The sequence below is a fragment of the Xanthomonas sp. F1 genome (assembly GCF_014199855.1).
In genome coordinates this window covers 1-57,671 of record NZ_JACHOK010000009.1, presented here as the reverse complement: position 1 = coordinate 57,671, position 57,671 = coordinate 1, and the positions used below count along the sequence as shown (strand labels likewise).

Annotated in this window: 42 protein-coding genes (1 of these 42 running past the window's edge); 21 read left to right on the top strand and 21 right to left on the bottom strand. The window is 66.5% G+C overall.

Going from position 1 to position 57,671, the window contains the following annotated elements; genetic code table 11:
* Positions 1 to 19, top strand: partial view of a chloride channel protein gene (locus tag GGR71_RS17180; RefSeq protein WP_160959750.1) — the end only. 1,748 nt of this gene lie to the left of the window's left edge; the window shows 19 of its 1,767 coding nt (coding positions 1,749-1,767); its start codon lies off the left edge, out of view; its stop codon occupies positions 17 to 19.
* Between the two features lie 443 nt (positions 20 to 462).
* Here the strand turns inward: GGR71_RS17180 and GGR71_RS17175 are convergent, their stop codons facing one another.
* The 5 genes from GGR71_RS17175 to GGR71_RS17155 form a co-directional block, all read right to left on the bottom strand.
* A complete protein-coding gene (locus GGR71_RS17175) occupies positions 463 to 1,383 on the bottom strand; it encodes a hypothetical protein (protein WP_237474341.1) in 921 nt (306 codons plus the stop codon).
* 152 nt (positions 1,384 to 1,535) lie between these two features.
* Complete coding sequence (locus tag GGR71_RS17170; RefSeq protein WP_160959745.1) at positions 1,536 to 2,315, bottom strand: SPFH domain-containing protein; 780 nt, start codon at positions 2,313 to 2,315, stop codon at positions 1,536 to 1,538.
* Positions 2,316 to 2,437: 122 nt separating this feature from the next.
* Positions 2,438 to 2,935 (bottom strand): hypothetical protein, encoded by a 498-nt coding sequence (locus tag GGR71_RS21185; RefSeq protein ID WP_237474340.1) that lies wholly within the window; start codon positions 2,933 to 2,935, stop codon positions 2,438 to 2,440.
* Between the two features lie 77 nt (positions 2,936 to 3,012).
* Positions 3,013 to 3,630, bottom strand: a complete 618-nt coding sequence (locus tag GGR71_RS17160; RefSeq protein ID WP_237474339.1) for a hypothetical protein — start codon at positions 3,628 to 3,630, stop codon at positions 3,013 to 3,015.
* A gap of 134 nt (positions 3,631 to 3,764) precedes the next feature.
* Positions 3,765 to 4,262, bottom strand: a complete 498-nt coding sequence (locus GGR71_RS17155; RefSeq protein ID WP_343160813.1) for a hypothetical protein — start codon at positions 4,260 to 4,262, stop codon at positions 3,765 to 3,767.
* Positions 4,263 to 4,394: 132 nt separating this feature from the next.
* Here GGR71_RS17155 and GGR71_RS17150 point away from each other — a divergent pair, with 132 nt between their 5' ends.
* A complete protein-coding gene (locus tag GGR71_RS17150) occupies positions 4,395 to 5,261 on the top strand; it encodes a hypothetical protein (RefSeq protein WP_237474338.1) in 867 nt (288 codons plus the stop codon).
* Between the two features lie 68 nt (positions 5,262 to 5,329).
* Here the strand turns inward: GGR71_RS17150 and GGR71_RS17145 are convergent, their stop codons facing one another.
* From GGR71_RS17145 to GGR71_RS17135, 3 genes are all read right to left on the bottom strand, one after another.
* Positions 5,330 to 6,325, bottom strand: a complete 996-nt coding sequence (locus tag GGR71_RS17145; RefSeq protein ID WP_237474337.1) for an XVIPCD domain-containing protein — start codon at positions 6,323 to 6,325, stop codon at positions 5,330 to 5,332.
* Between the two features lie 14 nt (positions 6,326 to 6,339).
* Entirely contained in the window at positions 6,340 to 6,993 is a 654-nt protein-coding gene (locus GGR71_RS17140; RefSeq protein ID WP_237474336.1) for a hypothetical protein, read from the bottom strand.
* Between the two features lie 160 nt (positions 6,994 to 7,153).
* On the bottom strand, positions 7,154 to 7,753 hold the full coding sequence (locus tag GGR71_RS17135) for an XAC0095 family protein (protein WP_160959499.1): 600 nt from the start codon (positions 7,751 to 7,753) through the stop codon (positions 7,154 to 7,156).
* Between the two features lie 655 nt (positions 7,754 to 8,408).
* On the opposite strand from GGR71_RS17135, the gene GGR71_RS17130 reads away from it, so the two are divergent.
* Positions 8,409 to 10,253 carry a DNA cytosine methyltransferase gene (locus GGR71_RS17130; protein WP_160959496.1) on the top strand — a complete coding sequence of 615 codons (1,845 nt, stop codon included), beginning with the start codon at positions 8,409 to 8,411 and terminating at the stop codon, positions 10,251 to 10,253.
* On the top strand, positions 10,250 to 11,500 hold the full coding sequence (locus tag GGR71_RS17125; protein ID WP_160959493.1) for a hypothetical protein: 1,251 nt from the start codon (positions 10,250 to 10,252) through the stop codon (positions 11,498 to 11,500). The genes GGR71_RS17130 and GGR71_RS17125 overlap by 4 nt, the downstream gene beginning before the upstream one ends.
* A 683-nt stretch (positions 11,501 to 12,183) precedes the next feature.
* Here GGR71_RS17125 and GGR71_RS17120 read toward each other — a convergent pair.
* The 3 genes from GGR71_RS17120 to aceE all read right to left on the bottom strand — a co-directional run bounded on the left by GGR71_RS17120 (position 12,184) and on the right by aceE (position 15,882).
* Positions 12,184 to 12,516 (bottom strand): hypothetical protein, encoded by a 333-nt coding sequence (locus GGR71_RS17120; protein ID WP_160959490.1) that lies wholly within the window; start codon positions 12,514 to 12,516, stop codon positions 12,184 to 12,186.
* Between the two features lies 1 nt (position 12,517).
* On the bottom strand, positions 12,518 to 13,060 hold the full coding sequence (locus tag GGR71_RS17115) for a hypothetical protein (protein ID WP_160959487.1): 543 nt from the start codon (positions 13,058 to 13,060) through the stop codon (positions 12,518 to 12,520).
* A gap of 131 nt (positions 13,061 to 13,191) precedes the next feature.
* Entirely contained in the window at positions 13,192 to 15,882 is a 2,691-nt protein-coding gene (aceE, locus tag GGR71_RS17110) for a pyruvate dehydrogenase (acetyl-transferring), homodimeric type (RefSeq protein WP_160959483.1), read from the bottom strand.
* Between the two features lie 216 nt (positions 15,883 to 16,098).
* Between aceE and GGR71_RS17105 the strand changes: the two genes are divergently transcribed.
* The 5 genes from GGR71_RS17105 to GGR71_RS17085 all read left to right on the top strand — a co-directional run bounded on the left by GGR71_RS17105 (position 16,099) and on the right by GGR71_RS17085 (position 21,018).
* A complete protein-coding gene (locus GGR71_RS17105; protein WP_343160812.1) occupies positions 16,099 to 18,075 on the top strand; it encodes a SpoIIE family protein phosphatase in 1,977 nt (658 codons plus the stop codon).
* Entirely contained in the window at positions 18,072 to 18,512 is a 441-nt protein-coding gene (locus GGR71_RS17100; RefSeq protein ID WP_160959480.1) for an ATP-binding protein, read from the top strand. The genes GGR71_RS17105 and GGR71_RS17100 overlap by 4 nt, the downstream gene beginning before the upstream one ends.
* The gene (locus tag GGR71_RS17095) at positions 18,509 to 18,895 is read left to right on the top strand and encodes an STAS domain-containing protein (protein ID WP_010340145.1); all 387 of its coding nucleotides are present in this window, start codon (positions 18,509 to 18,511) and stop codon (positions 18,893 to 18,895) included. Before GGR71_RS17100 ends, GGR71_RS17095 begins: the two co-directional genes overlap by 4 nt.
* A gap of 698 nt (positions 18,896 to 19,593) precedes the next feature.
* On the top strand, positions 19,594 to 20,139 hold the full coding sequence (locus GGR71_RS17090; protein WP_160959477.1) for a PadR family transcriptional regulator: 546 nt from the start codon (positions 19,594 to 19,596) through the stop codon (positions 20,137 to 20,139).
* An 84-nt stretch (positions 20,140 to 20,223) separates the two neighbouring features.
* The gene (locus GGR71_RS17085) at positions 20,224 to 21,018 is read left to right on the top strand and encodes a siderophore-interacting protein (protein WP_160959474.1); all 795 of its coding nucleotides are present in this window, start codon (positions 20,224 to 20,226) and stop codon (positions 21,016 to 21,018) included.
* 534 nt (positions 21,019 to 21,552) lie between these two features.
* Here the strand turns inward: GGR71_RS17085 and GGR71_RS17080 are convergent.
* Both GGR71_RS17080 and GGR71_RS17075 read right to left on the bottom strand, forming a co-directional pair.
* The gene (locus GGR71_RS17080; RefSeq protein WP_160959471.1) at positions 21,553 to 22,191 is read right to left on the bottom strand and encodes a YceI family protein; all 639 of its coding nucleotides are present in this window, start codon (positions 22,189 to 22,191) and stop codon (positions 21,553 to 21,555) included.
* Positions 22,192 to 22,274: 83 nt separating this feature from the next.
* Positions 22,275 to 22,865, bottom strand: a complete 591-nt coding sequence (locus tag GGR71_RS17075) for a malonic semialdehyde reductase (RefSeq protein WP_048489355.1) — start codon at positions 22,863 to 22,865, stop codon at positions 22,275 to 22,277.
* Positions 22,866 to 22,992: 127 nt separating this feature from the next.
* On the opposite strand from GGR71_RS17075, the gene GGR71_RS17070 reads away from it, so the two are divergent.
* On the top strand, positions 22,993 to 23,964 hold the full coding sequence (locus GGR71_RS17070; RefSeq protein ID WP_160959468.1) for an ELM1/GtrOC1 family putative glycosyltransferase: 972 nt from the start codon (positions 22,993 to 22,995) through the stop codon (positions 23,962 to 23,964).
* 58 nt (positions 23,965 to 24,022) lie between these two features.
* On the opposite strand, the gene GGR71_RS17065 is transcribed toward GGR71_RS17070, so the two are convergent.
* Entirely contained in the window at positions 24,023 to 25,897 is a 1,875-nt protein-coding gene (locus GGR71_RS17065; protein WP_184452158.1) for a S53 family peptidase, read from the bottom strand.
* Between the two features lie 878 nt (positions 25,898 to 26,775).
* Between GGR71_RS17065 and GGR71_RS17060 the strand changes: the two genes are divergently transcribed.
* The 4 genes from GGR71_RS17060 (at position 26,776) to GGR71_RS17045 (ending at position 32,571) form a co-directional block, all read left to right on the top strand.
* Entirely contained in the window at positions 26,776 to 29,091 is a 2,316-nt protein-coding gene (locus GGR71_RS17060; RefSeq protein WP_160959466.1) for a TonB-dependent receptor, read from the top strand.
* A gap of 77 nt (positions 29,092 to 29,168) precedes the next feature.
* Positions 29,169 to 30,242 (top strand): glycerophosphodiester phosphodiesterase, encoded by a 1,074-nt coding sequence (locus tag GGR71_RS17055; RefSeq protein ID WP_160959721.1) that lies wholly within the window; start codon positions 29,169 to 29,171, stop codon positions 30,240 to 30,242.
* Between the two features lie 1,135 nt (positions 30,243 to 31,377).
* Complete coding sequence (locus GGR71_RS17050; protein WP_160959463.1) at positions 31,378 to 31,935, top strand: queuosine precursor transporter; 558 nt, start codon at positions 31,378 to 31,380, stop codon at positions 31,933 to 31,935.
* Positions 31,936 to 32,043: 108 nt separating this feature from the next.
* Positions 32,044 to 32,571: a hypothetical protein gene (locus GGR71_RS17045; protein ID WP_160959460.1), complete on the top strand. Its 528-nt coding sequence runs from the start codon at positions 32,044 to 32,046 to the stop codon at positions 32,569 to 32,571.
* A gap of 165 nt (positions 32,572 to 32,736) precedes the next feature.
* Here GGR71_RS17045 and glnE read toward each other — a convergent pair whose 3' ends face one another.
* Positions 32,737 to 35,577 (bottom strand): bifunctional [glutamate--ammonia ligase]-adenylyl-L-tyrosine phosphorylase/[glutamate--ammonia-ligase] adenylyltransferase, encoded by a 2,841-nt coding sequence (gene glnE / locus GGR71_RS17040; RefSeq protein ID WP_160959458.1) that lies wholly within the window; start codon positions 35,575 to 35,577, stop codon positions 32,737 to 32,739.
* A gap of 638 nt (positions 35,578 to 36,215) precedes the next feature.
* Here glnE and proP point away from each other — a divergent pair.
* Positions 36,216 to 37,697: a glycine betaine/L-proline transporter ProP gene (gene proP, locus GGR71_RS17035; protein ID WP_160959455.1), complete on the top strand. Its 1,482-nt coding sequence runs from the start codon at positions 36,216 to 36,218 to the stop codon at positions 37,695 to 37,697.
* Positions 37,698 to 38,109: 412 nt separating this feature from the next.
* On the opposite strand, the gene GGR71_RS17030 is transcribed toward proP, so the two are convergent.
* Positions 38,110 to 40,302: a hypothetical protein gene (locus GGR71_RS17030; RefSeq protein WP_202405033.1), complete on the bottom strand. Its 2,193-nt coding sequence runs from the start codon at positions 40,300 to 40,302 to the stop codon at positions 38,110 to 38,112.
* Between the two features lie 407 nt (positions 40,303 to 40,709).
* Between GGR71_RS17030 and GGR71_RS17025 the strand changes: the two genes are divergently transcribed.
* Together GGR71_RS17025 and GGR71_RS17020 are read left to right on the top strand one after the other, a co-directional pair.
* Entirely contained in the window at positions 40,710 to 42,230 is a 1,521-nt protein-coding gene (locus GGR71_RS17025) for an acetyl-CoA hydrolase/transferase family protein (RefSeq protein WP_160959449.1), read from the top strand.
* The gene (locus GGR71_RS17020; RefSeq protein ID WP_160959446.1) at positions 42,230 to 43,444 is read left to right on the top strand and encodes a hypothetical protein; all 1,215 of its coding nucleotides are present in this window, start codon (positions 42,230 to 42,232) and stop codon (positions 43,442 to 43,444) included. The genes GGR71_RS17025 and GGR71_RS17020 overlap by 1 nt, the downstream gene beginning before the upstream one ends.
* A 408-nt stretch (positions 43,445 to 43,852) precedes the next feature.
* Here the strand turns inward: GGR71_RS17020 and GGR71_RS17015 are convergent, their stop codons facing one another.
* From GGR71_RS17015 to GGR71_RS16995, 5 genes are all read right to left on the bottom strand, one after another.
* A complete protein-coding gene (locus tag GGR71_RS17015; protein ID WP_160959444.1) occupies positions 43,853 to 44,167 on the bottom strand; it encodes a GIY-YIG nuclease family protein in 315 nt (104 codons plus the stop codon).
* Between the two features lie 432 nt (positions 44,168 to 44,599).
* Positions 44,600 to 45,673 (bottom strand): 3-deoxy-7-phosphoheptulonate synthase, encoded by a 1,074-nt coding sequence (locus tag GGR71_RS17010; protein ID WP_160959441.1) that lies wholly within the window; start codon positions 45,671 to 45,673, stop codon positions 44,600 to 44,602.
* Between the two features lie 585 nt (positions 45,674 to 46,258).
* Entirely contained in the window at positions 46,259 to 49,147 is a 2,889-nt protein-coding gene (locus GGR71_RS17005; RefSeq protein ID WP_237474335.1) for a TonB-dependent receptor plug domain-containing protein, read from the bottom strand.
* Between the two features lie 883 nt (positions 49,148 to 50,030).
* Positions 50,031 to 51,677: a chaperonin GroEL gene (gene groL, locus GGR71_RS17000; RefSeq protein ID WP_010340980.1), complete on the bottom strand. Its 1,647-nt coding sequence runs from the start codon at positions 51,675 to 51,677 to the stop codon at positions 50,031 to 50,033.
* 135 nt (positions 51,678 to 51,812) lie between these two features.
* Positions 51,813 to 52,100 (bottom strand): co-chaperone GroES, encoded by a 288-nt coding sequence (locus GGR71_RS16995; protein WP_010340979.1) that lies wholly within the window; start codon positions 52,098 to 52,100, stop codon positions 51,813 to 51,815.
* A 280-nt stretch (positions 52,101 to 52,380) separates the two neighbouring features.
* On the opposite strand from GGR71_RS16995, the gene GGR71_RS16990 reads away from it, so the two are divergent.
* The 4 genes from GGR71_RS16990 (at position 52,381) to GGR71_RS16975 (ending at position 57,502) form a co-directional block, all read left to right on the top strand.
* Positions 52,381 to 54,159 (top strand): endonuclease, encoded by a 1,779-nt coding sequence (locus GGR71_RS16990; protein WP_160959439.1) that lies wholly within the window; start codon positions 52,381 to 52,383, stop codon positions 54,157 to 54,159.
* A 127-nt stretch (positions 54,160 to 54,286) separates the two neighbouring features.
* Positions 54,287 to 54,619 (top strand): divalent-cation tolerance protein CutA, encoded by a 333-nt coding sequence (gene cutA, locus GGR71_RS16985; protein ID WP_160959436.1) that lies wholly within the window; start codon positions 54,287 to 54,289, stop codon positions 54,617 to 54,619.
* A gap of 4 nt (positions 54,620 to 54,623) precedes the next feature.
* The gene (locus GGR71_RS16980) at positions 54,624 to 56,915 is read left to right on the top strand and encodes a protein-disulfide reductase DsbD family protein (protein ID WP_160959433.1); all 2,292 of its coding nucleotides are present in this window, start codon (positions 54,624 to 54,626) and stop codon (positions 56,913 to 56,915) included.
* Positions 56,912 to 57,502: a TlpA family protein disulfide reductase gene (locus GGR71_RS16975; protein WP_160959430.1), complete on the top strand. Its 591-nt coding sequence runs from the start codon at positions 56,912 to 56,914 to the stop codon at positions 57,500 to 57,502. The genes GGR71_RS16980 and GGR71_RS16975 overlap by 4 nt, the downstream gene beginning before the upstream one ends.
* The last annotated feature ends 169 nt before the right edge of the window (positions 57,503 to 57,671 follow it).

Below are 57,671 nucleotides of genomic sequence, written 5' to 3'. Positions count from 1 at the left end.
TGCGCAGACGGACGCGTAGCGCTGAAGGGCACCTCGCGTCGCGCGCTTTTGTCGGGATCGGCCTGACACGTCGTTGCCTCTTCGCAGCGACCTTCCGGTTTCGATGGGATTCTCAGCAGCGGCGGTCCGGCTCTCGTCACACATGGCATGTCTCGTAGGAGCGGCTTCAGCCGCGACCGCCCTCCCCGGAAAGCCTGTCGCGGCTGAAGCCGCTCCTACACCTGCGCTTCCGGTGGTCATGGGCTGCCTGAAGAGCCCCTCCAATTACGTGGTTTTTGCACCCCAAAGAGACACATCGCTCTCTTGTAGGAGCGGCTTCAGCCGCGACAGGATTTCCGGTTACACGCGTCGCGGCTGAAGCCGCTCCTACGAGTGGCCTCCGTCTTTCCTGGAGAACCCCTGAAGTCATGGCCCGGCGCGTCGTTCGCAGTGGCTTGGTGAACGCGCCACACAAAGGCCGCCTCAATACTTCAGCGCATCCGCGGTCGGCGCCAATGGTGCGAAACGCGCACTGCTGAAATCGTGCAGCAACTGGAAGGCCTGCGCACCCTGCTGCGCCACCTCGCGAAGGTCACTCTTCCGCAGGCGATAGAGCCCACCATCGCGCGCGAACACCAGGTCGCCGCCATCCCACTCGGCCCAGTCGCTGCCCGGCAGATCGACCAGCAAGTTATCCTCGCGGTCCAGTACCCGGTGATCCAGCCCATACCACGCATGATTGTCCTGGCCGACCACATGCAGCAACGATTGCAGGCGGCGGCCATTGGCGCCGAGCTTTTCGCGCACGCGCGGGCGGCTGAAGCGGAACAGCGCGTCGCTGCGCAGCGCGCCACGCTCGCCCTCGCCGTCATCGCGGAGGCGCCAGCCGTCGCGCTCGCGCAACACGCCGTCGATCGGCGCGTCCTCGCCGCCGCCCGAACCCCTGCCGAATGGGCGCACCTGCAGATCGAGCGGTAACTGAAAGCCGGTCGGCATCGGGAAGGGATCGCGCCCGTCGCGCGGCTGATGGTTCAACAACAAGCTCCGCTCGTCCTCGAACATCCCGCCACCGCCCCAGCTGTCGCCTTTCGGCCACAGCGCCAGCGCGGTGAAGAACGGCGGCCGCGACAACGCCGTCCAGGTGCCGTAGTCGCCCCGTTGCGTGGAGGCGAAGTACACAAGCAATCGCCCCGACGGCGACAGATCGCAACGCCGCTCGTAGATGCGGCCCTTGAACCACTGGCCGTGCACAAAGCTGTCATCGCGCAGATCCCAGTGGATCAACTGCACCTGCTTGCTCGGCCCGCGGCGGAAGATCATGCCGATGCGCGCGTCGCGCGCCAGCAGGGCGAACAGGCGGGTCGCCGGCGGGCGCTGCGACAGTGGGGATTGTGCGGGCTCCATCTGCGGATCTACTCGCAGGACACAGCCGTCACAGTGGCAGACCCTGGTCACGACGACAACCGCCGCCGGCGCGCAGCGGTGGCAACGCGCTCAGTGCAACCGTATTTCGCACGCGGCGAGCCATCCCGGGCTCGCCTTTTAGCAGCGCCGCGCTACTTGGCGATCACCGACGTCCCCGACGGCACCATGTAGCAGGCCTGCGCCTTGGCACAGGCTTCGGCATTGATCTCGGCGATCTGGCTGGCCAGGTACTGCTCCGGGGTCAGGCCCATGCGATTACGGTAGGCGTTGTCGGCGTCGGCCTTGGCCACTTGCTCCTGCTCGCGCTGGCGCTCGGCGGTGGTGGCTTCCACCAGCGTCTTGACCCGCTGCTGCTGCGCCGCGGTCAGGTTCATCTGCTGCAGCACGTCGGGATTGGGACGGGCGCGGCCGAGAGTGATGTTCTGGATCTGGATCGGCAGGCCCTGTTCCTTGACCAGGGCGCGCACGTTCTCGGTCACCGCCTCGTCGATCTTCCGCGCACTGTCCGGGTCGCTCATCATCTTGGTCATGTCGTAGCGCTTGACCTGGTCGCGCACGATCGCCGCGTACTGGCTGGCGACGTTGTTCTTGAACCAGTCCTGGCCGAAGCCGGACAGCAGCCGCGCCGGCGCGGTGATCCGGTATTGGATCTGCGTGGAGAAGTCCAACAGGATGTTGTCGCTGGACGAAAAATCGTCGAAGGCCACCTGCACCGTCTGCGGCGTGGTATCCACGTACACCGCCGACGTCGTCATCCACGTGTAGGTGCGGCCGGGATCGCGCACATCGTCCAGGCGGATGCCACCCTTGCCGAACAGCAACGGCTTGTCCACCAGCACCGCCTGCTGCCCCGGATCGGGCGAGACCACGGTGCAGCCGCAGAGCAAGGCCGCCACGGCGACCGCCAACATGGTATGTTTCATCGATGTCCCCCTGAAGGACGGCGCCGCGCGCCGTCGTGTGCGGGGTGATGCTAGCGCATCGTCGGGGGGCAAGGCATCTGCCGGCATAGGCAGACCCAACTCCCGTCGACCTACATCAAACGCGAATAGTCGCCAATCTGGTTACAGACCTCTTTGGGCGGATCGCCCAACTTCACGATGCGGCGCTTGCGCGCATCGGCCTCCCCCTTCGGAGACACGATGCGGTACAGCAGGTACAAGCGATCTTCGGTTTCCCACAGGCCGAAGCTCGACAGGTCCGAGAATTGGTAGGTTCCCCCATCCGACCGGCGCGCAGTGAAGCTGCATTCGGCGTAGCTGCCCCACCCGCAATTGGCGTCCAGCGCGCGCAAGCCACCCTTCCCATCCAGATCGAAATGATAGGCACGCCCCGCGTCGCCTTCTGCCACTGTCGGCGTGATCTGTACTGCGGCCACCGACGCTCCTTCCCCCCAGTCGCCGGCTTGGCTACAGAGAATATCGCCTGAACGCAGCTTCTCGGTACGGTCGGTCGGGACATTCGCGCATCCGGCCAGGAAGATCGCGGTCAGCCCCAGCCACCAACGCTCTCCCACCATTTTGCCCACCATCGTGGCTCCGCTATCCGTGAAATGGCCGACTTAATGCGTCAAGCCCCAGCCGCCATGACCCATCGCCAGGGCCGTTCCTATTTCGCCTTGCTCGTGAAGGCGACCAACAGTTCCGATCGCGCGTCTTCCAAGGCACCAACGTTACCCTCGAAACGGACGGACACCCGGTATCGGCCAGGCGGCGTATCCCGGACAAAGGCCAGCTCCAACTCGCGGTAGGTGGCATTCGGGGCAATCAACCCCGCGGCCTCCATCGTGAGTACGTCGGCGTCTGCAGCGGAGAGAGCTGGAACATGCCCGTCGCGATCCAACGCCACGATTTGATAGTCGGTACGCCCCACCTCTTCGCTACGCTGCAGGACCACCGGCTGCTCGCTTCCCCCTGTCAGCCGATAGAGGTGCAACTGAGCGGTCACGCCGGCATCGCGTAGCCGATCAAACTTGTCAGCCGCAGCCTCGCCATCTGCAGCAGCCACCCGCAATCCGATGAAGATAGGCGGCTCCGGATCATCCGCCTGGCTTGGAACACCAAAATCAAAAGTGATGGCATCGGAGAGCAGTTGCGGACCAAGTTGCCGGACCAGCGGCACGGTCGTCCTCACCGTAGATGCCTCGTTGCCATGTGGCGCTGGGCCGGGCTCCAGTGGCTGAGCCGATTCAGGCTGGCATCCCGTGAGTTGCAGCATCGCTGCCATGCACAACATGCCGAGTGTTCGCGTCGCTGTCGCCATGACCCTCATGTCTCGATTCTCATTGCGCAGGAACGCGGAACTCCGGCACCCGTGCGCCAGTACATAAGGCTATTGCCCGATCTGGGTGCACGGGATTATCAGGGCTCGCCCGGCTCATCGTCCTGGTCCGCGCATTGCTGATCAAAGGGCACCTCTTTCCCTTCGATGTCCGGATAAAGCGCAACGGTGCGACGATAGTCGGAACCATACTTCTCATATCGAACCAGTTGCCCATTTTCCAGCTGGAACTGATCTTCTGGCCCCGAGAACGCTGGGCAAGTGGCGTAGCCCCTTTCTCCGTCATCGCTGCAGTAGCGGACATACAACCTGCCTCCACGCACTTGCCCCTGCAGCTGTCCATCACTGCCGCGGACATTGGTTCCCTCGCTCCAGTCTCCCGTGACACGATCACCATGCTGCTTCAAATGCAGGCTCAGATAGTGGCCCAAGTCGCATCTCTTGGCATAGGCCCACTCCCCGGAGAACAATGGGAGCTTACTCGCGGAAGCGGAGCCGGCACATGAGGTGATCAACCCCATCGCCACAACTCGCGCGACAAGCCCCAAGCCCAGCATGCGTCGATGTTGCTCAACCATCGGTCACTCCTTGAACATGGCCTGCAGCTCGTATGCACAAAAGATAGCAATCGGGCTCGCGGCGTTCCACAGGCCTCCCTCCAGAGATTTACCCGCGTGCCTACCTGCGCAGCAGCGCTGCCGACTTGACGCATGGCCGTATTGCGCGTTAAAGAACAGCTCGGAAGACAGGATCGGCGAAAGGATATGGCGAAAACACGTCCTCTGAAGATGACTTGGCTGGCCTGCACCGCGATCGCCACGTTGTCCACGGCAGTCTGTTCGGCACAACCGCCTGCTGATGCACCCAAACCTGCGGCACGCAATGAACCATCTGCCGTAGCGAGACCGCAAGTCGCGAACGACAATCCGCTACAGCCTGGCGAATACATCACCGACAAGGGATGGGGCCGCCTGCTTATCAGGCAACAGAACGGGGCGTTGAACTTCTCCCTAGAAAGCACCACGGGGGAAGACATGTGCGAGCTGAATGGTGCGATAGAGGGACATACCGGCGTCGCCAAAGGCAACAAGGGCCAGCCCACCTGCCAGGTGAAGTTCTCCAGTACGCCGCAAGGCGTTGACGTGGCTGCCGCCACACCCGCCGAGTGCAAGACGTTCTGCGGCTATAACGGAGACTTCGAGGCACCCTATCTGCGTGTCAAGGATGGCTGCGGCCGGGACGAGCTGGATCGTACAAGGACGACCTTCAAGCATCTCTATGATGCGAAAGACTACAAAGCGGCGCTCGCCACCTTGTCGCCGGTCGTCCCGAATTGCCTGCCGACGCTGGAATGGGAAGGCGAAGGCGCCATTCGCAACGATCTGGCCATCACTCAATACAAGAATGGCCTGTATGCACAGTGCCTGACCACACTCGACAAGTATGCCGAGGACGCCGCAAAGAATGACGACGCGGCCGTGGAAGGATGGACACCAATGCTGGCAGACCGCTACCTGGCGATCGTGCGTGCCGCGAGAACCAATATCGGCTTGTGCCGCAAAAGCGCAATGCAGTAATAAGTGCGGCTCGCAGCCGCACCTTTACAGGACAGCGGCACTGATTGGGTGCTGATAGCGCAGGCAGGCTATCCCATCTGATGTGGTCGGGCCGTTATCTGGTCCCGCTGCTCCACACCTTGTGCCTGATTCTGGCGTTGCGCCTCATTTAACGACTGCAGTTGCGCCAGCGTCTCTTCCACGGGCTTGCGCAACGCATCCTCCGTCCGCATGTGCGCACGCAGGTGCGCGGGGTCGTTCAATGCGCCCTGGACAACGAACAGGTTCTCGCCTGAACGTACGTTGCGTGAGTCCTGGCTGAGCACCACATGGTCGATGCGCGAGAGCCCGTTTTCCTTTGCAAGGTATGCGGCGCTTGCCGCCAACTTGGCACTATTGCCATCGTAGTCCCGGCCCAAGCCTTGCTCCAGCTTCACCACCGCGGACTCTGCCTGCTGCAGCAATGGGTCGCGTGGTCGCTCAGGTCCTGCACCAGCGAGCCTCCCTGACACGCTCGGCTCGCCTTGCGTCCCATTTTCGGTGATGGCCTTCTGCAGGATGGTCTGCTTGGGCATCGGATTGTGATGCTCTTTGTTCAGCTCGCTGCCTGGCTTAGGCGCGGGGATGCTTTGAACGTCGTCCTTGTTGCTCAGCGGCTTGAGGTCGCCTTCGAACTTTTCATCGATGGCGCCATGGCGGTCTCGACGGTGCAGCCCTGCATAGTTGAGCGCGCCCCAGGTAAAGTCGATACAACTATTCGTCGTACCGCTGTACTTCATATCGAAGCCGTGCTTTTGCGGTGCGTCGCCAAAGGCACGCAGCCGGTCGTACTGCTCCCGGCTGATTTCCATGGTGCGGCTGTAGTAGGGATCCTTGTAATCCCGCAGATCCGTGTCGTACACCTTCCCCTTGCCGCTGGAGCTTCCATGTTCGATAGGCGCAAAGCCGTAGCTATCGACGTGCTTTCCATCGGAAAGCGTGTAGTACATGTGTCCGGCCGCGGACGTTCCGCCGGATCGCATCAAAGGTGTGCCCGGCGCAGCCAGAAACACGGTGACCGTATAGCGCGGTGTGGGCTCGCTCATGGTGCTACGCCTCCCTATTGCGCCTTGGCGGTGAAGGCAACCAGCAGTTCCGGGTGTGTCTCTTCCAAGGCATGAACGTTGCCCCCGAAGCGGACGGAGACGCGGTAACGACCAGGCGGCGTATCCCGAACAAAGGCCAGTTCCATTTCACGGTAAGCGGCATTTGAAGCGATCAATCCGGCGGCGCGCATCGTCGGTTCATCTGCATTCGCCTTGAGGAGACCCGGAACATGTCCGTCGCGGTCCAATGCCACGGTCTGGTACTCGGTGCCGCCCACAAGTTCGCTCCGCTGCAATGCCACGGGCTCCTCGCCTGCCCCCGTGAGCCGATAGAGGTGGACCTGCGCGGTGACGCCGGCATCGCGCAGGCGGTCCACTTGGGAAAGCGCAGCCTCGGCATCCGGGGCCGTTACCCTCAGTCCAATGAAGATCGGCGGTTCCGGATCATCGGACTGGGCCGAAACGTCGAACTCCAACGTAATCGCATCGGACAACACTTGCGGGCTCAACGGCCTGACCAGCGGCACAGTCGTTCTCATTGCAGATTCCTCCTTGGCATGCGGCGCTCGGTCTGGCGCTGGGGGCTGGGCCGAATCAGCCTGGCATCCCGTCAATTGCAGCGTCGCGGCAATGAAGAGGATGCCGATAAGGTGCTTCGCTGTCACCATGACGCTCGCCTCGATTCTCTTGTACTAGAGAATAGTCCGGCCGGCCAGTCGGCGCGAGCATGCCGTAGCCCGCGCAGACGGTCGCTGCCGCCCAGGCCGATCCAATCACGCTGGGCCGGCCTTTTCCACAAAGCGCCCAGCCGCGCCGACGTAGCCAGGATCAATGTAGCCACCCACCTCCCGCAGGCGGCGCATCAGATAGCAGCGCATAGACCGCCCGATCTTCGCGGACGCGGTTGGACGGTGGCTCGCGCAGCGGCTGGTGTGCGATCTGCAGCAGCAGTTCACGCACGTCGTTCGCTGCGGCGCAGAGCGTGCTACCCACTTCCGGCAGAGTCGGGCCGACACGCTCGGCCACATCGCCGGCCGCAATCACCCGGGCATCGGCCGAGACGGTCTCGGCTAGCTGAGTGAGCCTGTCGATCTGCTGCTGCGTCACCCGGAACGTGCCGTTGCCGGCGTCCGACCCCGGCTGGGCGGTGGCATCGGACCAGGCGTCGCGCATGGTGTCGGTCCGCTGGGCGGGATAGGACAGCGCGTCCAGCACCAGGTCCACCTGATCGGCCAATAGCTCCAGACAGAGCGCCAGTTCGCCCATGCGCACCTTGGGCTCGGCGGCGCGCTCTTCAGCCTGCGTGCGCGGCTGCGCCAGCCGGACCAGGAAGCGCACGTGATCGCGCAGCTTCGCCAGGCGGAACTGGCTGTCCTCCGGCAGGAAGTAGCCGGGCATGTCTTCGTCGTCCAAACGGTCGTGCGCCATCGTTGCCTCCTCGTTCCATGAAGGGGTCTATCCGCCACGTATGGCGGACGGGAAGTCGGGAGGTTCGAAACCGCAGAGAGCCGGCGGGCGTATTTCCCCGAAGGGTGTTGTATTAGCCGCCCTCCCGACGCAGGCATCGCGTCGGCTTGCGCCCGAGCTTCGGGCACAAAAAACCCACCGGTTTGTCGGAGGTGGGTACCGCTCTCTGAGGAGTTTCGACGCTCCTTAAGTAGAGACTGCTATCGAGTCCACGCCATGTCAATCCCCTGCAACGGGCCAAGAACGCGACTGTCAGCTCGATCGGCTGCTTCATGAGAAGTAGCTACAGCTCACTGTCGCAAGGCGCGAGACTGAGATTTCGAAGACTGGCCCCAGGACAGCATCCACTTCACACCAGCCACAGGATACAATCGCGGCACACAATGTGTATCCACCAAGAGGTCTACATGCAAGATTCCAGCGGATTCAGATTGCGGGTGGATAACCAACTACGCCAACAGTTTATTTCCGCTTGCCGCGCCCACGACCGCGCGGCGGCTCAAGTACTCCGAGAGTTCATGCGCAGCTATGTGGCTAGGCATTCCAGCGGCCAGCAAGAACCACTACCCGGCAACGAGTACTCATCTCTTCAGAACCAGAACCAGAACCAGAACGTATGACACAGAAAAAAATCAAGACGCTCAGTTTGTTTAGCGGCGCAGGCGGACTAGACATCGGCTTCCACGCGGCAGGCTACGACATCCTTGGATGCGTCGAGATAGAACCGGCTTATGCTGCGAGCCTTGAGCGGAACAAAGGCCCCAGCCGTCTCTTTGGACCCAAGCTTAACGTGCACTGCCAAGATATCCGCAACTTCGACCCTACGCCTTATGTTGGCGTAGGCATTGAATGTGTGATTGGCGGCCCCCCATGCCAGACCTTCTCTGCAGCTGGACGCCGTTCCGGTGGCGTACTCGGCACAATCGATCCGCGAGGACGCCTCTTCGAAAGCTATTGCCGGATCCTTGAGGCTATTTCGCCGGATGTCTTCGTTTTCGAGAACGTATACGGCTTACCCGGCGCGAACAACGGTGCGCCCTGGCGCGAAATCTGCACCGCATTCGCCCAGCTTGGTTACGAACTACGCGCTGAGGTGGTGGATAGTGCGGACTACGGCGTGCCCCAGCATCGTGAGCGGCTCATCATCGTCGGTTATCGAAACCACCACCTAAGCTACAAATTCCCAATGCCGACCCATGGTCCCGACTCGCTTAATGGGCCGGACTTGGTTTCAATCTACGATGCCATCAAGGACCTTCAAGATCCTAATGAGCCGTCGCACGAGTTCGATGGCCTATATGGGCATCTACTACAGCTCGTGCCCGAAGGGCTTAATTACTCATTTTTCACACGCGAAATGGGCTATCCCAAGCCTTTCTTCGCATGGCGTTCTAAGTTCCACGATTTTCTCTACAAAGTGGATCGTCATAGTCCGTCGCGCACGATTAAAGCTCAGCCCGGGAAATTCACTGGTCCTTTCCATTGGAAGAATCGTCATTTCACCGTACCCGAACTGAAACGCCTGCAAAGCTTTCCTGACGAATACGAACTTGTGGGCAAGTTTGGCAAAGTTGTCGAACAAATCGGCAACTCGGTGCCCCCAAGGCTTGCCCAGGTCATTGCTCACTCTATCAAGGAACAGCTTTTGCGGCCCTCTAAAACGCTCATGTATCCTGTACGGGAGCCGGGCTTCGCATCGACGTTCCGTCAGCGCCAACGTGAACGCACCAACCACTTTAAAGCAGTGGCAAAACGCGAGATAGCAGAGCGTTTTCCAAACGTCACTACACTCGACCCGCCGAAGGCAAATTCCAAGGCACAGTTCTGTGTAGGTTACGATGGATTTTTCGACAAAGAGACCGTTGCAGAGCCTCCAAAATCCAAATCTACAAAACGCTTCTATAACGTCTCTGAAGAACGGACAGGGCATCGGATCGATCTGGCTATTGAGCCCGTGACGCGCAGAGCCAAGCGCCAACTAAAAATCACTATCTCTGGCCTCACGAAGTATCTTTTGGACGTAGAGGCACTACATTGCACCGCAAACATTTGCGATCACGACGACATTTTCCGCGTATGGGATCTCATTGAGGACTCACTGACAAGGGATAGCCAGTTCTTCACGTTTATCGACATTTACGGCCACTACGCCAACCGGGGCGACACTGTAAAGGTCTCAACCAAATTATCTGGTGAGCGAAAGTCTCCCTTGGACAAAGCTGTCGAATTTTTCGGCTCATCAAGTAACTGCGGACAGTTTCTTTCAGATTTTGAATTTTCCTTAGCAGCAGGATGCAACTCAGGCGAAGTCCGTGAGTTAGTATTTAAACTCCGCGAGATGCGGTGGGACGTTCGCCTTCCGGAAACGCACGCAACCATTCGCGATGACCGCATGCTCTGCACCTATCCATTTCCGTTGCTTTCTGGAAAAGCCCAACTTGAACGGCGAAAAAGCGCATGACCACTTCCGAGACCGAGCCTTCTCCTCTCGCCGGACACACCGGCGAAGCTAAATCGGCAGACAGCGCGAAGCCGGACTTAGTCGAAGGGGTTATATCCGAGACATTACAGAACGCTGAGCCTGTGGAGAAGAGCAGGCTCAAGCGTTTTAAACAAGCATTACAAGATGCCTATGACGTTGCGGAGGAACATCTCAAGGCAAACGATTGGACAGCACAGGCGAACGTTTTAGGCGCCTCTTATGCTGATGTCCTCGCCCTATCCAAGATCAAGCACGCTGCACGAGGCATCGCTCTGACCTTGGCTGCCTACAAAGTTACTGAGTCCAGCCAAGATGTCAGACTACATAAATCGGAGTTCCCAGGGGGCTTTTCTGCTCGCTCTATTGATAATGCTGGCACGATCCCTTTTCTTCAGGAAAACAGCCTTTACTACAATGTTGAAACCCACTGGCTAAGCCAGACTTTCTCATTTGCTGGCCCGTACATGTCCGATCTTCAACTCAAGACACAACCGAAGTCTGCAGGACCATTAATGATAAGAGTGGTCAACGACATCGAGAAGGCCTTGAATTCAGTCGAATTTGCGAAGGCAGCCCTGCAGGTCATCATGGGCTCACTCATTGAAGCTCGAAACAACGGAAAAGTTCAACTTGAGAAGCCGCAGAATCTCTCCATCGATCAGACTATAGCCCTCCTTAAACAACACTTCATGTATGGCTATGACAAGAACAACCCACGTCTTCCGCAGGTTGCAATCTTCGCGATCTATCAGGCAATCTTGCCTACGATGGGCCGCTATAGAGGCCTCGAACTTGGCGCTCTAGAGCGAATGAAGGCTGCTAACCGGAAGAGCGGGTCGGTCGGCGACATCGATGTAAATAAAGGCGGCCAGCCTTTCGAAGCGGTGGAGATTAAGTTCCAAGTTGGCATAAACAGAAACCACGTGGCAGAGGCCATTCAGAAGATTAAAACCGCATCTGTCCAGCGTTACTTGATCCTTTCAACGGTAGGTGTAGCGGATGGTGAAACCGATGAGATCGAAAAGTTGACACATAACTTTAGGCGTTCCAATGGCTGCGAGATCATCGTCAATGGAGTGCTGGACACAATTAAGTATTACCTTCGACTGATTGACTCGCCGGCCACCTTCATCAATCTATACACTGCACTCGTAGAGGCTGACCCGGATCTTGGCTACGAACATCGACTTGCTTGGAATGAGGTCTGCGCTAAACGCTCGCAATGAACGTTATAGAAGCTACTAACCAAGTACTGGATGAATCGGATGGCAAGGAAAGCACAATTCGAACCTGAGGTGCGGAGGGATTTTTATTAGCGGCCTCCTGACCAAGGCATTGCATCCACTCGCGCCCGAGGATTGGGCACCAAAAAGCGAACCACCTATCGGAAGTGGGTGCAGCTACGTAAGAAGTTTAGATGCGCCTTCCCCGATACCGGTGAGACGATTATCAGCCGGCCTAGCCCGCCGGCCCCGATGCCATCATCTTGCTCCCATACCAGCAAATCGCGCAGCAAGACAGCATTCATAATACCGTGCTTCCGGGATAGATGCGGTATTATTCGCTACCTGTACCCATTGAACGCAGCATTGTATTAATGCGACTACCAGTGTATCCATACGCATTGATGGACGGCCAGGCATGCTTACATTTGATGCAACGAATCTGGTGAACTACGCGGCTTGTTCAGCGGTCTCCATAGGGACCACCGGTATGCCGTGACTGAGTACAGATCAATTAACGACATTATTTTTGTCTCATCTTGATTTGCTAAGAACTCGCCTGTCTGCACCTTTTCTTCAATATCCCAACACCAAGTAAACGCCACAATTTTTCAAAGCCTGTAACACAGCCCAGAATCAAGTCATAGCTGGCAGTCTATCAAAGAGACATGCACGAGTTGTCATTTTTACCCGCTAAAAAACCCCCTCAAGGAATCTGGGCTTATTTTAGCCGCGGAAACCGATGCATGTTCAAGTAATACACGCATCTGCTGGTAATCATCCTCCCAATGAGAAGTAGAGAAACTTGCATATTCACCACCAGGCATTTCAATCGAGAAAGTAATTGACATCACCTCAGCATCATCATTCCAGTGAGAGCCGATTTGTATTTTATAGCCATTCCTTTCACACACATAAATATCTTGACCTAAACGATTTATTTCGTGCCATCCCAGCACCCCGGAACTGGTAGCTTTAAGCACATCGCTGATAAAGGAAGAAAGACTGGATGGAATCATGTTAACTACTCCTCACCGACAAAGAGTTTATAGAGGTATCGATAGTGGCAATTTCGGCCTCCACCTGATTCCTTATACGAGTTAGGAATAGAGATACATCAAGCTTATCTTGCCTCGTCACCAGCGAAGGTATTTTCAATAAAGCCTCTTCAACTTCGGCAGCATTCATATTATTAACAATTATTCCTGCTGGAAATAAGGCGCGAAGCAACCCAGTTATATCCGACGTAGTATTGACACTAATCGGCGTTTCTGCGGCCAATAAATCAACCAGCTCTTTAATCATCTGCACAAGCCGAGCTAGTTCGCCAACCTTTTTTCGATCCATGCCAACTTTAATATTCGCCCGCAACTCCCCTTGTAGAGAAGAAGCTCGCATCACCTCAATGAAAGTTGCGAACGTACCAACTAAACCAGCTAAACTGGAACAAGTCTCAAATTTCAATTTATCTGTAGCGAAGAATTGCTCGTATCGCCAATGCCAAAAAAATAGCGCTAAAAATATCCCGGCGCAGATTGGTAGCAAATGCCAGTATCTACTCACTATACTCTCCTTGATAGCTTTCAACATCAGAGCTTCAATGATTAGAAATACTCGCAAAGCCCAACGCTGTCAATAATATAGACAACAAAAAAGGCGGCAGAAGCCGCCTTTCATGATCTAGACAAAAATACTCAAACACCAACCGGATTAGCCTTCTCAGAATCAATCTTGTACTGCTTGATCGCCCGAGCCACATCCTTGCCGGTCATCTTCCCGTCCTTCGCCAACGCCGCAATCGCGGCATGCGCGATGTAGTACCGATCCACCTCGAAGAACCGGCGCAGGTTCGCACGCGTATCCGAACGGCCGAAGCCATCGGTGCCCAGCACGGTGTAGTGCATCGGCACGAAGGCGCGGATCTGGTCGGCGAAGGCGCGTACGTAATCCGTTGCGGCGATGGCCGGGCCCTGGCGGCCTTCCAGCAGCTGGGTGACGAACGGCTTGCGCTGTTCGCCTTCCGGGTGCAGGCGGTTCCAGCGCTCGGCGTCGAAGCCGTCGCGGCGCAGTTCGTTGAAGCTGGGGCAGGACCAGATGTCGGCGGTGACGCCGAAGTCCTTGTCCAGCAGCTCGGCGGCGGCGATGGCTTCGCGCAGGATGGTGCCCGAGCCCAGCAGCTGCACGCGCAGCTCGCCCTTCTTGGGCTTGCCGGCGTCCTTGAGCAGGTACATTCCCTTGATGATGCCGTCTTCCGCGCCCGCCGGCATTTCCGGATGGGCGTAGTTCTCGTTCATCAGGGTGATGTAGTAGTACTCGTCCACCTGCTCCTGCATCATCCGCTGGATGCCGTACTGCATGACCACGGTAACTTCGTAGCCGAAGGTGGGGTCGTAGCTGCGCACGTTCGGGATGGAGCCGGCGATGACCTGGCTGAAGCCGTCTTCGTGCTGCAGGCCTTCACCATTCAACGTGGTGCGGCCGGCAGTGCCGCCGAGCAGGAAGCCGCGGGTGCGCATGTCCGCCGCCTGCCAGGCGATGTCGCCCACGCGCTGGAAGCCGAACATGGAGTAGTAGATGTAGAACGGCAGCATCGGCACGTTGCTGACCGAGTAGCTGGTGCCGGCGGCCATCCACGAGGAGATCGCGCCCGGCTCGCTGATGCCCTGCTGCAGCACCTGGCCGGACTGGTCTTCGCGGTAGAACATCAACTGGTCGGCGTCCACCGGCTTGTACTTCTGGCCGAACGGGGCGTAGATGCCGATCTGCCGGAACATGCCTTCCATGCCGAAGGTGCGCGCTTCGTCGGCCACGATCGGCACGATGCGTGGGCCCAGTTCCTTGTCGCGCAGGGCGATGTTGAGGCTCTGCACGAAGGCCATGGTGGTGGAGTAGGTGCGCTCGCCGCTGTCCTTGAGCAGGCGCTCGAACTTGTCCAGGCCCGGGGCCGGGATGGACAGGTCGGCCTTGCGGCGGCGCTGCGGCAGGTAGCCGCCCATCGCGGCACGGCGCTCCTGCAGGTACTGCACTTCCGGCGAGTCCGGGCCGGGGTGGTAGAACGGCACCTGCTCGGCGTCGGCCAGCTGCTTGTCGCTGAGCGGGATGTTGAAGCGGTCGCGGAACGCGCGCACGGCGTCGTCGTCCAGCTTCTTGGTCTGGTGGGTGGGGTTCAGCGCTTCGCCGGCCGAGCCCATGCCGTAACCCTTGACGGTCTTGGCCAGGATCACGGTGGGCATGCCCTTGGTGTTCACCGCCTGGTGGTAGGCGGCGTAGACCTTGTGCGGGTCGTGGCCGCCGCGGTTCAGGCGCCAGATGTCGTCGTCGGACAGGCCGGCGACCATGGCCGCGGTCTCCGGGTACTTGCCGAAGAAGTTGGCGCGGGTATAGGCGCCGCCGAAGGCCTTGCAGTTCTGGTACTCGCCGTCGACGGTTTCCATCATCAGCTTCTTGAGGACGCCGTTGCTGTCCTTGGCCAGCAGGGCGTCCCAATAGCCGCCCCACAGCAGCTTGATGACGTTCCAGCCGCCACCGCGGAACACGCCTTCCAGCTCCTGGATGATCTTGCCGTTGCCGCGCACCGGGCCATCCAGGCGCTGCAGGTTGCAGTTCACCACGAAGATGAGGTTATCCAGGCCTTCACGGCCGGCCAGGGCGATGGCGCCCAAGGTCTCGGGCTCGTCGCTCTCGCCGTCGCCGATGAAGCACCACACCTTGCGGTCAGACTTCTCGATCAGGCCGCGGTGCTCCAGGTACTTCATGAACTGCGCCTGGTAGATGGCGCTGAGCGGGCCCAGGCCCATCGACACGGTGGGGGTCTGCCAGAAGTCCGGCATCAGCCACGGGTGCGGATAGGAGGAGATGCCCTGCCCGTCCACTTCCATGCGGAAGTTGTTGAGCTGGTCTTCGCTGATGCGGCCTTCCAGGAAGGCGCGGGCGTAGATGCCGGGGGAGCTGTGGCCCTGGATGTACAGCAGGTCGCCGGGGTGCTTGTCCGAGGGCGCGCGCCAGAAGTGGTTGAAGCCCACGTCGTACAGGGTGGCGCTGGAGGCGAAGGAGGCGATGTGGCCGCCCAGGTCGCCCGGCTTGCGGTTGGCGCGGACCACGGTGGCCATGGCGTTCCAACGGATGATCGAGCGGATCTTCCACTCGATGGCCGCATCGCCCGGGCTCTTGGCCTCGTTGGCGGGGGAGATGGTGTTGACGTACTCGGTGGTCGGCGAGAACGGCAGGTACGCGCCGGAACGACGGGTCAGTTCGACCATGTCCTCCAGCAGCTGATGCGCGCGCTCGGGGCCTGCGACATCGATGACGGCCTTGAGCGATTCGATCCACTCCTGGGTTTCAGTGGGGTTCGGATCGTTCTGCAGCACCTCGTTCAACCAGTTCATAACGCTCCCGTAGGTCGCACGCACGCGCGCGATGGCATGTGTTTTCTCGAAGCCTGCAAGTGTAGCGCAACCGCCTCTCAGGACCTCGTACGGCAGCGTATGGAACGGACTGTCACATTGGCCCGGGACACGCTGCGGGACAGCCGTGGCGACCGCTGCACCGAGGCGCCGCGGCTGCGCTTATGATCGGGCTCCAGGCCCCCGAGGAGCGCCGCCATCGCCCTTGCCCCGTCAGCGCAGGACGCCTCCGCGGTCGCCTGGCGGCACAGCCTGCGCACGCGGCTGCTGTTGTGGGGCAGCCTGCTGCAAGTGGCGCTGCTGCTGGGCCTGGCCCTGCTGTTCTACGTGGGCGCGCGCGAGGTGATGGTGCGCAACGCGCGCGAGGAGGTGGCCGGGCTGACCCAGCAGACCGCGCGCAGCCTGGACGCCACGCTGGGCTCGGTGCAGGTGAGCGGGCGCACCCTGGCCGCCGCGGCGGGCGGGCTGGGCCGGCAGCCGTTCAACCTGCGCAGCCTGCTGCAGGCCACGCTGCAGGGCGACCCGGACATCGCTGGCGCCTTGCTGGTGATCGAGCCCGGCGCCCTGAAGGGCGACGACCGCGGTTTCGCCTGGCACCTGCGGCGCACCGCCACCGGGGTGCTGGAGCAGCCGGTGGAGGCGCTGGGCTTCGACGCGCGCAGCATGCCCTGGTACCGGCGCACGCTGGCCGCGCCGGCGCCGTGGTGGTCCGAGCCGTACAGCGATGCCAGCACCGGCGGCGCCTTCCTCACCACCTACAACCTGCCGCTGCGCCTGCCCGGCGATGGGCCGCAGGCGCCGGCGATCGGCATGGTCAGCGTGGACGTGCCGCTGCAGCGCCTGCAGGCCATCGTCGCCGAGCTGCCGGCCAACAGCGGGCTGCAGCCGATGCTGCTGTCGCCGGACGGGCTGTTCGTGCTGCACCCAGACCCGGCGCTGCGCTTCCGCCGCACCCTGGAAGCGCACGTGGCGCGGGCGCGGCCGGACCTGTCGCCGCTGGCGCAGGCGGCCGACACGCGCACGCCGGTGCGCTTCGAGCACACCGCGCCGGACGGCACCCGCTACCTCACCCAGAGCGCGGCGGTGGGCGACACCGGCTGGACCTTCGCGCTGAGCGTGTCGGAGGACTACATCCTGGCCGGGCTGGACCGCATCGTGCTGTGGGGCGCGCTGGCCGGCGCCGCCGCGCTGGCGCTGTGGCTGTGGCTGCTGCACCGCTACACGGTGCGGCTGGTGCGGCCGATCGAGGACCTGACCGACTCGGCGCTGCACTTCAGCCAGGGCGCGTTCGAATACCCGCTGCGCCACATCGAGCGCGCCGACGAAGTGGGGGTGATGGCGCGTGCCTTCGACAGCGCGCGCGGTTCCATCAAGCGCCAACTGGAGGAGATCGCCACGCTGGCGCAGGCGCGGCAGCGCATGCAGAGCGAACTGTCGATCGCGCGCGACATCCAGCAGGCGATGCTGCCGGTCGGGCGCACCTTCGACAGCGCCCACAAGCACCTGGAAACCCATGCGCTGCTGGAACCGGCGGAGATGGTCGGCGGCGACTTCTACCAGTTCTTCGAGACCGAGCCGGGGCTGCTGTGGTTCGTGGTCGGCGACGTGTCCGACAAGGGCGTGCCGGCGGCGCTGTTCATGGCGCGGGCGATGACCGTGCTGGAGATCGCCGCGCGCCGGCACACGCGCCCGGACGCGATCCTGATCGCGGCCTCGCAGCGGCTGGTGGAAGGCAACGAGCCGTGCATGTTCGCCACCGTGCTGTGCGGGCTGATCGACGTGCACAGCGGCGACTACTGGCTGGCCAGCGCCGGCCACGAGGCGCCGCTGCTGCTCGGTGCGGATGGCCACGCAGCACTCTTGCCGCTGGAGTCGGGGCCGCCGCTGGGCTTGGAGCCGCAATCGCGCTACCCGGTCGTACATGGGCGCCTGGCCGCCGGCGCCACCCTGCTCGGCTACACCGACGGCATCACCGAGGCGATGGATGCGCAGGAGCGGCCGTACGGCGAGGCCAGGTTGCTGGCGGCGCTACAGCCCGGCGCCGACGCGCAGGCGCAGTGCGCGGCGGTGCTGGCCGACGTGCAGGCGTTCACTGCGTCGGCACCGCAGTCCGACGACATTACCCTGCTGGCGATCCGGCTACGCCAGGATCCGGCACGGGAGACGACGCGATGATGCTGCGATGGCAAATGGAACCGGCCCTGGACGCATTGGCACAGCTGAGCGACAGCCTGGAGGCGGCGCTGCTGCGCCACGGCGTGAGCGGCGAGCAGGTCAGCCGCACCCGGCTGATCGTCGAGGAGCTGGCCTGCAATACCCTGGAACACGGCCACCTGCGTCGCGCGCCGCTGCCGGTGGACGTGATCCTGCACCTGCAGCCCGACGCGCTGGTGCTGGAGTTCCACGACAGCGGCCCGGCCTTCGACCCGCGCAGCGCGCCGGTGCCGGACCTGGACGCGGACATCGCCGAGCGCCCGATCGGCGGCCTCGGCCTGCACCTGGTGCAGCAACTCGCCGATCGCCTGGACTACCGCCACGACGGCGGCCGCAACGTCGTGCGCATCGTCCTGCTGCAGCCCGCCGATCCATCCCTTCAGGAGTCGCCCGCATGACCACGTTGAGCCTGCAGATCGACCCGGCGCAGGACAAGCGCCAACGCCTCACCCTGAGCGGACGCCTGGACACCCACACCTATCAGGCCCTGGACGAAGCGCTGGCGCCGCTGCTGGCCACGCCGATCACCACCCTGGTGCTGGACCTGTCGCATCTGGACTACATCAGCAGCGCCGGCATCCGCTCGATTTTCAAGGCGCGCAAGGTGCTGGCCGCGCGCGACGGCCGGGTGCTGGTGGTCAACCCGCAACCGCAGATCCGCAAGGTGTTCGACGTAGTCAAGGCGGTGCCGTTGAACGAGATCTTCACCTCGGTGCAGGAACTGGACGAGTACCTGGACGAGATGCAGCGGCGGGTGCTGGAGCAGGAGCGTGGTGGGTGAGGGGGCGACGTCCACCGATCAGATCGGCACATCCGCTTTTTTGCAGGCCCGCCTCTGTCTCCTTTACGAGGTCGGCTGGGACAGGCACCGTCGGTAACGCCTGCCGCGGCTGACGCCGCTCCCACAGGAACCGCTGCAGGCTGATGCTCTGGACGTCGCGCTGTTCCCCACGAAGGGAACACGCGCTCGCTTCGGCGCAGCATCTGCATGGTGGGCTAGACGCGATGCCTCAGCGGCGGTGTGAGCAAGAGGGTGATGCGCCCGTTGTGTGGGGGAGTCAACGGTCATGCAGCCGCGACAAACGGAGCGGGGTGCGTTCCGATGGCGCAATGCGTCGGGACTGAAGTCCTCCCACAATGCACCCGGCGAACTCGCTGCAAGATCCTCTTTCGACACAAGCGGCCTCACCCGCGACGGGATTTGCCGTACTGCCCGTCGTGGCTAAGGCCACTCCCACAGGGATGGGCTGGGCATCCCTTGTGGGAGGGACTTCAGTCCTGACGACGGAAAATGTCACTCGGCTTTCGGCTTCGCTTGTCGCGGCTGCATGACCGTTGATTCCAACACGCGCAGGACGCAAACGCGCTCTGCCGTCTTGACTGAACCAATCCCACCGCGCTCCAGCGCCTGCCCAGCCAAGCGCTTGCCGGCCGCCCAACTTCGATATATCGTTTCCACACCAGATTAGACATATCGAAATGCCACGACCCCACGCCCCCGGCTCGCACCCCGCACACCGCCTGTTCGAAGACGACCGGGCCGGCCGCGGCCGTGGCACACGCGGTCCCCGCCCGCTGGGCCACGGCGACCTGCGGCTGTTGTTGCTGGCGATGATCGAGACCCAGCCGCGCCACGGCTACGAGTTGATCCGCGCGGTCGCCGAGCTGTTCCATGGCCTGTACACGCCCAGCGCCGGCACGGTCTACCCGACCCTGGCGCAACTGGAAGCGCAGGGCCTGGTGCAGGCCGATGCCGACGCAACCCGCAAGCGCTATGCGATCACCGCAGCCGGCCAGGCCTTCGTGCAGGCCGAGCGCGCGCAGGTGGAGGCGGCGCTGCAGCGCACCCACCACAGTGCGCGGGCGCTGGTCCGCGCCAACGTGCCCGCACCCGTGCGCGAGGCGATGCACCGCATCAAGCACGGCCTGCTGGCGCGGCACGGGCGCTGGGACGCGGACGAGATCGAACGCGTTGCCGCGCTGTTGCATGCCGCCGCCGACGGCATCGATGGCACTACCCCCTGATCCCCCTTCCAGCCAGCACGCGGACACCTGCGCTTTCGGCGTCCGCGTCGCCTGCCCCCCTATCCCCTACTTCCGAGGATTCCCATGGCGACCCACGAACACCGCCTGCTGCGCCACCCGCTGCGCCTGCGTCATCTGCAGGTGCTGCGCACGCAACCGCTGACCCCGCACATGCGCCGCATCGTCGTCGGCGGCCCCGAATTGGACGGCTTCGTCAGCGCCGGGCCGGACGATCACGTCAAGCTGTTCTTCCCCAACCCCGAGGGCGCGTTCGTGCTGCCGACGATGACTGAGCACGGCCCGGTGTATCCGGCCGACGCGCTGCCCTCGCCCGCCCGCGACTACACGCCGCGCCACTACGACGCCGGCGCGCAGGAACTGACCCTGGACTTCGTGCTGCACGGCGACGGCCCGGCGTGCCGCTGGGCGGCGCAGGCCGACCCGGGCGATGCGCTGGTGGTCGGCGGACCGCGCGGCTCGTTCGTGGCCGCCGACAATTTCGACGCCTACGTGCTGATCGGCGACGAGACCGCGCTGCCGGCGATCGGCCGCTGGCTGGAAACCCTGTCGGCCGACGCGCAGGTCGACGCGCTGATCGAGATCCCCGACTACGCCGACCGTCAGCCGCTGGACTGCGACGCCGAACTGCGCATCACCTGGCTGGAGCGCAACGGCGTGGACCCGCGCAGCAGCCAGTTGCTGGAAGGCGCCCTACGCGACTTCGACGTCCCCGATGGCGACGCCTTCTATTGGATCGCCTGCGAATCGGCACGCGCACGCATGATGCGCAAGTTCGTCGAAGGCCACCTGGGCGTGCCCAAAGAGTGGATCCGCGCGACGGGGTATTGGAAGGCGGGCGGCGACGCGGCCGAAGACTGAGGGGCGTCTCTCATAACGGCAAGAAGCACACGCGTAGGAGCGGCTTCAGCCGCGATGAGGCTCTCCCGCCAACGCTGTCGCGGCTGAGCCGCTCCTACGCAGAATGGCCGGCGCCAAAACACGGCAACGGGGCGCAACAGCCCCTCTCCCACCTGAAGAGGGTTGGGGTGAGGGTAATGACGCGCGCTTGGCGCTTCAGGCGCATGCGGCTTCGCACTGGACCGTCACGGTGGGGCGATCGCGGCTGTACCCGCTCCCACAGGTGCGGCACTCGCCTTGTCGGAGGACTGCACTGTGGGAGGGACTTCAGTCCCGACGACGGAGGGTATCAGTCGGCTTTCGGCTTCGCTTGGCGCGGCTGCATGACAGTTGACTCCTAAAGTAGGCCTTTTGTCGCGATGAGGGGTTGCCATACGCGATTGAGTTCGCGACACGAACAGACCCCCGAAAACGCAAACGCCCGCCGAACGGCGGGCGTTTGCATTGCAGCGGACGGCAGCGCGCGAAGCGCCACCGCCGCACGCGCAGGCCGGCTTACTTGGCCGCGGCGTCCTGCAGCGCTTCGGTGGTGATGCGGATCTTCACCTCGTCGCTGACGTTCGGCACGTAGGCGCCCAGGCCGAAGTCGCTGCGCTTGACCGTGGTGGTGGCATCGAAGCCCAGCGCCGGCACCTTCTTCATCGGGTGCGGACCGGCGCCGTTGAGGGTTACCGCCAGCACCACCGGCTTGGTCGTGCCCTTGATGGTCAGGTCGCCGGCGACGGTCAGCTTGTTGGCGCCGGCCGAGGTCACCTTGGTGCTCTTGAAGGTGGCGGTCGGGAACTTGGCGGCGTCGAAGAAGTCGGCGCTCTTCAGGTGCTCGTCGAACTTGGCGGTGAAGCTGTTGAGGCCGGACAGCGGCAGGGTCACGTTGACGCTGGACTTGCTCACGTCCTGGGCGTTGTAGACCAGGGTGCCGTCGACGTCGCCGAAGTGCGCGGACGGGTTGGAGAAGCCGAAGTGGCTCCACTGCACCAGCACGTCGGTGTGGGCCGGATCGAGCTTGTAGGTGCCGGAGACGCCCTTGGCGGCAGCGGCGGCGGCCGGCGCGGCGAAGGCGCTGGTGGCGGGCTGGGCGACGACGACGGCCAGGGCCAGGGCGAGCGGGAGCAGCAGTTTGCGGGTCTTGGTCATGGTGGAACTCCTTGAAAGGGTGATGGGACGAAACTGCGGCAGGCGCGGGCCTGCGGTGGGACACGGAAGCGGAACGCGCGCGCTCACTCGATGCGCGCGGCCTCGTCGAAACTCAGCCGCGGCAGGCGCGGAAACAGCCCGCTGGGATCGCCGTAGCCGAGGTTGACCAGGAAGTTGGATTTGATCGCAGTGCCTGCGAAGAACGCGGCATCGACCTTGGCGTTGTCGAAGCCGGACATGGGGCCGGCATCCAGGCCAAGCGCGCGCGCGGCCAGGATCAGGTAGGCGCCCTGCAGCGAGCCGTTGCGGAAGGCGCCTTCGCTGCGGCCTTCGCGCGGGCCGTCGAACCAGCTCTTGGCGTCGGTGTGCGGGAACAAATACGGCAGCTTTTCGTGGAAGTCCTCGTCGTGGGCGACGATCACCGTCACCGGCGCGGCCAGGGTCTTGGCCTGGTTGCCCTCGGACAGGGCCGGCTTGAGCTTTTCCTTGGCCTGCGGGGAGGTGACGAAGACGAAGCGCGCCGGGCTGCCGTTGGCCGCGGTCGGGCCCCACTTCACCAGGTCGTACAGGGCGCGCAGGGTGTCTTCGCCGACCGGCTTGTCCAGGAACGCGTTCTGGGTGCGGGCGGTACGGAACAACTGGTCGAGGGCGGCGTCGTGCAAGGCGTCGGACATGCGGGGAAATTCCTTGATCGAGGGAAGCGCCAGGATGCCGGTGGGGCCGTCCCGATGCGAGGCGGCCAGTGTAGAGTGGCGCGATTGTCGCAACACCCGGCCGCGATGCAACGGATTACTACCAAACGTGAAACGATCGGACGCGACCTGGGCGATTAGCGATGGCCGCGCCGGCAACGCCCGCCAGGCCGAGGCGCTGGCCGCCGCGTTGGCTATTCCGGCCGCGACACCGATCCATGCGCAGTTGCTGCAGCCGCACATGCCCTGGCGCTGGCTGGCGCCGCGCTGGCTCCCCGGCGCGCAGCATGCCTACGGCGCGGCCTTCACTGAAGCGCTGCGGCAACCGCCGCGGCTGGCCGTGGGTTGCGGCCGCCAGGCGGCGCTGGCGACGCGGTTGCTGCGCGCGCGCGGCAGCCAGGTGGTGCAACTCCTGGATCCGCGGCTGGACCCACGGCACTGGGATGTGGTGGTGGTGCCGGCGCACGATCGCTTGCGCGGCGCCAACGTGCTGACCCTGCTCGGCAGCCTGCATCCCATCGACGACGCGTGGCTGGCCGCCGGGCGCGCGGCGTTTCCTGCGTTGGGCGCATTGCCCTCGCCGCGCGTCGGGCTGCTGGTCGGCGGTCCGTCCGGGATGGCGCCTTGGAGCGAGGCGCAGGCGCAGGACGCTTTCGCCGACATCGCCGCGCAAGTGCGCACGCACGGTGGCAGCGTCCTCGCCAGCGCATCGCGACGCACGCCACCTGCGGTGGCTGCGGCCCTGCGTCGCACGTTCGCCGATGTGCCGGGCGTTGTGTGGTGCGGCGCGGACGATGGCGCCAATCCCTACGCCGGCCTGCTCGGCTGGGCCGAGCGCCTCGTGTGCACGCCGGATTCGGTGAATTTGCTGTCGGAAGCCTGCGCCACGCGCGTGCCGGTGCAGGTGCTGATGCCGGAGACGGCGCGTGGCCGCGCGCTGGATTTCCATCGCGCCTTGCAGGCGCGCGGCCGCTTGCTTCCGGTAAAGAATGCCCGCGACGTGCACGCCACCGGCATCGAACCGCTGCGCGAAACCGCGCGCGTGGCCGCGCTGATCCGCGACCGTTTGGCCCTGGCCTGATCGGCCGCCGCGCCAGCGTCGCTGCCACGACGCCGACGCGGAGACCGGGCCCAACGCGTTACGGATTGCTCGGCGAACGCGGCACGCCGGCCGGCGCCGCATCCAGCGCACCGATCAGCAAGCGCACCACCGGCGTGCCCAGGCCCACCGTGTAGTTGTACTTGCCCTTGATCGGCTGGTTGTTGTCGACCACGCCGTTGTAGCCCGGGATGCCGCGATGCAGCGCCTCCGGGCCATTGGCGGCCAGGCGGTACAGGTAGTCGTTGAGATTGCCCTGGCGGCCCTGCTTCTCCACCAGCAGCGCGACCGCGCTGGCGAACTCCGGCGCGGCGACGCTGGTACCGATCACCGCCTCGATGCCGCCCTTGAAGTAGGTGGCCACCGAGCTGTCGCCCTCGCGGCACGGCTGCGTCGCAATCCCCGGGCAGCCGCCGACCAGCATGCCGATGTCCGGCAGCGCGCGCATGGAGGTGCGCGTCCCGCCGAGCGCACGCAACTGGTAGGCCGGACGCTGGAACAGCGTGCTGACGCCGCCGCCGGCCCCCCAATAGCCGCCGGCCAGGTTCGCGCCGAAGCCGTAGTAGTCGGCGGTCTCCAGCGGGTCGCCATAGGCGCTTTCGCTCTTGTAGCCCGACTCCAGGCTGCCCTTCTTGTACGCGGTGAGCAGGTTGCCGCCGCCGACCGCGGTCACGTGCGGGCTGGCCGCCGGATGCTCGACGCCGGCGACGAAGCGGCCGTCCTTGTGGTCGACCGCGTACTGCGTGTCGGCGCAGTCTAGGCCGGCGTTGTCGCCGCTGGAAGCGACGAAGGTGATGCCCTGCGCGTTGCCCTGCTTGAACACCGCATCGTAGGGACGCAGCAGCGAAGTGAAGTCCTTGCCGCCGTTGTAGGCCGCGGTGTAGTACAGCTCGCAGCCGCCGAACGAGGAGCTGACCACGTCGGCCTGGTTGTCCTGCACGATCTGCCGGTAGCCGGCCAGCACCGAGGCATCGCTCAGGTCCGGGATCACGTACAGCAGCACGCGCGCGCCCGGCGCGCCGCCCAGCGCCATCTCCACATCGAGCGCGGCCTCGCCCGCCGCGGCGTCGTTGCCGTCCTGCAGGCCCGGCTTGGCACCGGCCACGTAGTGGCGCGCGTACAGGGTCGGGTCGGCGTGGCTGGAGGCGTAGCGGCTGAAGTTTTCGTGGTCGAACATCGCCTTGATGTCCGAATCCAGTACGTCGCTGCTGATCAGGATGGCGATGGTGCTGCCGGTGCCGTCGAGCCGGCGCTGCTGCCCGGCCGCGCCGGTCGTGGCCTGGTAGGACGGATAGCCGTAGGCCTGCTTGAGGTCGTTGTACCAATAAGTGGTGCCGCCGGCGCCGTAGCGGTTCGCGGGATTCTTGGTGGACGCGCGCTGCCAGTTGACGTGCATCGGCGGCGCACCGCGGGTCAGGCCGGTCACGGTCGCGCCGGTGTCGCGCAGCGCGGCCGGCAGTTGCAAGGGTGCGGTGGCGGCGAGGCGTGCCTGGCTGCCCTGCTGCACTTCGGCCGTCAGCGGTACCGCGAACAGCTGTTCGACGTTGTTCGCGCTCGCGCTGACATGCAGCGTGGCGCCCTGCTCGGTGACATTCATGTGCGCGGCCTGCAGCGCGGCACGCACCTGCGCGACCTGCGCCGGCGCCGGGGCGAAGCGGCGCTGGAATTCGGCAGGCGTCAGCCAGTGGTGGTACTGCGGCGAGACCGGATCCTGGATATCGGCCAGCAGCGCGTCCAGCCCGGCCTGATCGCGCAACGGCAGGTGCACGTCGAAATTGACGGGGGCGGCGCGCAGCGTTGCGGTCATTGCCGCGATGGAGGCGTCGGGCACTGCATTGGCGGTGCCGAGCGCGCACAGCAGGGAAGCGGACAACACGGCAGCCAGCAAGGGCCGACGGCGGATGCGATCAAGCATGGGCGTCTCTCCGGGGGTAGAGCGAGTGGACGAGGCCGTAGTGGCCTCGCGGTGGGAACGCGATAGCCCCTCTCACCTCGGGAGAGGGGTTGGGATGAGGGTGAGGGTGCGGAGCGCGCAGCGCTCGTGTTGATCCGGCGTTGCGAGGCTGCGCCCGTACCCTCATCCGCCCCTGCGCGGCACCTTCTCCCGAGGGGAGAAGGGAAGCGTGTAGCCCCTCTCCCACCGGGAGAGGGGTTGGGGTGAGGGTACGGCGCGCGCTGCGCACGCGTGATTCGTTGCAGCGAGGCTGCGCCCATACCCTCATCCGCCCCTGCGGGGCACCTTCTCCCGGGGGGAGAAGGGAAGCGCGCAGCCCCTCTCCCACCGGGAGAGGGGTTGGGGTAAGGGTACGGGGTTCGCTGCGCGCGCAGACCTGTCGAGGCGAGGACCCAACAGCGCACGCAAACGACGCTCCGAGCGACGCGAGTGCACTGCGCTTCCTGCTCATGTCTGCACGCATCGGCACGTCGTCGGGCTTGGGCGAGGCGTGATCATTGAGGAGGAACACACTACAAAACTTTGACGGCCGACTCCGTTTTCGACTTTGGAAACAGCATGTTTCGCCGTGTTTCCGACACACACGCTTACATGTGTTCACCACACGCCACGCATGGCAATCGACGACACTCTGTATCGAGTTGATGTCGATGCACGCGATGCAACGCCGCGTCTTCCACCATGGCGCACGATGGCGTGCCTGTGGCCATGGCGGGCTACGGTCGCGACACGGATGCCACGCCACAGGACCGCTGCATGACAAACGCAACGCGGATGACGCCAACCTGCAACGTGGCTGTCGCATCGTGTGCGCACTTCCTTTACGACTCCCCCTGCGCATGCCTCTCCATTCCCTGCTGAGCACGGCGATCCTCGCCGCCCTGTTGTCGCCCTTCGCCGCCACCGCCGCGGAGCCTGCCGCCGCGGAGCCTGCCGCCGCCGAGAGTGCCGCGTCCGACGTGCAGCAACTCGATGCGGTGTCGGTGATCGGACAGGGCGAGACCCGCCAGGTGCAGCGCATCACTACGCAGGACGTGGCGGTACTGCCGCCGGGCACCAGCATCCAGAAGCTGCTCAACCGCATCCCCGGCGTCAACGTGCAGTCGAACGACGCCTTCGGCGCCAACGAGGAATCGCAGACCATCAGCCTGCGCGGCTTCAACGGCGTGCGCCTGGGCTACACCCTCGACGGTCTGCCGCTGGGCGACAACGCCTACGGCAACTACAACGGCCTGAACATCAGCCGCGCGCTGATCGCCGAGAACTTCGGCGGCGTGGAGCTGGCCTCGGGTATCGGCAGCCTGGGCACCGCCTCCACCAGCAACCTCGGCGGCACGGTGCAGTACTACTCCGACGATCCGTCCACCGAAGTCGGCGTGCGCCTGGCGCAGACCATGGGCTCGGACAACAACCGCCGCACCTACCTGCGCCTGGATACCGGCGAGCACAACGGCTTCTCCGCCTACCTGTCCGGCATCTACGCCGACGCCGACATGTGGGCGCCGCCGGGCTCGCCGACCCACACGGCGCAGTTCAACGGCAAGGGCGTGTACCAATTCGAGGGCGGCAAGATCACCGCCTTCGTCGATACCTCGCGCACCTCGCAGGCCGACTACGCCTATCTCTCCAAGAGCGGCCTGCACCGCGGCCTGGGCTGGGACTGGAACCTGTATGCGCCGGACTGGCAGCGCGCGCTGGCCGCCGCCTACTGCGCACCGGCCACGCGCAACCCCAGCCGCTGCGGCTACAGCGGCGGCGTGGACAACATCGACGACGCCTACTACCAGAGCCGCGCGCTGCGCAACGACGATCTGTACTACCTGGCCGGCGACTTCCAGCCGTCCGATGCGGTGAGCGTGCACACTCAGGTCTACCACCACGAGAACGAAGGCCAGGGCCACTGGTGGTCGCCGGGCCAGCCGTCCTACCCGGGCACGCCGCAGGCGTTGCCGATCTCGATCCGCAGCACCAACTACACCATCAACCGCACCGGCGGCATCGCCTCGCTGGGCTGGGACATCGGCCCGCACCACCTGGAAGCGGGCGTGTGGTACGAGCGCAACAAGCACCACGTGGAGCGCAACTTCTACTGGATCGACGGCCCGATCGACGACGACATCTTCCTCAGCAACCCGAACCGCCGGCTGTTCTCGCAGGACTACGTCATCACCACCAAGCAGGCCTACGTGCAGGGCACCTTCAAGCTGCTCGACGAGCGCCTGACGCTGGACATCGGCGCCAAGAGCCCGCACACCACCATGACCGCGCGCGAGACTCCGGGGATCGCGGTGGAAGCGCCGGTGGCCAATGGCGAGCTGAAGGCCAGCAAGGCGCTGCTGCCGCAGGCCGGCCTGAGCTACCGCCTGGCCGAGGGCCAGGAAGTGTTCGCCTCCTACGCCGAGAACATCGCCGCGTTCCAGGGCGGCGGCGCCGGCGGCCCGCTGCTGGTGACCCAGGCCTCGTTCGACGCCAGCGTCGGCGCGCTGCAGCCGGAGAAGTCCAAGACCTTCGAAGCCGGCTACCGCCTGGTGCGCGACCAGTTCGAGGCCTCGCTGGTCGGCTACGACGTCACCTTCGACAACCGCCTGCTCTCGCTCAACCCGTGCCCGAGCATCCAGCAGGGCACCAGCCCGGCGTGCACCACGCGCTTCTTCAACGTCGGCTCGGTGAGCAGCCGCGGCGGCGAGCTGACCTTCATCTGGAAGCCGACCGCGCACCTGCAGTGGTACAACTCGGCCTCGATCAACCGCTCCACCTACGACGACAACTACGTGCAGAACGGCGTGGTCATCCCCACCGCCGGCAAGTCCACCGTGGACACGCCCAAGCGCATGTTCGCCAGCGAACTCAGCTGGACCTGGAACGGCTGGAACGCCAACCTGCGCGGCAAGTACACCGGCCAGCGCTACTACACCTACACCAACGACCAGGGCTTCGGCGGCTATACCTCCTTCGATGCCGGCGCCGGCTACGACTTCGGGGCGGTGTCGTTCCTGCGGGATCTGAAGCTATCGTTGAACGTCACCAACCTCACCGACAAGCGCTACGCCTCCAACCTCACCGCCTTCAGCAACAGCGACCCCAACGGCCGTTCGCTGGCCTTCCACGCCAGCGCGCCGCGGCAGGCGTTCCTGACCCTGGACGCGCGCTTCTGAGCGCGTCCATCCTGTCCGCCCCTCGAACCGGAACGCATGCGATGATCCGCTCCACACCCTGGTTGTTGGGATGCGCGATGGCCGTGTTGGCGACCACCGCGGCGGCCGCACCGGCCGCCGCCCCGGGCGAGAGCAAGCCGCTGGTGATCGGCCACCGCGGCGCCAGCGCGTTGCGCCCCGAACACACCCTGGCGTCCTACGCCAAGGCCATCGCCGACGGCGCCGACTTCATCGAGCCGGACCTGGTCTCGACCAAGGACGGCGTGCTGGTGGCGCGCCACGAGAACGAGATCGGCGGCACCACCGACGTGGCCGCGCATCCGGAGTTCGCCGCGCGCAAGACCGTCAAGCAGATCGACGGACAGCGCGTGGAAGGCTGGTTCACCGAAGACTTCACCCTGGCCGAGCTGAAGACCCTGCGCGCGCGCGAGCGCCTGCCGCAACTGCGCGGCACCGCGTTCGACGGGCAGTTCCAGGTGCCGACGCTGGACGAGATCATCGACTTCACCGCGGCCGAATCGGCCACGCGCGGGCGCCCGATCGGGCTGATCCCGGAGATCAAGCACGGCACCTACTTCCGCGGGCTGGGCCTGGCGATGGAAGACAAGCTGGTCGCCACGCTCGATGCGCATGCCTATACGCGCAAGGCGCCGGTGGTGATCCAGTCGTTCGAGATCGGCAACCTCGAGTATCTGCACGGCAAACTCGGCGGCACCCATCCGAACGTGCGCCTGGTGCAGTTGCTGGGCGCCCTCAAGGAGCGCCCGGGCGACCAATTGCGCGACGGCCCGACCTACGCGCAGATGGGCAGCGCGCAGGGCCTGCGCGCGATCGCCAAGTACGCGCAACTGGTCAGCCCGAATCTGCGCGCGATCGTGCCGGTGACCGGCGACGGCGCGCTGGCTGCGCCTACCGCCTTCGTTGCCGATGCGCATGCGGCCGGCCTGCAGGTGATTCCGTACACCTTCCGGCCCGAGAATTATTTCCTGCCCAAGCAGTTGCAGGACGCACGCGGCCCGGCCGCGGTGAATGCCGCCGGCAGCATTACCGAAATGCGCGCACTGATCGCCGCCGGCATCGATGGCTTCTTCACCGACGACCCGGCGGTGGGCCGCGCGGCGGTGGATGGGACGGCGGCGCCGGCGCGCTGAGGCCGGGAGTGGAGAATCGCAAAAGCGGTTCGCATCGCGGAGTTCCACTTGTGGGAGCGGCTTCAGCCGCGACGCGTGAAGGGCGGGGACGCGCGCCGTGCAAAGCGGATGCATCACCGGGTCGGGACTGAAGTCCCTCCCACAGTGCGGCCGCTTTCATCCGACAGCTGCGCGAGTATCCAGCACCGTCGTAGGAGCGATTCCCGTCGCGGAGTTGCTTCCGTCGGCACGGCTTCTGCCGCGGTGAAGCCGGGAGTGGAGAATCGCAAAAGCGGTTCGCATCGCGGAGTTCCACTTGTGGGAGCGGCTTCAGCCGCGACGCGTGGAGGTGGGGGAAAGCGCAGTGCGAAGCGGATGCATCACCGGGTCGGGACTGAAGTCCCTCCCACAGTGCGGCCGCTTTCATCCGACAGCTGCGCGAGTATCCAGCACCGTCTTAGGAGCGATTCCCGTCGCGGAGTTGCTTTCGTCGGCACGGCTTCTGCCGCGGTGAAGCCGGGAGTGGAGAATCGCAAAAGCGGTTCGCATCGCGGAGTTCCACTTGTGGGAGCGGCTTCAGCCGCGACGCGTGAAGGGCGGGGACGCGCGCCGCGCAAAGCGGATGCATCATCGGGTCGGGACTGAAGTCCCTCCCACAGTGCGGCCGCTTTCATCCGACAGCTACGCGAGTATCCAGCACCGTCGTAGGAGCGATTCCCGTCGCGGAGTTGCTTCCGTCGGCACGGCTTCTGCCGCGGTGAAGCTGGGAGTGGAGAATCGCAAAAGCGGTTCGCATCGCGGGGGTTCCACTTGTGGGAGCGGCTTCAGCCGCGACGCGTGAAGGGCGGGGACGCGCGCCGCGCAAAGCGGATGCATCATCGGGTCGGGACTGAAGTCCCTCCCACAGTGCAGCCTCCGGCAGCGCCGGTACGGTGAAGCCGGGAGTGGGAATTGGCGAATCGCAACAGCGGTCCCATCGCGGGCTTCCCCAGGGTAGGAGCGGCTTCAGCCGCGACCACGCGAGATCGGGGAACGCCCTGTCGTGGCTGAGGCCGCTCCTACAACGCACATGTGCGTGGATATCGTCCACACGCTCGACATGGTCACGGCGCGTCCAGGCCGCGATAATGCGCGCCCCGCCCTGCCCCAGATCGCCGTGCCCTCCGTCGCCGCTCCCTCGCCCACCTTCGCCGCGCTGACCCCGCGCGCGCTGCTGCTGTCCGTGCTGGCGATGGGTGCGGTGGTATTGCTGTCGAACGTGCTGGTGCAGTTTCCGATCAACGACTGGTTGACCTGGGGTGCCTTCAGCTATCCGGTGGCATTCCTGGTCAGCAACCTGATCAACCGCCGCTTCGGCCCGCGCGCGGCGCGGCGGGTGGCCTGGTGCGGCTTCGCGCTGGCGGTGCTGCTGTCGATCTGGATCGCCACCCCGCGCATCGCCGCGGCCTCCTGCCTGGCCTTCATCGCCGCACAGTTGCTCGACATCACCGTGTTCGATCGGCTGCGCCGCGGGCGCTGGTGGCGCGCGCCGATCGTCGCCACCACCTGCAGCGCGACCCTGGACACCACGATCTTCTGGTCGATCGCCTTCGCCGGCTCGACGCTGCCCTGGCTGAGCTGGGCCGCTGGCGACCTGGCGGTGAAGCTGGGCATCGGCGTGTGCCTGCTGGCGCCGTTCCGCGCGCTGCTGTGGCGGATGGCGCCGACGCGCTGACGGCGACGCCTCTGGGGGAGGGCGGCTTCACAAGCGGCCGCGACAGACGTTGAACAGGCCATCGGCGGCGCGCGTCCCGTGCGCCGCGCCTGCGACGAGACCACGCCCATGCCGCACGATGTCACCTCCACCCTCGCACTCAGCGCGCTCAACGCCACCCTGGCGCAGATGTCGCCGCCCGGCATGGCCCTGGCCACGTTGACCACGCCCGCCGTCTCCGACCCGGAATGGTCCTGCAACACCTTCGCCCCGCTGATGCTGGAAATGGTGCTGCTGCGGCGCGACCGGCCCTTGCGCACCACACCGTACCTGGCGGACGCGGCATTGCCGAGCTTCGCCGACGGCGACTTCGTCAACATCGTGCTGCTGGGCGATCCATCGCCGTTGATCCACAACGTCAACATCCTGGTCGCCGGCGACCGGGTCTACCTGTTCCAGGCCTACCTCGAGCAGGTCGTGGACCTGGTGCGGGTGTTCGACTCCGTGACCTTCCATGCGCTGTGGCACGACCTGTGCGCCGGTCGCGCCGGCCTGTGGAAGCACGCCTACCAGGCATTGTTCGGGGTGGATCCGGATCAGGTGGTGGACACCGATCCCGACAAGGCCTGGTTCCAGTCGCAGTACGTCAGCGTGTAGCCGGCGCGCCTCAGGTCGCAGCCCGGACAGCATGCCCAGGCAGCCAGCCGACGAGCTTCAGGGTCATCACCTCGTAGGAGCGGCTTCAGCCGCGAGAGGCTTTCCTGGTAAAGCCCCTCGCGGCTGAAGCCGCTCCTACACGTTCCGCCAGCGCCACGCGCGGCGCTACGGCGCCACGTCGCCACTGGCGCGGCCATCGACGAACACCAGGTCCAGCGCGGCGGCAGCCCCGCGGATCGCCGCACGCGCCGCGGCGATCTCGGCCGTGGGCGCGGTCAGGCGCGGACGCCGGTCCAGTGTGCAGGCCAGGCCGGCCTCCACCAGCGTGGCATGCGCCGCATGCAGGCTCGCGGCGATGGACGGCGCCAGCCAGCCGCTGTGCGCCAGCGCGTCGAGCAGCGCCGGGGTGTCGCGCGGCGCCAGCAGCGCCGGCTGCTGCGCGGCGCCGAGCAGCACGCCGGCCTGCACCAGGAATTCCAGGTCGACCAGGCCGCCGGCGCCCTGCTTGAGGTCGAAGCGCGCGGCATCGCTGCGGTCTAGTTCGGCGCGCATGCGCGCGCGCATCTTGCGCACTTCCTCGCGCAGCGCGGCGGCCTCGCGCGGGCGCGCCAGGGTCTGCGCGCGCACCTGCTCGAACTGCTGCAGCAGCGCCGCGTCGCCGGCCACGCCGCGCGCGCGCACCAGCGCCTGGTGCTCCCAGGTCCAGGCGCGGTCGCGCTGGTACTCGCGGTAGCTGGCCAGCGACGACACCAGCGCGCCCTTGCCGCCGTCCGGGCGCAGGCGTACGTCGATGTCGTACAGGCGGCCGCCGCCGGTGACCGCGCCGAGCAGGGCGATCACCTTCTGCGCCAGCCGCGCGAACCAGCGCCCGCTTTCCAGTGGTCGCGGTCCGACCGACGCTTCCACGCCCGGCGGGTGGTCGTACAGGAACACCAGATCCAGGTCCGAGCCGATGCCCAGCTCCACGCCGCCGAGGCTGCCGTAGCCGACGATGGCGAAACTGCCGCCGGGCACCTCACCGTGCGCGGCGACCAGCTCGGTGCGGGCCAGGCGCAGCACGGTCACGACCACCGCCTCGGCCAGCTGCGCCAGTTGGCGGGCGCTGTCGAGCGCGGGCTGGCGTCGGTCCAGCGTGGCCAGGGCGATGCGGAAACTCAGCGCCTGGCGCGCTTCGTTGAGGCCGCGCAGGGCCGCTTCCGGATCGTCGCCGGCGGCGGCGACCGCGGCATCGCACAGCCGCTGCATCGCGACCTGGTCCGGCATCGGGCCGTCGACGCGGCTGTCGAGCAGTTCGTCCAGCAACAGCGGGTGCGCGGCCAGCCGCTCGGACAGGAACGCGCTGCGCGCCAGCACGTCGACCAGCCGCGCCAGCGCGCTGGGCTGTTCGTCGAGCAGAGCCAGATAGCTGGCGCGGCGCAGGATCGCCTGCAGCAGGCCGAGCACGCGGTGCAGGGCGGCATCGGCCTGCGCCGAGCGCGCCGCCGCATGCAGCAGCGCCGGCACCACCCGGTCCAGGCGCGCGCGTGCGGCATCGGACAAGGTGCGCACGCCCAGCGACTGCACGAAGCCGCGCAAGGCCTGGTCGGCACCGTCAGGGTCGGCGAAACCGGCCGCGCGCAGCACCTGCGCCTGGCCGCCATCGGGCAGGCCGCGCCAGTAGTCGGCCAGCGCATCGGGCGCCAACGCACGCTCGCGCGGCGCCAGCAGTTCGGCGAACTCGGCGGCGACGCGGTCGCGCTGCACCTGCAGCGCCGCGTGCAATGCGGTCCAATCGGCATAGCCGAGGCCGAAGGCGATGCGCGCGCGGTCCAGCGGGTCTTCCGGCAGCGCATGGGTCTGCGCATCGCGCAGCATCTGCAGGCGATTCTCGACCCGACGCAGGAAGCGATAGGCCTGCGCCAGCGCCGCGCCGTCCTCGGCCGCGACCTGGCCGGCCGCGACCAGCGCGTGCAGCGCCGGCAACAGGCGGCGCTCGCGCAAGGCGGCTTCGCGGCCGCCGCGGATCAACTGCAGCGACTGCACCAGGAACTCGATCTCGCGGATGCCGCCGGCGCCGCGCTTGATGTCGTCCAGACGGTCGTGGCGTGCGACTTCGGCGGTGATCGCCGCCTTCATCTCGCGCAGCCCGTCCAGCGCGGTGTAGTCGAGATAGCGGCGGTACACGAACGGGCGCAGCGTCTGCAGCCACTCCTCGCCGGCGGCGATGTCGCCGGCCACCGCGCGCGCCTTCAGCCAGGCGTAGCGTTCCCAGTCACGGCCTTCGCGCTGGAAATACTGGTCCATACCGGCGAACGACAGCGCCACCCGACCGGCAGTGCCGAACGGGCGCAGGCGCAGGTCCACGCGGTGCGCGAAGCCGTCGGCGGTGGTCTCGTCGAGCAGCCGCGCCAGGCGCTGGCCGAGCCGCGCGAAGTATTCCTCGGCGGCCAGCGCCCGCGCGCCATCGGACTCGCCGCCCTGCGGGTAGGCATAGACCAGGTCCACGTCGGAGGAGAAATTCAGTTCGCCGCCGCCGAGCTTGCCCAGGCCGAACACCACCAGCCGCTGCACGCTGCCGTCTGCGGCACGCACCACGCCGTGGCGCGCGGCGAACTCGCCCTCCAGCGCCTGCAGCGCCAGCGCCAGGCAGTCCTCGGCCAACTGCGTGCTGCCGGCCAGCGTCGCATCGACCTCGTCCAGGCCCAGCACGTCGCGCCACACCAGCCGCGCCGAGGCGGCCGTGCGGTAGCGGCGCAACTGCGCCGGCCACGCTGCCGGCTGCGCCGGATCCAACTGCGGCAGCGGCAAGGGCGGCGGGTCCGGCTGCGCCAGATGCGCGAGCAAGGACGGCTGCCGGCACAGCGTGTCGAGCAGGAAATCACTGGCCAGCAGCGCGCGCGCCAGCGTGGCCTCGAAACCCGGGGAAGACGGCCATGGCTGCGCGGCCACGGCCTGGCGCAGGCGCGCCAGGCTGCGATCGAGCGTGGGCTGCAGGGCGACGGGAACGGTGGAGGACGCTTCGGACATCGGGCGATTCTGGCATCCCTGGGCGTTCAGGCACATCCAAGCGCGCAGGCTTTTCGCGGCCCGTCGCGTACAACATCACGTCGTAGGAGCGGCTTCAGCCGCGACGGGCATTACCCGTAACGCCCCGTCGCGGCTAAAGCCGCTCCTACGGGGTGCTTCTGCCTTTCACCATGCAAGGCGTTCGGCATCGCGCTCGCATTGCAACTGAGATCCGCTCAAAGCGACACGTCGCCATTGGCCTGCACGCAGAGTCACGCGCCAAGCGCGCCCGGGGCAATGCCCACCGCGTGCCGGCCGCGCTCGCGAGGCGTTGCAAACACGACGCCGCACGCGCCACGCGTTGCCGCACATCGCCGCAATACGCAGCGTTTCACACCATATTCGCCGCGTTTCGCGGACCATGCCGCCCGACCGAATCGGGCGATGGTGTATCATGTGCCCCCTCGACGGAGCCTCGCGTGATCACGCGCCGCCTGCTCCGTCGCTTCGATCCCGCAGCGCCGTGGTGTTGACGCGACCATCCGGGATCGTGCCCCCCCGCAGACCAGTGCGGCGCCTCTTGCGTCTTTCCGTCTTGCGTTGCCCTGCCGTGTGCGGGCCGGGGGTCATGACCTCACCGTTCCAGGACAGGAGAAGACATGTCGGAGTTCCACGCCCATTTCGGATGGTTCAAGCGCCGCCGCCAGCTGCGGGTGGAAGAGGTCACCGTCGTCGACAAACCCATGCTCAAACGGGCCGTCGGCGCGGCGGCGCTGGGCAACGCGATGGAATGGTTCGACTTCGGCGTGTACGGCTACCTCGCCGTGACCCTGGGCCACGTGTTCTTCCCCAGCACCAACCCGACCGCACAGCTGATCGCCACGTTCGCGACCTTCACCGTCGCGTTCCTGGTGCGCCCGCTGGGCGGGCTAGTGTTCGGTCCCTTGGGCGACCGCTACGGGCGACAAAAAGTGCTGGCCGCGACCATGATCCTGATGGCGCTGGGCACGTTCTCGATCGGCCTGATCCCCTCCTACGAGCGCATCGGCATCTGGGCGCCGATCCTGTTGCTGGTGGCACGGCTGGTGCAGGGCTTTTCCACCGGCGGCGAGTACGGCGGCGCGGCGACCTTCATCGCCGAGTACTCCACCGACCGCAATCGCGGCTTCATGAGCAGCTGGCTGGAGTTCGGCACGCTGGCCGGCTACATCGCCGGCGCGGCCACGGTGACGGCGCTGCACGTGGCGCTGAGCGATGCGCAGATGCGCGACTGGGGCTGGCGCGTGCCGTTCCTGATCGCCGGCCCGCTGGGCCTGCTTGGTCTGTACATGCGCATGAAACTGGAGGAAACGCCGGCGTTCCAGGCCTATGCCGAAGAAGCGGAAAAGCGCGAGCACGACGCGCCTGGCCTGGGTGCGCTGTTCCGCATCCACTGGCCGCAGTTGCTGAAGTGCGTGGGCCTGGTGCTGGTGTTCAACGTCACCGACTACATGCTGCTGACCTACATGCCCAGCTATCTGAGCGTCACCATGGGCTACGCCGAGAGCAAGGGCCTGCTGCTGATCATCATCGTGATGCTGGTGATGATGCCGCTCAACGTGGTCGGTGGCTTGTTCAGCGATCGCCTGGGGCGCAGGCCGATGGTGATCGGCGCGTGCATCGCGCTGCTGGTGCTGGCGGTGCCGTGCCTGCTGCTGATCGGCACCGGCAACGACTGGCTGATCTTCCTCGGCCTAATGCTGCTGGGCGTGGCGCTGGTGTGCTTCACCAGCTCGATGCCGTCGACCTTGCCGGCGCTGTTCTACACCCCGGTGCGCTACAGCGCGCTGTCGATCGCCTTCAACGTGTCGGTGTCGCTGTTCGGCGGCACTACGCCGCTGGTCACCGCGTGGCTGGTCGAGCGTACCGGCGATCCGCTGGTGCCGGCGTACTACCTGATGGGTGCGGCGGTGGTGGGCATCGCGACCATGGTCTTCGTGCGCGAAACCGCCGGCCTGCCGTTGCGCGGCTCGCCGCCGGCGGTGGCCAGCGAAGCCGAGGCGCACGCGCTGCTGCGCAGCGACGAGCCGCTGACCGTGGATCCGACCCGGCCGGAACTGCCGCCGTCGCCGGAACCGCCGTCGCAGGCCATGCCGACCTGACGCGAGCGCCGGCTGTACGCGCTGCGTCGCAGACGCCGCGAGCAGCGCAGACACCGAAGTAAACGCAACTCGGCAACGTCACTGACACGGATGCGTGATATCGATACCCCAAGCCAAGCCATCGCAGAGCCTGCAGCGGCCTGACCCAGAAAAGGGCAATAAAAAAGCCCGCTGGCAGCGAACTGCTAGCGGGCCTTGCTCCCTCCCCCACGTCGGGATGCAGGGCGATCTTGGGCGCTTTTTTTGAACATTGCACGCTGCAGTGCAAAACGATACCGGGCAGTACATTCTGCTGGTTGCTGGGAATGGGAAAACGGGAATAGGAAAAGCAGCGGACCTACGCCACGAAGCATTGCTTCACCTTTGACTACGCAAGAACGAGGGCGCGTAGCACGGCGCGTTCGCCGGTACGCTAGGGCGATGCCGCCGGTGCCGGCGCCTCCGGCAGCCACGCCGGTTGCTTGTCGTACCATTCGCGCGCGCCGAGCAGATGCCATTGCCGTTGTTCGCCGCGCAAGGCCACGCCCACGCCGAGCACGCCCCAGCGCGCATACAGATCGCCCTGCGTGCCGGCATCGCCCACGCGCAGGCGCGCGCGCAAGGCCACCCGTTCGTTCTCCGCCGCGACCCGATCCAGCCATAGCGCATCCTTGCGCCAACGCAACTGTCCGCTGGCCTGCAGTTGCCCGGCGTCGGCCAGCTTCAGCAACCAGGCCGGCGCATCGCTGTGCTGCGCGAACACCGCCAGCACCGGGCCGGCGTCGCGCATCTGCATCTGCATCTGCGCATCGGCCTGCACCGGCGCCGCCGCGGCGATGCGGCCCTGCGGAATGCGTAGCGTCGCCCACCAGTCGCCTTGCTTGGGCTGGGTGCCGTAGCGCACGCCCTGCAGGCGCAGCGTGCTGCCGCTCAGATCGAAGCGCTTGTCCTGCAGTTCGGCGCGCCGCAGGCGCGCGTCCAGGTCGAGATCGCCGGCCAGTTCCAGGCCCGCGGTCTGCAGCCGCGCCTGACGGCCAAGCACGCGCACGGTACCCTGCCCGACCTGGCCGGACGCGTCCAACCGCAGGTCGCCGCTGAGCCGGCCATCGCCACCGAGTACGCGCACCTGCGCCGCCGGCAGGTAGCGGTTGTAAGCGCGCAGGTCCGGCACGCGCGCATCGGAAAAGCGCAGCCGCGCCTGCAGCGAATCGCGCAAGGCGGCCAGCGCGCCATCGCCCTGTAGGTCCAGTTGCAGGTTCTCGCCTTCGACGAAACTCGCCTTGGGCTCGGCCAGCGGCGCCAGCGCGAAGCGGCGCATGCGCACGTCCAGTTGCGTGCGTGGCCGGTCGGCGCTGCCGACGATGCGGCCGGCCGCCTGCGCCTTGCCGCTCAAGCGCACGCGCATGATCTCCGCCACCGCCTGCACGTCGGGCACGTCGAGGCGGCTGCCGGGCTGCAGCGCGCCCTGCCGCAACTTCAGATCGGCGGCAACGTCGCCGCCGCCGTCGAGCTGGAACCAGGGCTTGCGCACCAGCAGGTCGCTGATCCAGTTCAACGATTCGAAATGCCAGCGTCCCTGCACGCGGCCGGAGATGCGCGGCAGCAGAGCCGCCAGGTCGTCGAACGGCACCTGGCGCCCGGCGATGCGCAGGTCGGCATCGAGCATGCTGCGTGGATCGACCTGGCCGGGCAGGCGCGCACGGGCGCGGATGTCCTCGCCCTCCACATCCAGCAGCAGCGCCAGCACGCCGCGATCAGTGGCGCCAACGCCGGCATGCAGCGGCACCCGCCAGTTGAGCGTGCTGCCGGGCTGCAGCGCGCCGCGCAGCAGGTGCAGGTCGGCCTGAATGTGACCGAGCCCAGGTTCGGTGCTCAGCTTGGTGGTGTCGCCAGCGGTGTCGATGCGCAGGGCCACGCTGCGTCCGTGCACGCGCAGCGCCAGGTCGGTGATGCCCAGCTTGCGCAGCCCCGGCGCCTGCGCGCGGTAGTGCCGCGGGAACGAGAAGCGCGCGTCCAGCGTGGCCTGGTCGGCAATCTGGCGCTTGCCGTAGCGCACGCTGGCGTCCTCGAACACGATTTGCGAGCGGAACAGTTCCGACGGGCCGCCGCGCAACTGCTTGAGGAAGCCGACGGTGCCATGGCCCTTGCCCTCGATCGCCAGATCGCCGAAGCGCGCACGGCGCAGCGTGCCGCTGTGGATCGCATCGAAGCGCAGCGTCCAGCCCTGGTCGCTGGGCGGTGGCGGCGGGATCATCTCGTCGACGCGATCCATCTCGCCGATCACGTTCACCGCTTCCATCCACGGCAGGCGCACTTCGCGATGCAGCAGCGGCAGCAGCGCGATGCGCGCGCTGGCGCGGTCGGCACGCACCTGCCAGACGTTGCGCTGCACGTGGCCGCGCATGCGCAGGTTCCAGGCGGTGATGAAACCGGGCAGCACGGTGATCGCCGGCCCGGTGTGCATGCGGAACTTCTCCGGCTTGCGGTTGGTGGCCAGGTCGAACAGCGGCGTGTTGAGGAACACGTTGCCGGCCAGCAGGTACAGCAGGTAGGCGATCAACAGGCCGCGCAGGAGCAGGCGCCAGCCGCGCGGCAAACGCCGGTAGCGCGCGTGGACGGCAATCAGTGGGCGAGTGAGGAGCGGCACCGCCGCACTATCGCCGCGGTACGGCGTCGACCGCGTGAAAGCGGCGATGGCGCGCACCCGGCCTTGCGCGGCGGCGCACGCATGACCGCCAGAGCCACTCCGTCGCGCCGCCTGCAGGCGCGCTGCGTCCTGCCATCGCAAAGCCAGATCCCAGTAGAGGAAGTGAGACGCCAAAGCCCCTCTCCCACCGGGAGAGGGGTTGGGCTGAGGGTCCGGCACGGGCGCCGCACACCTCGCACAGACCATGGCGTGCGTCCGCATCTCTGCGTTTGCTGGCGCCAGCATGCGCTACCGCGCGACAGGCGCAGAAAGTGGGGACGCACCCCAGGGCGGGCCTCGGCCCGATCCGCGATAATTGCCCTCCCCTTCCCACGCATGGTCGCCGCATGTCCGCCGAACGCATCCTCCATCCCCGCCTGCGCGAGCGCATCGTCAGCGCCGAGGCCGCGGCGGCGTTGATCCAGCCCGGCGAGACGGTGGCGATGAGCGGCTTCACCGGTTCCGGCTATCCCAAGGCGGTGCCGATGGCGCTGGCGCAGCGGATCGAAGCGGCGCACCTGCAGGGCCAGTCGTTCAAGATCCAATTGCTGACCGGCGCCTCCACCGCGCCGGAACTGGACGGCGCGCTGGCCAAGGCCGACGGCATCGCCCTGCGCATGCCGTTCCAGTCCGACCCGGACGCGCGCCAGCGCATCAACGCCGGCACGCTGGACTACATCGACATCCACCTCAGCCACGTCGCCCAGCACGTGTGGTTCGGTTTCTATGGCCAGATCGACACCGCGGTGGTGGAAGTGGCGGGCATCCGCGAAGACGGCAGCCTGATCCCGTCGACCTCGGTCGGCAACAACAAGACCTGGCTGGACCTGGCGAAGAAGGTGATCGTCGAGGTCAACGACTGGCAGCCGGCCGGCATCGACGGCATGCACGACGTGTACTACGGCACCGCCTTGCCACCACACCGCAAACCGATCCCCCTGCTGCATGCCGACGACCGCATCGGCGAGCCGTCGTTGCGCTGCGACCCGGACAAGATCGTGGCGGTGGTGCGCACCCACGGCCCCGACCGCAACAGCCCGTTCACCCCGGCCGACGCCACCAGCCAGCGCATCGCCGAACACCTGATCGCGTTCTTCCAGCACGAGGTCGGCAAGGGCCGGCTGCCGCCCAACCTGCTGCCGCTGCAGTCCGGCGTGGGCAACATTCCCAATGCGGTGCTGGCCGGGCTGGCCAGCAGCGGCTTCCGCGACCTCAGCGCGTTCACCGAGGTGATCCAGGACGGCATGCTCGACCTGCTGCGCAGCGGCGTGCTCAAGGTCGCCTCGTGCACCGGCTTCGCGCTGAGCCCGGAGGCCAACGAGGAGTTCAAGCGCAACATCGATTTCTATCGCGAGCGCATCATCCTGCGCACGCAGGAGATCTCCAACCATCCGGAACTGGTACGGCGGCTGGGCTGCATCGGCATGAACGGCATGATCGAGGCCGATCTGTACGGCAACGTCAACTCCACCCACGTGATGGGCAGCCGCATCATGAACGGCATCGGCGGCTCCGGCGATTTCGCCCGCAACGGCTTCCTGTCGATCTTCCTCAGCCCCAGCACCGCGAAGCACGGCAGCATCTCGGCGATCGTGCCGATGGTCAGCCACGTCGACCATACCGAGCACGACGTCTCCATCATCGTCACCGAGCACGGCCTGGCCGACCTGCGCGGCCTGCCGCCGCGGCAGCGCGCGCAGCAGTTGCTCGCGCACTGCGTGGACCCGAGCTACCGCGCACAGCTGCAGGACTACTTCGATCGTGCCCTGCACGCCAGCTACGGCAAGCACACCCCGCACCTGCTGCCCGAGGCGCTGTCCTGGCACCAGCGCTGGCTGGACACCGGCACGATGCGGATTCCAGCGTGATGCTGGATGCGCTGCTGGGCGCGCTGGGCGTGAGGGCCGAACGCCAGGACAAGCGGTACCTGCAGGATTTTCTCGATCCCGTCCGCGGCACGTGTCATGTCGGCGATCTGCCCGAACCGCTTCACATCGAGATCGCCGCATGGATCCGTCTGCATTGCGAAGGCAGCCGCTTCGATGCGCACTTCCTCGACGGACTGGAACTGGGCGCAGCGCAACGGCGCTGCTTCGAGGCGATCCTGGTGACTTTTCTGCGGATCGCCGAGCGCGTTGTCGGCGACAGGGGACCTCGCCAGGGCGAGCCCGGTTGGCCCTGGCGGCGGAGCGTCTTCATCGCGCCGACGCTGGAGGTCAATGCGTGCGTGAAATTCAGCTTCGATCTCAAGCAGCAGACCCTCTTCATCGTCATCAACGCCGGACTGCTTCTGCAACTGGCGCATCGCATCAGCGCTGTCCTGCAGACGTCGTCCTTCCGGCGCAGCTTCGGGATCGATCGGGCCGCTCCCATGGCCAGCACCGCTCCGCCGCAGAAGCACGGCCCGTGGCTGACGCCGCTGCACGACCACCCGTTGGTGCTGATGGCAACGCTGTCGGCGGCCATGCTGGTGCTGACGCACGAGCTGGCGCACTTCTATCGCGGCCATCTGCATCTCACCCGCCGCACGTCCGGCGACGACACCGTGCTGGAGGAGCGCGACGCATCGGGCGCCACGGCCACCGCAGGCCTGCCGTCCAGTCAGCGCCGGCTGCTCGAACTGGATGCGGACGAAACCGCCGGGACGCTGGCATCCGTCCTCTGGCGGCTGCTCGACTATCCTCAGTTCGGTCCTGACGACTCGCCAAACGAGAACTTCTACTGCGGCATGCTGCTTGGCAGCACCTGCCTGTTCCTGTTGCTCGACGAAACAGTGGCATCCGCGCATTACTACAGCCCGTTCTGGCGCCTGCGCATCACCATGGCCACCTTCAATCGCGACTACTTTGCCGCCCCCGATGACACGGATGCCGAGCATGCTGCGGATTCGATCGAAGTCTTCAGGTTGATGCAGCGCATGGTCGAGGCATGCGAGGCCGCGCATCGCGAACTGGGCTGGGGCGAGGGACTGGACGGCAGACGCTTCCTGGCCGAGACGGAAGCACTGCTGGACCGTGACCGACGCGCGTTGCAGCAATTGCTCATTACGCAATTGGCACCGCTGATGCCTTATGCAGCGTAGCGCGGGAAGCGTTAGCGAGAGAGCTCCTACATCCCTTGGCCTGCGCAGATCATCGCGGTCTCGCATGCCGGCCGGCTGATCGCAGCGTTGGAAGAGCAGCCGGATTGCCTGCACCACCTGCTGATCAAGGAGCACGGCCAGACAAACGTCGCCGGCCTGCGCGCGCTCGACCGCCGGCGTGGCATTGGCCCAGCCGCTGAGGCGGGTCGTGCCTCGCGCCTGTCGGACCGCGGCGCGCCCGGCCTGGTGATCGTCGCTTCGTTGGAGCATCTCGCGTCGGGACTGAAGTCCCTCCCACAGTGCGACTGTCTGCCATCCGGCATCTGCGCGAATATCCAGCACCGTCGTAGGAGCGGCTTCAGCCGCGACGGGCTTTACCGGTCACGTTTCTCGCGGCTGAAGCCGCTCCTACAACACCGTTGCAGATTCGGCTGTCGTCGGCAGGCTGTCGGCGCCAGGTACGGGCTCGGGCGCGGACAGGAACGCCAGCTTGCGGCCGCGCGGCAACTGCTTGAGCGCGTATTCCGCGCGCGAGGCGGCGGCGCGGTCGGGGTAGGCGCGGCTGGCCAGCAGCCGCAGCGGTGGGTTGGCGCGGGTGTACTTGGCGCCGGTGCCGCGCAGGTGCGCCTGGAAGCGTGCCTGCAGGTCCGGGGTGATGCCGGCGTAGTAACTGCCATTGCGGCATTCGAGCAGGTACAGGAACCAGGGCGAGTCGGCGGCCATGCGCCCATTATCGCCACGGCGGCCGGCTTCGCCAGCAATGGCATCCGCGCGTGCGCGCATGCGGCCACGGCCACCGCGTGCTGGCATGAGCGTGTCGTTGCCTGCACCTGACGCGCCCGAGCAGGCGATCGCTGCTGCGGCCGCATCCGCCGATCCGCGGCGGTGGCATATCTTCACCACACCGCGTCCGCGCACCCGCGCTGAACCGGCGACAACAGGTTTTAACGCACCGCCAACACCTTGCCAGCCGCTGCCACACACCGCCATACCGTGGTCACCGGATGGGCGGATAACGTCATCACCGGCACGCAGCCGTCGATACCGAAGCTCTCTCCCTTCGCATTCGGCGGCGCGTCCGGCCCCTCTTCGGGCCTCCCCCGCCCACCACGCACGCAGCCGGTCGGGCTGCGTGCGTTTCTCCCACCACCGACCTCAGGCCGCCTGCGCCACGCGCGCCTGGCGCCGCGCGCGCACGGCCTGCGCCAGCCGCTCGAGCACCTGCACCGAGATGTCCCAGTCGATGCAGCCGTCGGTGATGCTCTGCCCGTAGACCAGTGGCTGGCCGGCGACCAGATCCTGGCGGCCGCCGCGCAGGTGGCTCTCGACCATCGCCCCGACGATACGGGTCTGCCCGGCCTCGAGCTGGCGGGCGATGTCCTCGATCACCTTGGGCTGGTTGTCCGGGTTCTTGCCGCTGTTGGCGTGGCTGGCGTCGACCATCAGCCGCGCCGGCAGGCCGGCCTTCTCCAGCACCTGCGCCGCCGCGGCGACGCTGTCGGCGTCGTAGTTGGGCTGGGTGCCGCCGCGCAGGATCACGTGGCAGTCCGGATTGCCGGCAGTGGCCGCCACCGCGGTCTGCCCGTCCTTGGTCACCGCCAGGAAATGGTGCGGATGCGAGGCCGCGCCGACCGCGTCGACGGCGATCTTGACGTCGCCGCTGGTGCCGTTCTTGAAGCCCACCGGGCACGACAGGCCCGAGGCCATCTCGCGATGCACCTGGCTCTCGGTGGTGCGCGCGCCGATCGCGCCCCAGGCCACCAGGTCGGCGATGTACTGCGGCGAGATGATGTCGAGGAACTCCACGCCGGCGGGCAAGCCGAGGCGGTTGATGTCGCGCAGCAGGCCGCGCGCCAGGCGCAGGCCCTTGTTGATGTCGAAGCTGCCGTCGAGGTTGGGATCGTTGATCAGGCCCTTCCAGCCGACCGTGGTGCGCGGCTTCTCGAAGTACACCCGCATCACGATCTCCAGCGCATCGCCGTAGGTGTCGCGCAGCGGGCGCAGGCGCTGCGCGTACTCCATCGCCGCGACCGGGTCGTGGATCGAGCACGGGCCGATCACCACCGCCAGGCGGTCGTCGCGGCCGTGCAGGATCTCGTGCAGCGCCGCGCGCGCGGCAGTGACGGTCTGCGAGGCTTCTTCGTCGCAGGGCAGCAGCGCCTGCAGTTGGGAGGGCGGAGTGAGCGGTTCGATCTTGCGGATGCGCAGATCGTCGGTGTGGGGGGCCATGTGCATGTCTCGTCGGGGGGCTTGGGTGGGGCCAGATCCGGCGGCATGAAAAAAGCCGCCAGGTTCGCTGGCGGCTTTCGGGATTGCGGCTGAAGTGTCCTTCAGGGTGAACGCGATCCTTCCTCCGCCAGCGGCATCGGAAAACCGTAATACCAAAAGTAAAAGCTGCGGCAGGAAGCGTTCATGGGACGTAGTGATAACACAGGGTTTGCGGGAGTGCCACAGTTGCTGGTGCAACGAATGCGGGGATTGGGGAGTGGGGAGTCGGGATTCGGAAAGCGGCTCAACGCATCGGGAGGGATATGAGGTCTCCGTCATCGCCAGGAGCGTTTGACGCGTGGGTTCTTGCGTGGCGCTGCGCGCTCCGGGCCCTCACCCCAACCCCTCTCCCGGCGGGAGAGGGGCTACTGCTCTTCCCTTCTCCCACCGGGAGAAGGTGCCCCGCAGGGGCGGATGAGGGTGCGGCAGCAAGCGATCCGTCCCCCACAAGCGCACGCCCGTGCGTTCTTGCGTCGCGCCGCGTCGACTTCAGCGCTGAGCAAACCAATCCCGAATCCCCACTCCCTAATCCCCAATCCCGGCTCTTCAAAAATCCAGCACATACTCCATCGCCACTTCGCGGCCAATGGCGTCATACAAAGTGGTGTTGTAGAACTGGTAGCCGTAGTAGCGCTCCTTGTTGTCGTAGCCGACGGTGTCGAGCACGTTGTTGATGTACAGGTTGATCTTCATCTTCGGAGCGATGCGGTAGCCGGCGGTGAGGTTCCAGTACAGCGCGGGGCCGACGCGGCCGAAGTAACGCGTCGTGCTCTCGCCGAAGTGGCGGTTGCCGCTGTCGGTGACGCGGCAGGCGTCGGAGGGGCTGGGCTGGTAGCCATCGTCGAAACGGGTGCAGGTGCCCCAGTTGACCGCCTGGGTGGAGCCGAAGCGCTTGGCATACACGGTGATGTCCAGCGGGCCACCGTTCTCCCAGTGCACGCTGCCGCGCAGCTTGCTGCGGATCTTCTGGTCGCGCAGGTTCTTGTCGTCGTCGGTGCGGTAGGTCTGCTCGTGGTAGCCGATCAGGTTGTTGTAATCCAGGGCGAAACTGAAGTTGCCCCAGCGCGCGGTGTTCAGGCGGTACTTCAGCGAGGCATCGACGCCGGACACGTGCATCTGCGCGATGTTGATCGGCCCCTGCTCGATGCCGGTGACGCGGCCGGCGGCATCGCGCGCCACGCGCGAGAGGATGCGCGCGCAGTACTCGGCGCCGCCGGGATTGACCCACACGCCGCCGGCGGTGGTCAGGCCGGTGCGGCAGCCGGCTTCGGCGCTGAGCACCTCGTCGCGGTTGAGGTCCTTGATCATGTCCTGCAGCCGGATCCGGTAGTAGTCCGCGGTCAACGACAGGCCTTCGGCGATGTCCCAGACGAAGCCGGCGGTGACCGAGCGGCCATGCTCCGATTCCAGGTCGGGGGTGCCCCGGCGGTTGACCTGCATCAGGTAGAACACGTCGCTGTTCTCGGCGCTGCAGCCGCCGGTGAGGTAATAGCCCTCCTGGATGCAGCGGTACTGGTCGATCACGGTCTGCTGGGTGGAGCTGGGCTCGCCGAGTACGTAGTGCATGTCCGGGGCGCGGAAGCTGGTGGCGACGCTGCCGCGCAGCAGCAGCGTGCTCAGCGGCCGCCACTCCAGGCCGGCGCTCCAGGTGGTGTCGCGCTGCGTGCCGATCGCCGCGCCGAGGTCGCTGCCGTAGGCGCGGTAGTCGCCGTAGCGGTCGTGCCGCGCGGCCAGGCTGGCGTTGAGCTTGGGCAGCAACGGCACGTCGAACTCGATGCCGCCGGAGTAGCGCAGGCGTTCGCCGCCGCCGTAGTCGACCACGTCCAGCGGATAGCAGGTGTTGGCGCAGGGATCCGGCGCCAGCCGGTAGCCCTGCTTGGCCACTTCGCCGACCGCGGCGAACTTGATCGGCCCGGCCCAGCCCTGCAGCAGCTCGCCGGTGATGTTGGCGCTGGCCTGGTTGACCCAGGAATCGGCACGATTGTGCGCTTTCACCGCCAGATCGTCGTACTGCGCGCCGGTCAGCGGCTGGTACCAGCGCCCCTCGTCGAGATCGTAGATCGGCGTGCCGTCGGCGGTGCTGCCCAGCTGCGGGCCGAGGAAGTAGGCGGTGGCCTTCTGCGTGTCGACCGTGCGCACGTATTCGTCGACGGTGTAACGCGCGCGACCGATCGCGACTTCCCAGTCGAAGCGATCGGCGAGGCGGCCCTTGAGACCGGCGCTCAGGTCCCAGGACAGTTCCTTGGTGGTGTTGGCCAGGTTCTTCCAGCCGCCGGATTCGAAGCGGGTCAGCTGGCGGATCGCGTACAGGTCGCGGTCGCTGCCAGTGTCGTGGAACGGGCCGAGGTAGACGTAGGGCGGGTCGTAGGTCCAGTAGCCGAGGCTCTTGGTCGTGGACAGCGTGCTCCAGGCCTGCACGCCGTTGTCGAAGTCGAAGGTGCCGTACAGATAGGCCGAGCCGCTGTCGCCGCCGCTGGCGGCCAGCCAGTCGGCGTAGTCGTGGGCCATGCCGCAGTAGCCGCCGAGGTTGCGCACGGTGTCGCTGTTGTAGTCGTAGCTCAGCCGCTGCGCATCGACGAACTGGCCGCCGAAGCGCGCGCAGGTGCCGGCGGGCGGCGCCAGGCGCGTGTTGTCGCCGGCATCGACCAGGCTCAGCCCGGTAGAAGGATTGAAGCCGTACTTGCGCGCCTGCGCGGTCCAGTTGCTGTAGGACTCGTCGTCCTGGTCGTCCATTTTCGGCCGCTCGCCGACCGAGAGCGGATCGCGCCGGGTCCACTGCAGCGCGTAGGTCAGGTTCCACTTGTCGCCGCTATGCCCGCCGACCCAGGACAGGTCGACCACGTCGCGCCCGCCGGCGGTAGCGGTGCCGCCGCGCAGGCGCACCTGGTTGCCTTCGTAGCCCTGCTTGAGGATCACGTTGATGACGCCGGCGACCGCATCCGAGCCGTAGATCGCCGAGGCGCCGCCGGTGAGGATCTCGATGCGCTCCACCGCCGCGGAGGGGATGTTGGCGTAGTTGGCGAAGTTGCTCTCGCCGGCGTAGGGCTGCGGGTAGTCGGCGACGCGGTGGCCGTTGACCAGCAGCAGCGTGCGCCCGGGACCGAGGTCGCGCAGGCTCACCGGCGAGGCGTTGGGCGTGTGCGAGCCGTACTTGGTGTCGGCCTCGACGCTGCCCTGCTGGTTGAGCGTGCTGAGCACGTCGTAGACGGTGAGGAAGCCTTCCTGCTGGATCTGCTGCGCACTGATCGTCAGCACCGGTTCGGCGCCCTCCACTTCCGAGCGCTTGATGCGCGAACCGGTGACCACGACCTGGCCCAGGTCGGTGGTGGCGGGCTTGGGCGCGGCGGTGTCGGCATCCTGCGCGCACGCCTCGCTGGCGCCGTTAAGCGCCAGCACGATGCCGAACGCGAGGGTGGTGAGTGGGCGACGTGGCATGGGGTGTCCTCTGCAGCGGATGGAAGCAACGCCGTGCACGCACGACGTACGGCGTCCTCTTCGCTGCGCCGCGCCCACGACCATGCCGCGCATGCCGCAGGCACGCGCCACCCTGCGCCGGCCGCGACGCACAGAAGAAGACGAACATGCGGGCGTGCAGATCCCCTGCGCCCGTGCGTCCTAACCTGCATGCCGCTGAAAACACTGTCAACACGCGGCCATACCGCGCTTGTAGACGATTGCGTGTTGTGCACGATTCGCCGCGCAGCGCGTTGATTCTCGCCGCATCGCCAGCGGATGCAGTCGCGGATGCAGTCCAAGGAGCAACGTCTCTGGTGGACGCGCTGTGGGCGACGACGCGCTGCATCCGTATCGCGATCGCGTGCCCCTCTCCCGTTGGGAGAGGGGTTGGGGTGAGGGTCCGGCGCGCAGCGTCTCGCGCTCTGTGGTGCATGGCGCGACGCCCGCATCCTCATCCCTCCCATCGGGCACTGTCGCCTGACATGCCTGTGCCGCGCCTCCGTCCGTGGGGATCGCACGAGCGCGGCTGTAGGCAGCCTCCAGTAACGCGCTTTGCTACTCGCTGCGGTTCGGCGAGACACGCCGTTGTCCTCGTGCGACGGGCCTTATCGGTAACGCCTCGTCGCGGCTGAAGCCGCTCCTACAACACTGCTCCCCGCCTTTGCCAAGGTGCTCTACAGACGCTCGCCAGGCAGGTTCTGCGCGGCACGGCCAGCGGATGCACCGGGTCGTTGACCAGGGCGCACGAACGCGCGGACGCGCGCAGCGGCATGCCGCCATGCCGAGGACGCAAAAAAAGAGCCCCACATCGCTGCGGGGCTCCTTTCGACTGCGTGGAACAGGTCGGCCGAGGCCGGCTGGATCAGAAATCCATGCCGCCCATGCCGCCCATGCCGCCACCCATGCCGCCCGGCGCGGCCGGCTCTTCCTTCTTCGGGGCCTCGGCCACCATCGCTTCGGTGGTGATCATCAGGCCGGCGATCGAGGCGGCGTTCTGCAGCGCCGAACGGGTCACCTTGGTCGGATCCAGGATGCCGAACTCGACCATGTCGCCGAACTCGCCGTTGGCGGCGTTGTAGCCGAAGTTGCCGCTGCCTTCCTTGACCTTGTTGAGGATCACGGACGGCTCTTCGCCGGCGTTGGTGACGATCTCGCGCAGCGGCGCTTCCATCGCGCGCAGCGCGATCTGGATGCCGTGGGTCTGATCTTCATTGGCGCCCTTCAGCTCGCCGATCGCGCTCAGCGCGCGCACCAGCGCCACGCCGCCGCCCGGGACCACGCCTTCTTCCACCGCCGCACGGGTCGCGTGCAGGGCGTCTTCGACGCGCGCCTTCTTTTCCTTCATCTCGATCTCGGTCGAGGCACCGACCTTGATCACCGCCACGCCGCCGGCCAGCTTGGCCACGCGCTCCTGCAGCTTCTCGCGGTCGTAGTCCGACGAGGTCTCTTCGATCTGCGCCTTGATCTGCTTGATGCGCGACTCGATCGCCGAGGTGTCGCCGGCGCCGTCGATGATGGTGGTGTTCTCCTTGGAGACCTGCACCTTCTTGGCGCGGCCCAGGTCCTTGATGGTCGCCTTTTCCAGCGCCAGGCCCACTTCCTCGGAGATCACGGTGCCGCCGGTCAGCACGGCCATGTCTTCCAGCATCGCCTTGCGACGGTCGCCGAAGCCCGGGGCCTTGACCGCCACGACCTTGACGATGCCGCGGATGGTGTTGACCACCAGGGTCGCCAGCGCCTCGCCTTCCACTTCCTCGGCGACGATCAGCAGCGGCTTGCCGGCCTTGGCCACGCCTTCCAGCACCGGCAGCAGGTCACGCACGTTGGAGATCTTCTTGTCGTGCAGCAGCACGAACGGGTCGTCCAGGTCGGCCTGCTGGCTCTGCTGGTTGTTGATGAAGTACGGCGACAGGTAGCCGCGGTCGAACTGCATGCCCTCGACCACGTCCAGCTCGTTCTCCAGGCCCGAGCCTTCCTCGACCGTGATCACGCCTTCCTTGCCGACCTTCTTCATCGCGTCGGCGATGATGTTGCCGATCGACTCGTCGGAGTTGGCGGAGATGGTGCCGACCTGGGCGATGGCCTTGTCGTCGGCGGTGGGCTTGCTGATCTTCTTCAGCTCGGCCACGGCGGCCACGACGGCCTTGTCGATGCCGCGCTTGAGGTCCATCGGGTTCATGCCGGCGGCGACCGCCTTGGAACCTTCGCGGATCAGCGCCTGCGCCAGCACGGTGGCGGTGGTGGTGCCGTCGCCGGCGTTGTCGGAGGTCTTGGACGCGACTTCCTTCACCATCTGCGCGCCCATGTTCTCGAACTTGTCGGCCAGTTCGATTTCCTTGGCGACGGAGACGCCGTCCTTGGTGATGGTCGGGGCGCCGAAGCTCTTCTCGAGCACGACGTTGCGGCCCTTCGGGCCCAGGGTGGCCTTGACGGCATTGGCGAGGATGTTGACGCCGCGCACCATGCGCGAACGGGCGTCTTCACCGAAACGGATATCTTTGGCAGCCATGTGTGTTGCTCCGGGATTCGTGATTGGGGATTAGGGATTCGCTGGAGCGGAATTCGGGCGGAGATATCGGGTCGCGCGGCGCCTGGCGCCTTTGCCAATCCCGAATCCCGATTCCCGAATCCCGCGATCGGGGCTTTAGCCGACGATCGCCAGGACGTCGTCTTCGCGCAGCACCTTGTACTCGACGCCTTCGGCCTTGTAGCTGGAACCGGCGTACTGGCCGTAGATGACCTTGTCGCCGACCTTCAGCGCCGGGGCGCGCACGCTGCCGTTGTCCAGCGGCTTGCCGGCGCCGACGGCCACGACTTCACCCTTGGTGGACTTTTCCTTGGCCGAATCCGGGATCACGATGCCGCCGGCGGAGATTTCGTCGGCTTCGATCGGCTTGACTACGACGCGGTCGTGAAGCGGCTTGATGCTCATTGAGTGAGACCTCTTAAGTGATTGATTGGTCTAGGAAAGGCCGGCGATGTTAGCACTCGCACATGACGACTGCCAGCAACGCTCGCGAAAAAACCCGGTGAGGCCGGGATGCGCCTGATGTAGTGCCGCGGCCGGGGCTTTCAAGGGCGGGAGGCAAAAAATTTTTGCCTGGAACGTGCATCCGGTGCCAAGCAGTGACCGAATCCCGTCACAGTGTCACAGAGGCGCGCTAGGCTGACCGCGGACCCAGGGGGGGATCCGTCACCAAAAGGAGTTGTCGATGAAGCCATCCGCCGTTGCGCTGCCGCTGGCCTGTTTGCTCGCCCTTGCCGGGCCGGCCCAGGCCGCCGTATTCATCAATGAATTGCATTACGACGATGCCACCGCCGCCGGCGACACCGGCGAAGGCGTGGAGATCGTCGCCACCGCCGGGGAGAACCTGAGCGGCTACCGCGTTTACCTGTACAACGGCAGCAACCCGGGTTCGGCCACCGTCTACGCCAACAGCGCGGTGCCGGCCGGCAACCTGGTCAGCTGCGGCGGCCAGGTGCGCATCGCCACCGTCAGCTATGCCAGCAACGGCATCCAGAACGGGCCCAACGACGGCCTGGCGCTGGTCGACGGCAACGGCAAGGTGGTGCAGTTCCTCAGCTACGAAGGCAGCATCACCGGCGGCGGCGGCCCCGCCGCGGGCATGACCAGCCAGAACCTGCCGGTCAGCGAGAGCAACAGCACCCCGGCCGGCACCTCGCTGCAGCTGCGCGGCAACGGCAGCGCCGCGGCCGACTTCAGCTGGAGCGACAGCGCCGCCAGCACCTTCGGCGCCTGCAACAACGGCCAGACCTTCGCCGGCGGCGGCGGCAGCAACGCCGCGCCGACGGTGACCGCCACCACCCCGACCCAGGGCGCCACCGACTTCCCCGCCGCCGGCGACCTGGCGGTGACCTTCAGCGAAGCGGTGAGCGTGGCCAGCGGCGCGTTCGGCCTGAGCTGCCAGCAGTCCGGCAGCGTGGCGCTGACCTACCCCAGCAGCGGCACCCAGTTCGCGCTGTCCACCAACAGCGCGCTGAAGGCCGGCGAGAGCTGCACCCTGAACATCGTCGCCGCACGCGTGAGCGATGCCGATGGCGCGCATCCGGCGCAGGACCGCAGCGTCGCGTTCAACGTGGCCAGCGGCTCGGGCGGCGGCGGCAGCGGCGCCGGCACGTACTACTCGCGGGTCAACACCTCCAGCCCCAGCCAGCTGCGCTGCTCGCTGCACGAGACGATCAAGGGCCACACCGTCTATCCGTACAGCAGCAGCTCCGGCACCGATACCTGGGCCATCCTGGAGATCGCCGACGAGGATCCGAACAACAGCCAGCGCGTCCTCGACGCCTACCGCAACCGCAGCTACGCCAAGGGCACCGACCGCGCCGGCAGCGGCAGCGGCCTGAAGTACAACCGCGAGCACAGCTGGCCGAACTCACTGGGCTTCGGCACCTCCACCGGCAACAAGGGCCTGCCCTACGCACCGTACACCGACACCCACATGCTGTACCTGACCGACGCCACCTGGAACGCCGACCGCGGCAACAAGCCCTACGCCAAGTGCGACAGCAACTGCGGCGAGCGCGCCACCGAGGCCAACGCCGGCTTCGGCGGCGGCAGCGGCCGCTACCCGGGCAATTCCAACTGGGTGCGCACCCCCGACGGCAACAGCGGCACCTTCGAGGTGTGGGACCACCGCAAGGGCGACATGGCGCGTGCGGTGATGTACATGGCGATCCGTTATGAAGGCGGCGTGGATGCCAAGACCGGGCAGTCCGAGCCGGACCTGGAGCTGACCGACGACCGCAGCAAGATCGTCAAGACCTCGTCCTCGCCGGCCTACATGGGCCTGCTGTCGACCCTGATCGCGTGGAGCCAGCAGGATCCGCCGGACGACGCCGAGCGCGCCCGCAACGAGGTGATCTACAGCTTCCAGGGCAACCGCAACCCGTTCGTCGACCACCCCGAGTGGGCGACCTCTTCGCTGTTCACCTCGGCCAAGCCGGCCAGCTGCCAGTTGCTCAACTGAGCCGTGTTGCCTCGCCCGCTGCAGTTGCAGCGGGCGAGGAATCGGGATTTGGGATTGGGGATTCGCGGCGGCCGGCCACGGACGGGTGCCGCCAAAGCGGGGCCGGCATCCCTATACTGTCGGCCGCATGTCCGCGTCCGCCCTCCGCTTGCTGCTCAGCACCTGCCCCGACCCGGCCAGCGCCGCGCGGATCGCCCAGGCGCTGGTCGACGAACGCCTGGCCGCCTGCGTCAGCCGCCTGCCCGGCGTGCAGTCCACCTACCGCTGGCAAGGCGAGGTGGAACACGGCGAGGAAGTGCTGCTGCTGATCAAGACCGCCGCCGACCGCCTGCCCGCCTTGCGGCAACGGCTGTGCGCGTTGCACCCCTACGAGGTCCCCGAACTGGTCGAACTCGAGGTCGCCGGCGGCCTGCCGGCCTACCTGCAGTGGGTGCATGCCGAAACCCGTGAGGAACCGTAAGCCGATGACCCTGCTGCACCGCCTCGCCGCCCTGTGCCTGCTGGCCGTGGCCGCCTTCCCCGCCCTGGCGATCAGCGAAAAGGACTTGCTGCCGGTGGACCAGGCCTTCGCGCTCAGCGCGCAGGCGCCCGAACGCGGCCGCATCGCGCTGCACTGGGATATCGCCAAGGGCTATTACCTGTACCGGCACCGCATCGCGGTCAAGGTGATCGGCGGCTTCAAGCCCAACCCGACCCTGCAGTTGCCGGCCGGCCACAAGAAGACCGATCCGTACTTCGGCGAGGTGGAGACCTACCGCGACGAACTGAACGCAGTGCAGAGCGGCGTCGCCGATCCCGGCACCAGCCGCGTGCAGTTGGAGGTGCGCTACCAGGGCTGCGCCGATGCCGGCGTATGCTACCCGCCGCAGAAGCGCCTGCTCGAGGTGACCCTGCCGGCCGCCACTGCCTCCGCCGATCCCGCGCCGGCACTGGCGCCGCCGGCGGCGATTGGCGGGCTGCCGGGCAGCGGCCCGGGCGCCGGCACCGGCGCCAAGCCGCTGTTCGGTCCCGGCGCCGGTGCGGTGCAGGGCCTGCCGCTGCCCTCGGACCAGGCCTTCCACTTCGAAGCCATCGTCGGCGACGGCAATACCCTGCTGCTGCGCTTCACCCCGGCGCCCGGCTACTACCTGTATCGCGACCGCACCGCGCTGGCGCTGGAAGGCGCGCCCGGCATCCGCACCGGCATGCCGCGCTGGCCCAAGGGCAGCTCGCACCAGGACGAACACTTCGGCAACGTGGTGGTGTACTTCGACCAGACCGAGGTCACCGTGCCGCTGCAGCGCCAGCGCGCCGACGCCACCGCCGCGACCCTGGTGGCGACCTTCCAGGGCTGCCAGACCGATGGCATCTGCTACCCGCCGATGACCCGGCGGGTGAAGCTGGCGCTGCCCAAGGGCAGCGTCACCCCCGCCGACCAGGCCGAGGTCAGCCCGCTGCTGGTGACCCCGCTGGACAGCCGCCAGGCCGACGCCAACGACGCGGCCGCCGACACGGCCGCCAACGCCCTGCCGGCGACGCCGGACGCCTCGGCGCACAACGCCGCGCGCAGCGCCGCACCGCCGCCGGCCACGCAGAACCTGCTGTGGATCCTGCTGCTGGCGCTCGGCGGCGGCTTGCTGCTGAACCTGCTGCCGTGCGTGCTGCCGATCCTGTCGCTGAAGGTGCTGGGCCTGGCGCAGAGCGGCGAGAGCCGCGGCCGCGCCCGCAGCCATGCGCTGTGGTACACGCTGGGCGTGCTCGCCTCCTTTGCGGTGGTCGGCGGCATCGCCGTGGCCGCGCGCCTGCTATGGGGCTTCCAGCTGCAACGCCCTGGCTTCGTCGCGGTGCTGGTGTACCTGATGTTCGTGGTCGGGCTGAGCCTGTCGGGCGTGTTCACCCTCAGCGCCAACCTCGGCGGCGTCGGCCAGTCGCTGTCCACGCGCAGCGGGCCGGTCGGCGACTTCTTCACCGGCGTGCTGGCCTGCGTGGTGTCCAGCGCCTGCATCGGCCCGTTCATGGGCCCGGCGCTGGGCTATGCGCTGACCGCGCCGCCGGCGATGGCGATGCTGGTGTTCCTGACCCTGGGGCTGGGCCTGGCGCTGCCGTTCCTGCTGATCGGCTTCGTGCCCTCGCTGGCCAGGCGCCTGCCCAAGCCCGGCGCCTGGATGGAAACGCTCAAGCAGGTGCTGGCGTTCCCGATGTACCTGAGCGCGATCTGGCTGCTGTGGGTGCTGGGCAAGCAGCGCGGCGTGGACGCGGTGGCGCTGCTGCTGGTCGGCGCCACCCTGCTGGCGCTGGGCCTGTGGTGGTTCGAGCGCGCGCGCTGGCGCGACCACAAGACCGGCATGCGGCTAGCCGCCGTGCTGCTGCTGGCCGCGCTGGTGCCAGCTTGGAGCGTGACCCGCCTGCCGCCGCCCGGCGCCAGCGTCGAGCGCAACACCGTGGCCTATTCGCCGCAGATGCTCGACCGCCTGCGCACCGACAACCGCGTGGTGTTCGTCAACATGACCGCCGACTGGTGCGTCACCTGCAAGGCCAACGAGCGCAACGTGTTCGACAGCGACGCGTTCCGCGACACCATCAAGCGGGTGGACGCGGTGTACATGAAGGGCGACTGGACCAACGAGGATCCGCGCATCAGCGCCTTCCTCGCCGAGCACAAGGCGGTGGGCGTGCCGCTGTACGTGGTGTACGGGCCCGGCGCGCCGCCGACGGTGCTGCCGCCGGTGCTGAGCCAGGCGGTGGTCGAGGACGCCCTGCTGCGCGCGGCGCGATGACACCCGGCACCGCGCGCCTGCTGGCGGTCGCCGCGGTGGCAGCGGTGCTCGGCGTGGCGGCGGCGCACTGGTGGGAACGGCGGACGCCGGCCATGGCAGCGGCCTCGCCCGCCACGGCCAGCGGCCATGCGGCGGCGACCCCGGTCGCCGCAGCGCGCCCGGGCGACCCTGCCCCGGCGCTACGCCTGCCCACGCTCGACGGCGGCCACCTGACCCTGGCGCAGTTCCACGGCCGCCCGCTGCTGGTCAACGTGTGGGCCAGTTGGTGCGAACCCTGCGTGCGCGAGATGCCGGAACTGGACCGGCTCGCGCGCGCGCAGCCGGCCGACAGCCTGCAGGTGCTCGGCATCGCCCTGGACCGCGCCGAGGACGTGCACGCCTTCCTGCAGCGGGTGCCTATCGGCTACCCGATCGCCCTGGAGACCCCGGGCCCGTCCGATGCCAGCGTGCGCCTGGGCGACACCCAGGGCCTGCTGCCGTACAGCGTGCTGATCGACGCCGACGGCCGCATCGTCAAGCAGAAGCTCGGCCCGTTCGCGCCGGGCGAGGTCGAGGGCTGGGCGGGCGATGCTCATCCGTCGCGTTAGCCGACGGACCCAACCGGCCATGCGCACGCTTGTGGGAGCGAGTCCAGGCGCGACGCAGCATTCCCGATGACACCTCGTCGCGGCTGAAGCCGCTCCTTGTATCTGGACGTGACGCCCCTAAACAGGCGTCATGTCTTCCGACTGATCATCGGAGGAGGTGCGGGAAGTC

Excerpts from the sequence above, each read along its gene's own strand:
- GGR71_RS17020 (WP_160959446.1), top strand. The coding sequence starts at position 42,230 with ATGCTGGATGCGCTGCTGGGCGCGCTGGGCGTGAGGGCCGAACGCCAG.
- GGR71_RS17045 (WP_160959460.1), top strand. The coding sequence starts at position 32,044 with ATGCCGCACGATGTCACCTCCACCCTCGCACTCAGCGCGCTCAACGCC.
- groL (WP_010340980.1), bottom strand. The coding sequence starts at position 51,677 with ATGGCTGCCAAAGATATCCGTTTCGGTGAAGACGCCCGTTCGCGCATG.
- GGR71_RS17010 (WP_160959441.1), bottom strand. The coding sequence starts at position 45,673 with ATGGCCCCCCACACCGACGATCTGCGCATCCGCAAGATCGAACCGCTC.
- GGR71_RS17060 (WP_160959466.1), top strand. The coding sequence starts at position 26,776 with ATGCCTCTCCATTCCCTGCTGAGCACGGCGATCCTCGCCGCCCTGTTG.
- GGR71_RS16995 (WP_010340979.1), bottom strand. The coding sequence starts at position 52,100 with ATGAGCATCAAGCCGCTTCACGACCGCGTCGTAGTCAAGCCGATCGAA.
- GGR71_RS17130 (WP_160959496.1), top strand. The coding sequence starts at position 8,409 with ATGACACAGAAAAAAATCAAGACGCTCAGTTTGTTTAGCGGCGCAGGC.
- GGR71_RS17135 (WP_160959499.1), bottom strand. The coding sequence starts at position 7,753 with ATGGCGCACGACCGTTTGGACGACGAAGACATGCCCGGCTACTTCCTG.
- GGR71_RS17090 (WP_160959477.1), top strand. The coding sequence starts at position 19,594 with ATGCCACGACCCCACGCCCCCGGCTCGCACCCCGCACACCGCCTGTTC.
- aceE (WP_160959483.1), bottom strand. The coding sequence starts at position 15,882 with ATGAACTGGTTGAACGAGGTGCTGCAGAACGATCCGAACCCCACTGAA.
- GGR71_RS17120 (WP_160959490.1), bottom strand. The coding sequence starts at position 12,516 with ATGATTCCATCCAGTCTTTCTTCCTTTATCAGCGATGTGCTTAAAGCT.
- GGR71_RS16990 (WP_160959439.1), top strand. The coding sequence starts at position 52,381 with ATGAAGCCATCCGCCGTTGCGCTGCCGCTGGCCTGTTTGCTCGCCCTT.
- GGR71_RS17145 (WP_237474337.1), bottom strand. The coding sequence starts at position 6,325 with ATGAGCGAGCCCACACCGCGCTATACGGTCACCGTGTTTCTGGCTGCG.
- GGR71_RS17140 (WP_237474336.1), bottom strand. The coding sequence starts at position 6,993 with ATGGTGACAGCGAAGCACCTTATCGGCATCCTCTTCATTGCCGCGACG.
- GGR71_RS17080 (WP_160959471.1), bottom strand. The coding sequence starts at position 22,191 with ATGACCAAGACCCGCAAACTGCTGCTCCCGCTCGCCCTGGCCCTGGCC.
- glnE (WP_160959458.1), bottom strand. The coding sequence starts at position 35,577 with ATGTCCGAAGCGTCCTCCACCGTTCCCGTCGCCCTGCAGCCCACGCTC.
- GGR71_RS17100 (WP_160959480.1), top strand. The coding sequence starts at position 18,072 with ATGATGCTGCGATGGCAAATGGAACCGGCCCTGGACGCATTGGCACAG.
- GGR71_RS17015 (WP_160959444.1), bottom strand. The coding sequence starts at position 44,167 with ATGGCCGCCGACTCGCCCTGGTTCCTGTACCTGCTCGAATGCCGCAAT.
- GGR71_RS16980 (WP_160959433.1), top strand. The coding sequence starts at position 54,624 with ATGACCCTGCTGCACCGCCTCGCCGCCCTGTGCCTGCTGGCCGTGGCC.
- GGR71_RS17055 (WP_160959721.1), top strand. The coding sequence starts at position 29,169 with ATGGCCGTGTTGGCGACCACCGCGGCGGCCGCACCGGCCGCCGCCCCG.
- GGR71_RS17150 (WP_237474338.1), top strand. The coding sequence starts at position 4,395 with ATGGCCGTATTGCGCGTTAAAGAACAGCTCGGAAGACAGGATCGGCGA.
- GGR71_RS17095 (WP_010340145.1), top strand. The coding sequence starts at position 18,509 with ATGACCACGTTGAGCCTGCAGATCGACCCGGCGCAGGACAAGCGCCAA.
- cutA (WP_160959436.1), top strand. The coding sequence starts at position 54,287 with ATGTCCGCGTCCGCCCTCCGCTTGCTGCTCAGCACCTGCCCCGACCCG.
- GGR71_RS17005 (WP_237474335.1), bottom strand. The coding sequence starts at position 49,147 with ATGCCACGTCGCCCACTCACCACCCTCGCGTTCGGCATCGTGCTGGCG.
- GGR71_RS17170 (WP_160959745.1), bottom strand. The coding sequence starts at position 2,315 with ATGTTGGCGGTCGCCGTGGCGGCCTTGCTCTGCGGCTGCACCGTGGTC.
- GGR71_RS17125 (WP_160959493.1), top strand. The coding sequence starts at position 10,250 with ATGACCACTTCCGAGACCGAGCCTTCTCCTCTCGCCGGACACACCGGC.
- GGR71_RS17085 (WP_160959474.1), top strand. The coding sequence starts at position 20,224 with ATGGCGACCCACGAACACCGCCTGCTGCGCCACCCGCTGCGCCTGCGT.
- GGR71_RS17025 (WP_160959449.1), top strand. The coding sequence starts at position 40,710 with ATGTCCGCCGAACGCATCCTCCATCCCCGCCTGCGCGAGCGCATCGTC.
- GGR71_RS17175 (WP_237474341.1), bottom strand. The coding sequence starts at position 1,383 with ATGGAGCCCGCACAATCCCCACTGTCGCAGCGCCCGCCGGCGACCCGC.
- GGR71_RS21185 (WP_237474340.1), bottom strand. The coding sequence starts at position 2,935 with ATGGTGGGCAAAATGGTGGGAGAGCGTTGGTGGCTGGGGCTGACCGCG.
- GGR71_RS17155 (WP_343160813.1), bottom strand. The coding sequence starts at position 4,262 with ATGGTTGAGCAACATCGACGCATGCTGGGCTTGGGGCTTGTCGCGCGA.
- GGR71_RS17065 (WP_184452158.1), bottom strand. The coding sequence starts at position 25,897 with ATGCTTGATCGCATCCGCCGTCGGCCCTTGCTGGCTGCCGTGTTGTCC.
- GGR71_RS17160 (WP_237474339.1), bottom strand. The coding sequence starts at position 3,630 with ATGGCAGCGATGCTGCAACTCACGGGATGCCAGCCTGAATCGGCTCAG.
- proP (WP_160959455.1), top strand. The coding sequence starts at position 36,216 with ATGTCGGAGTTCCACGCCCATTTCGGATGGTTCAAGCGCCGCCGCCAG.
- GGR71_RS17075 (WP_048489355.1), bottom strand. The coding sequence starts at position 22,865 with ATGTCCGACGCCTTGCACGACGCCGCCCTCGACCAGTTGTTCCGTACC.
- GGR71_RS16975 (WP_160959430.1), top strand. The coding sequence starts at position 56,912 with ATGACACCCGGCACCGCGCGCCTGCTGGCGGTCGCCGCGGTGGCAGCG.